This is a genomic window from uncultured Parabacteroides sp., from assembly GCF_902493135.1.
Taxonomy (GTDB): Bacteria; Bacteroidota; Bacteroidia; order Bacteroidales; family Tannerellaceae; genus Parabacteroides.
Genome location: NZ_CABUOD010000018.1, coordinates 1 through 57671, shown reverse-complemented (window position 1 = coordinate 57671; position 57671 = coordinate 1). Strand labels below are relative to the sequence as shown.

Here is a 57671-nt window from a genome sequence, read left to right as displayed (position 1 = left end):
CAGATTACGTTCGATTTCTGCACTCAGACTAAAGGCGAAGGCGAGAATCTTACTATTGATATTGTTCCCTAATTCATAACGTTCTTTGACTGTAAGGACGATGATATCCCGCTCCATACATTGGTGGAGGAAACTCATGACCTGCATCAAATTACGTCCAAGCCTTGATAGCTCTGTTGTTACGAGTGTATCACCTTTACGAATCTGCTTTAATAATCTGCCAAGTTGGCGATCCGATACACTCGTTGTCCCGCTGATTGTTTCGTCTACCCAACGTTCGATACGGAAACCTTTCGCTTTTGAATAGTTTTCAATCTCGAAACGTTGATTTTCAGTACTCTGTTTATCCGTACTGACTCTTACATAACCGTATATCATACCATCTGAATATTAAGTGAATAACTAAAGATACTTCAGAAATAGAAATGAAAGGGTGGGATTAGTATTTACCAACTTTTTTTATTGTCGTATGATTATAAGAGCGAATTCCCTCTACAAAGGTGGATATAATAATTTAAACGAAACAGCCTCTGAAAGTAAAAATTAAATTAAATTTTACGCAGTAAAAGGGGAAAGAAGTACATTTGCCGGAAAGAATAGTGAGATATGAGGAAATTATTGTCGCTGCCGCCTAATCTGGTTGGCAGTTTTCATGAGATAGCAAATGCCGATCCGGCAGATTGGTTTTGTACGTCTGACCCTGTAGGTGCCCGTTTGGGATCGGGCGGAGGAACGACTTGGTTGCTTGAAGCTTGCCGCCGGGACGACGATACTGCCGGAACGTTGCCGGCCGGAGAATGGTTGGCGCGTGAAAAGCGGATTTTGTTGCATGCGGGAGGGCAGAGCCGACGATTACCTGGGTATGCACCTTCGGGCAAGATCTTGACGCCCATTCCGGTGTTCAGGTGGGCAAGGGGACAGAAATTATCTCAAAACCTCCTTTCGCTCCAGCTTCCGCTGTATGAGGAGATCATGCGCAAAGCGCCGGATTCGCTGCATACGCTGATTGCCAGTGGTGACGTTTATCTGCGAAACAGCGAGCCGTTGCAGGAGATTCTTGAGGCCGATGTTGTCTGTTACGGTTTGTGGGTGGATCCTGCACTTGCCACTCGCCACGGGGTCTTCGTGTCGGACCGCAAATCTCCCGACCAGCTTGATTTCATGCTTCAGAAACCCACTCTCGATGAGTTGGGGCGACTGGCAGGTACGCACCTTTTTCTGATGGATATAGGCGTCTGGCTGCTCAGTGACCGGGCGGTGGAACTACTGATGAAACATTCCTACAATCCGGGTGGAAAGCAGCTGAAGGAATACGACCTGTATTCCGAGTTCGGTCTTGCTCTTGGTGCTCATCCGCGTATAGCCGACGAAGAGTTGAATGCGTTGACTGTTGCTATCCTGCCATTGCCGGGTGGTGAGTTTTATCATTATGGTACGAGCCGGGAACTGATTTCCTCGACGCTGTCGGTGCAGAACCTTGTACGTGACCAGCGGGCGATCATGCAGCGCAAGGTGAAACCACATCCTGCCATGTTTGTCCAGAACGCCGAAGTTTGTTGTCCGTTGACCTCCGGCAATTCCGAGCTGTGGATCGAAAACAGTTTTGTAGGGAAACGATGGATACTTGCCGATCGGCATGTGATTACGGGTGTCCCGGTAAACGATTGGGAGTTGCACATCCCTTCCGGTGTATGCATTGATGTCGTGCCTGTCGGCGAAGAAGGCTGGGTGGCGCGCCCGTATGGTTTCAATGATACTTTCAAAGGGAATACAAAGGATGAGTCGACGCTCTTCATGGGGCGTTCTGTCGTGGAATGGGCTGCGGAGCGGGCTGTTTGCCTGCCGGAGTGTGCCGACATACAGAATGCGGCCTTGTTTCCTGTTTGCCGGAATATGGACGAGTTAGGTGTTGCGTTACGTTGGATGGTATCTGAACCCCATCTGGATGAAGGACGCAGGGTGTGGGAGGCGGCTGAAAAGATGTCTGCAAACAGGCTTTCCGACTGTGCGAATCTCCGCCGCCTGTTTGCCCAGCGTGAAGCGTTCAGGAAGAAAAACTGGCCGATGCTTGCGGCCAATCATGATAAAAGTATTTTCTATCAATTGGATCTGGCGGATGCCGCCTCTGAATTTGTTTCCAAAGGGATTACGTTGCCTGGGGGATTGTCGGAGGATGCTCCGCTGATGAAGCGTGTGCATGACCATATGTTCCGTGCCCGTGTCCTGCAACTTTCAGGAGATGACCGGGGCATGGTGGAACAGCAGCAGGCGTTCTCACTGTTGCGTGAAGGCCTGATCGGTACGATTGCTGATGAAAAACAGACGCCTCGCCTTAATGTCTATCGCGATCAGATTGTCTGGGGGCGCAGTCCCGTGCGTATCGACTTGGCAGGAGGATGGACGGATACGCCTCCTTACTGCATGTATGCCGGTGGCAATGTCGTGAACGTGGCGATCGAGTTGAACGGACAACCTCCCTTGCAGGTCTATGTAAAGCCGGCTCGCGAGTATCGTATCCTTCTTCGTTCCATTGATATCGGGGCGATGGAGAGCGTTTCGACTTGGGACGAACTGCGTAACTTTAACAAGGTCGGCTCTCCTTTCTCTATCCCGAAAGCGGCACTGGCTCTGGCCGGGTTTACACCCGAATTTTCAGCAAGCCGTTATGTTTCGTTGGAAGAGCAACTGAAAGCATTCGGCTGCGGGTTGGAAGTGACGTTGCTCGCTGCCATTCCTGCCGGTTCCGGTCTGGGAACCAGTTCGATTCTCGCGGCTACGGTATTGGGTGCATTGTCGGATTTCTGCGGCTTGGCGTGGGATAAGAACGAGATTGGTAACCGGACTCTGATCTTGGAGCAACTGCTTACGACCGGAGGCGGATGGCAAGATCAGTACGGAGGTGTGTTACATGGTTTGAAACTGTTGCAAACGGGTGAGGGGTTCCACCAGAATCCGTCGGTACGCTGGCTGCCGGAATATCTTTTTACCGAACCGGAATATCGTGCTTGCCACCTGCTTTACTATACGGGAATTACCCGTACGGCGAAGGATATCCTTGCTGAAATCGTACGCGGAATGTTCTTAAACAGTGGGCTCCATCTTCGTCTGCTTTCTGAAATGAAAGGGCATGCATTGGATATGTACGAGGCTATTCTTCGGGGTGATTTCGCTTCTTATGGCCGATTGGTCGGCAAAAGTTGGGAACAAAACAAGGCGCTTGATGCCGGGACAAATCCGCCTGCTGTAGAACAGCTTATCTCTCGCATCAAAGATTACACTCTGGGGTATAAACTTCCAGGTGCCGGAGGAGGAGGTTACCTTTATATCGTAGCCAAAGATCCGGAAGCCTCTTTGCAGATCCGCCGTCTTCTCACAGCCGACCCGCAGAATAAAAATGCCCGTTTTGTCGAAATGAGCTTGTCGGATAAGGGGCTGCAGGTGAGCAGGTCGTAAGGCGTTGCGATGTTTTGCTTGCGTGTAGGCGGATCTCGATTCGGGATGGCGATTTCCGGATTATGTTTCAGGTCTTGGCGAAAGGGCGACCGCATATTTCTTGATGAGCAGATACCCGCATCCTCCGATGAAAGCGAGGAAGATGAATGTTACCAGAATCAACAATTTCTTGGGAGAGGAAGTTTTGAGAGGAACAGTTGCCGGTTCTATAATGGTGTAGACCGGCGTTTGTTCCTGTACTCGGAGTTTATCTTGTCCGAACATCATTGCAAGGAACTGATTCCAACAGGTCAAATGCTTGACATAACGGTCTCCGTTATACTTGCGGACAAGGTAATTGAAGGGATTACGGTCCAAGAAGGATACTAATTGTGAGAAAACGTATTTTTCTTTGTTCATTGCGACTCTGTTGTTGATGTCGCAAAATTACGATTTCAAATCCGTTGACTCGAGAAGCCTCTGTAACTAACTCTGATTTTAATGGGACGGTAGTGAGCTTGAGAAGTAACAATCGGCAGGAATAAAACGTTTTGGCTTTTGATTGAAATTGTGGTATTTTAGAAACCGTTTCCTGAAAATTGTGGAGATAACGTGAAGGCGGTCCTTGTTCACAATACTAAAAATGAGGATGATTACTTATTTGTAAAATGTTTTTTATGTTGTAAATGATTGGTATTTAGTGGTATGGCAATTCTGCGTTTTGGAATTAACCAAATAATTCGAATTTAATTTGTTTATATCAATTAATTAGCCGTCCTTTGTATCAGAGAAAAGGAAACTCCTTTTCTAAATTTAATCAGAAGTTTGTACCAGTAAAGTGGAGGTGTTCAGATTTGAAGAGAATATCTCATTTTAAGTCTATTTTTTGGCTAAAACGATAACTATGATGGAGCGGGAGTATAGATTTATCTATCTCCCGCTTTTATTAGTAATCAAAACCAAACTACTACACCGTATTGTTCTATCTTCCAAAGTCCTATTGAAATATGTATTTGTTATTTGTCTTTATCGATTAACCGGATTCCTTCAGTTTCGATATCGATTATCTTTTGTTTGTAAAGAGCCCCGATTGCTTGTTTGAATGCTTTTTTGCTACAGCGAAATAAAGAATAAATAAGTTCGGGTTCGCTTTTATCATGGACGGCAACGTATCCTCCTTGGGCTTTGAGCGAATCCAAAATTGTCTTGGCAATACCTTCGACCTTTTGATATCCTAAAGGCGTAAGGCTGACATCTATCTTTTCGTCTTCCCTAATTTCTTTGATGTACCCTTTTAGATGTTCCCCTTTTTCCAGACGTTGAAAAACCTCACTGTGATAGACCAATCCCCAATGAGCATTGTTGATAATTACTTTATATCCTATTTCAGTATCTTCTGCAACCAGCAAATCGACTTCCTGATTAAAAGAATAATTCGGTATTACATTGTCCAGATATTTATCGATTCTTGCGGAGGCTACTATACGTCCGGTAACATGATCTACGTGTACGTATACCAAGTACCATTTCCCTTCCCGCATGGGCATTTTTTGTTCCTTAAAAGGAACCAACAAATCTTTCATTAATCCCCATTCCAAGAAAGCGCCAGTATTATTAACAGATTTTACTTCCATAAACTGAAATTCTCCTGCCTGGGCAAGTGGTTTGGCCGTCGTTGCGATCAATCTCCCTTCATTGTCATGATAAATAAAAACTTCGACTTCATCTCCCGGTTTTACGTTTTTGGGCACATAACGGGCCGGCAACAGTATTTCCACTCCGTCTCCACCATCCAAATAAACCCCAAAGTCCAGATCCTTTACGATCTTTAATGTATTATATTTTCCTATTTCTACCATGATTCCATTTGTTTTCTGACAAAAGTACGGGAAAATAGCTTAATATCCTATATTTTTTATTTCTCAAGCAGCAATATACCCAAATTTGCATCGTTATAGTTGTAATAGTTTTTATAAGGAGTTTTTAGATGGATGGTTCCTCTGAAAGTTGTATCTTTGCAGTTCTAATTTTGAAATACTTATTAAAAGCATGAATTTGAAATATTATTTGTTTGCCCTTTTTTGTGGATTGATGTGTGCGTGTTCGGCGCCAAAGGATGTGATTTATTTTCAGGGTATAGATGATTTGACACCTGATAAGTTGGCTGAGATGAGCCAAGCATATACCATTAAAATAGAGAATGATGATCTTTTATCAATTAATGTAACGGCTTGGGATCCTGTTGCTGTTACACCATTTAATCCTCCAGTATTTGCATATTCATCACAAGGAGAACAGCCTTTAATCGCTTCTGAATCAATGTATACTTATTTGGTGGATGAAGAAGGATGCATAAATTTTCCAATTATAGGAAAGGTGCATGTGGCTGGATTGACTCGTCAAGAAATTTCTAAAAAATTGGAATCAAAGATTTCTAAATATGTGAAAGATCCTTTAGTAAATGTTCAACTTCTTAATTTTAGAATAGTACTAATGGGGGAGTTTTCACGTCCTGGCTCATATTCGGTAAAAAGGGATAGGGTTTCGGTTCTTGATGCCATAGGTATGGCTGGGGATTTACCTCTTACAGCAAATAGAAAAAATATTTTGGTGATACGAGACAACAATGGATTAAAAGAAACATGTCGTTTGGATATTACTAATCCTAACATATTCGAATCTCCATATTTTTATTTAAAGCAAAATGATATTGTATATGTAGAACCTATAGAAACAAAACAACGTGCAAGAACCAGCTCTGATCGTCAATTTACAATATCATTGTTTTCGACAGTAATCAGTTCTTTGTCCGTGATTGTTGCGATGGTGTTAAGCTTAACAAATAAGTAATATGGAAAATATGCAGAAAGATAGTGAGACTATAAGTCTGAAAAAAATAATAGTAGATTATTTATATCATTGGAAAGTCTTTTTAGTTGCAGCCTGTATTTCATTAGTTTGCGCAATACTATATATGGTGCTTTATCCTCAAACTTATGAATTTGTGGCTCGAATTAAGATTCAAGAAGATAAAAATATTGGGAGTGGTGGAAGCATGGGATTGGGAGAGGCTGCCGGATTAATGAAATCGTTTGGACTAGGAAATATTTCAGGGGGAGCTGTCAATATAGATGATGAAATAGCTATAATGTCTTCTAATGATTTGTTGAAAAAAGTTATTATTCGTTTGGGGCTAAATGTTACATATAAGAAACAATATTCATTGATTTCTTTATATGAAGATTCTCCTTTATTAATTATTCCGGATTCTTTGACTCAAGAAAATTTGGATTGCTTTGTTTCATTTAAAATAGAGGTAAGTAAAAATGGCGCTGTTTTGATAAAAATGAAAGAAACTAGTGAAGAATACTCCTTTGCCTCATTGCCTAGTCAGCTTCGGGTTCCAGAAGGTGTGTTTGATATATTATATAGAACAGAAGGGGGTGTGAAGAGTAAAATAGAAAAGCCTTTCTCCTTGGATGTATCTATATCTCCTGCAGGTTGGATGGCTGAAGATTTGGCAGAAGCAATAACTGTTGATGAGTTTTCTAAAAATGCGAATACATTAGAACTGTTCTATTTGGATTATTCAAAAAAACGTGGTAAGGATCTGTTGAATACTTTAATGGAAGAGTATAATAATAGTTCGGAGTGTGTAAAAAAGGAAGAAGGGCGTAAAGCTATGACTTTTTTAGATGTCCGTATCAATGGCGTTTTACAGGAACTAAATAGTATTGAACATACTATTGAAACTTATAAGATTAAGAATAAATTGACAGATATAGAATATGATGTTCAATTTTATGCTGATGCTGTGAAAAATATCCGAGAAAAGATTATAGAATTTGAAGCACAGAATCATATCATTAATTTGTTAGATGCTTATGTGAAGGATCCTAAAAATAAGTATAGTGTAATTCCTGCCATGTTGTCTGCTGATGGCGAAAAAGGTGGAGCTATATCTGTTTATAATGAGGCTTTAATGGAAAGAGACAAAATAACTAAATCCGCAAACTCTGTGAATCCTTTGTCTGAAATAGCTGATTCTCAGATAGACAAATTAAGAGATGGGGTTGTGTTGGCTATTGATAATGCACGAAAAAGTTCTCAGTTTGTATTGAATGACCTTAAGTCTCAAGAAAAAGCAATTATGGATAAGATGGACTATGTTCCTACATATGAAAGAGAATATCTTGATTTTAAACGACAGCAGGAAATTCTTCAAGGAGTGTATTTAATACTTTTGCAGAAGAGAGAAGAAGTTGCTTTGTCTTTGGGCCAAGAGCGTGATAAGGGATTTATTGTAGATGCTGCAGTTGCTAAATATCGTCCTGTAGCTCCAAGAAAACTTTTTGCTGTTTTGGGGTTTCTGATTTTGACAATTGTAATTCCGATGGGATATTTGTTTACAAAACAGCAATTACGAGATTTGATAGATATTTATAAAAGAAAGTGAGAATCATATGCAAGTTATTATATTAGCCGCAGGGATGGGGAAGCGTTTGGGGGAACTTACCCTGAATAATACAAAATGTATGATTCGGGTAAATGGTGTGACTTTAATTGAGCGTGTTTTGACTCAATTCTCCAAATTGAAGTTGAATAAGGTTATTATGGTAATCGGCTATAAGGGGGAGGAGCTCCGTAGTTTTATTGGTGATTCATATAAAGGTCTACCGATTGAATATATTACAAATCCGATTTATGACAAAACAAATAATATCTATTCATTGTCTTTAGCAAAAGAGCAGTTGCAGCAGGATGATACTTTGCTTATTGAATCTGATCTTATTTTTGAAGATAAGGTATTGGATAAAATTTTATCAGATCCGTTCCCTAACATTGCATTGGTAGCCAAGTATGAGAGTTGGATGGATGGTACAGTTGTAATGTTAGATAATGACAATAACATTCTAAACTTTGTCGTAAAAAAAGCATTCAATTTCGATCATAAAGAATTTTACTATAAGACAGTCAATATCTATAAATTCAGTAAAGAGTTTTCAAGAACTCATTATGTTCCATTTTTGGATGCATATATCAATGCATTGGGAAATAACGAATATTACGAGCAGGTCTTGCGTGTAATTGCATTGTTGGATAAGCCGGATTTAAAGGCGTTACCGCTCCACTGTGAAAAATGGTATGAAATTGACGATATTCAGGACTTAAGTAATGCAGAAACTATTTTTGCGAAAAAGGAGAATCAGTTGGTTCGTTATCAAAAGCGATATGGTGGTTATTGGAGATTTCCTTCATTGTTGGATTTTTGTTATTTGGTTAATCCTTTCTTTCCTTCTTTGAAGATGAAGAAAGAGATGCGAGCAAATTTTGATATTTTATTGAGTGAGTACCCTTCAGGGTTGAATGTAAATTCTTTGTTGATTGCAAAATATTTCGGATTGGCACAACAATATGTTTGTCCGGGAAATGGTGCTGCTGAATTGATAAAATATTTAGTGGACGAATTAACAGGCCGTTTAGGTGTTGTTTTTCCGACTTTTGAGGAATATCCTAATCGTATGCAGGAGGATAAGGTGATTGCTTATATTCCACAGAATGAAGATTTTTCTTATACGGCTGATGATTTAATGGAATTTTTTGCGTTTCGTGAAGTTGCAGCTATTTTATTGATTAATCCGGATAATCCTTCTGGAAATTTTATTCCGAAAGCGGACGTAATTCGTTTAGTTGAATGGTGCAAGGATAAGAAGGTGACATTAGTTGTCGATGAATCTTTTGTCGATTTTTCTGAACAATCAGTAGAAAATACTTTGTTGATTAATGGAATACTTGAAGAAAATCCCAATTTGGTGGTTGTGAAAAGTATATCTAAGTCTTATGGTGTACCTGGGTTACGGTTAGGTGTCTTGGCTTCATCTAATTTACAATTGATCGATCATGTACGCAAAAATGTTCCAATATGGAATATCAATTCATTTGCAGAGTTTTATATGCAGATATTTAATAAATATGAACAGGATTATAAGTTGGCGTGTCGTTTGTTTATCCGTGAGCGAGATCGTTTTTATGTGGATTTGCAGCAGATAGGTTATCTTCGTATCATACCTTCACAGGCAAACTATTTCTTGTGTGAGGTACTCCGCAAATATTCTTCCAAAGATTTGACGGAATTACTTTTGAATGAATATAATATTTTAATAAAGGATTGTGGAACGAAGAAGGCTTTTCGGAATGGTGAATATATACGGATAGCCGTACGTTCAACTTCGGACAACCTACGTTTAATAGAAGCTTTAAAAGAATTGTAATTATAAAAAAGAAAGCAATGAAAATAATAGATTTTGAAACGATACGAAATCTTTCCATATCTCCGGTTGATTGTATAGGGTGGGTAGAAGCTGCATTAAGAATGAAATACGATAGTTGTTTGCCCCATAAAATTAGCATGACAATAGAACCGGATGTCTTTTTTAATACGATGCCATCCTATTTGCCTTCTTGTGGACGTTGTGGAGTTAAGGTTGTTTCCCGTTTCCCGAAACGGGAACCTGCATTAGTTAGTGATATTCTGTTGTATGATGCAAAAAATGGTGATTTTTTGGCGCTGATGGATGGAAGTTGGATTACCGCGATGCGCACCGGTGCTGTTGCGGCATTGTCCATACAGCATCTGAGAACTTCTTCAGCTAAGGAATATGCGTTTATGGGGTTAGGAAATACAGCTCGGACTACGTTATTGTGTTTGATGGCTGTATTGGAAGGACCATTAAATATTCGTCTTTTGTCTTATAAAGGGCAAGAATTGGATTTCATGAACCGCTTTAAAGAATATTCTCGATTAAGTTTTTCTGTATATGAAAATGCGGCGGATTTGATCACTGGTGCAGATGTGGTTGTGTCTTGTGTAACTGTTGCACATGATCTTTTTGCATCAGATACATGTTTTAAGCCGGGAGTGCTGGTTGTACCGGTTCATACGCGCGGATTTCAGAATTGCGACTTATTTTTCGATAAGATTTTTGCTGATGATGTTGCTCATGTAAAAGGATTTAAATATTTTAATCAATTTAAACAGTTTGATGAGTTTGCCCGTATATTGTTAAAGCAGAATCCTGGTAGAACTTCAGATCAAGAGCGTATTCTGGCTTATAATATAGGTATTGCATTACATGATATTTATTTTGCTTCTCAAGTATATGATAAGGTCAAAGATTCATTACCTGATATTTCTTCAGATAAATTAATTAAGAAGTTTTGGGTATGATTAGTTAGGAATAGTAATGAAGTTCGATCAAGATAATAAATACAAAGTAATTATTCATAATACCACGTATTTATCTGTACTTGAGATATTAAAGATGGTAATGCCTTTTGTTGCATTGCCTTATTTGATATCTACAGTTGGTGCAGATAAGTACGGTTTAGTCGTATTTGCGCAGGCTATTATATCTTATTTTATTATATTTGTCAACTTTGGTCTGGATGTTTCGGCTGTAAAGAATGTTTCCATAAATCGTTCTGATAATGAAAAACTGTCAGAAGTTGTATCTTCTGTCTTGATCATTAAAACTTTTCTTTTTATACTTTCTTTTTTTGTATTGGGATTTTTATTATTATGTGTGAAACAATTTAGAGATAATTATGTTTTGTTTTTATTGTCTTTTTTATCCTGCCTTTCAGAAATTTTGTTTCCTGTCTGGTTTTATCAAGGAGTAGAAAAAATGAAATACATTACTTTGATTCGTTTTACTTCTATTTTCTTTTACACAGTTACAGTATTTATTTTTATTAAAAACGAAAGTGATTATTTGCTGATACCATTACTTCAGTCCTTAGGGTGGTTTTTATCTGGAATCGTTTCCTTTTTTATGTTGATTCGGGTAGAAAAGATATCCTTATTTATGCCAACTATAAAATCGATAAAACTGTATTTTAAAGAGAGTATTCCGTTTTTTGTTTCTCGTGTATCAGTAGTGATTAATGCAAGTATGGCAAAGACGATTTGTGGAATTTTCTTTTCAATGCATGAGGTTGCTGCTTTTGATTTGGCTCAGAAGATTGCAATGACTGCACTTGTCCCTTTACAAATGTTGAATCAAGCATTGTTTCCCCATATAGCAAAAACACTTGATCGAAAATTTGTTAATAAGTGTTTCCGATTGATTTTGTTAACTACAGGTTGTATCATTGTAATTGTATATATTCTTGCTCCATTTTCCGTTTTTATTTTATCGGATGGTAAATTGCCTGAATCTGTTGATATATTACGCGTTTTTAGTTTGTTCATTTTTAGTGGAGGTATTACTTCTTTTACAGGATCACCAGTACTGGTCTCTTTTGGTTATCCCAAACCTTTTAATCGAAGTGTTATTCTTTCGACTTTTGTTTTAATTGTAATTTATGTGATACTATATTTTACAAACTCATTCTCTATTATTAATTTTGCATTGGCTTTAGGTTTTGCAGAATTTGTAATAGCTATATATAGACTATATTATTGTAACCGTTATAAATTAATTATGCTTTATGGACGGGTTTAATCGTTTTAATCCGGAAGGTTCAGTATTGAGACTTCATCAGATGAAGATGCTCTGCATTTTAGAGTTTATAGATAAAGTTTGCAAGAAACATGATATACACTATTGGCTTAGTTCTGGAACATTGTTAGGTGCTGTTCGTCATGGAGGTTTTATACCCTGGGATGATGATTTGGATATCGAGATGTTGTATCGAGACTATAAAAGATTAATGGAAGTCTTACCTTTTGAATTACCCTCTAATTTGGTACTACAAACAATGTACACTGATAGTAACTACGTTGCTCCTTATGCAAAATTGAGAGAAACAGATTCTTATATATCAGAAGTGAATAATATTGGTAAAAATTATAAATATAATGGGGTTTATATTGATATTTTTTATATAGAACCTGTTAATTATAAAATAGCGTGGATTGCATCTAAATTCCATGGATATATTTATAGACTTTCTTATTTGAAAAATGACCGATTAGGAATAAAAAAAGGAATAATGAGATGTTTGTTGTCATTTTTAACAAACATACTTTATCCCTGCATTCGAATGATTATTAAGTTATTTCCGACAAAAGAGCATCGATTGGGATTAGGATCTGGTTTTTTGGGTGTAAGGTTGTTGGATGATATTTTTCCATTGAGAGAGATTCTTTTTGAGGGGAAAAAATTTCCAGCTCCTGCTAATACAGATGGCTATTTGTCCCATTTATATGGAGATTATATGGTGTTGCCGGATTTAAGTAAAATAACTTATCATGTAAATAATGTGGATATAAAAGAATAATTTAATCGAAAATGAAAAAAGTGATGCTTATTTTTGGAACTCGCCCGGAAGCAATTAAAATGTGTCCATTAGTAAAAGAGTTTCAAAAGGATACGATAAATTTTAAAACTGTTGTTTGTGTTACTGCACAGCATCGGGAAATGTTAGATCAAGTTTTACATGTTTTTGATGTCAAACCTGAGTATGACTTGAATATAATGAAACAAGGGCAGGATTTATACGATATAACTTCTCGTGTTTTATTAGGTTTACGTGATGTGTTAAAGAAAGAATTGCCGGATATTGTATTAGTGCATGGTGATACAACAACCTCTACTGCTGCTGCATTGGCAGCTTTCTATCTGCAAATACCTGTAGGGCATGTAGAAGCTGGGTTAAGAACTCATAATATTTATAGTCCTTGGCCTGAAGAAATGAATCGACAGATAACAAGTCGTATTGCAGTTTTTCATTTTGCACCTACAGAATTGAGTCGGCGAAATCTGCAAAGAGAAGGTATTGCTGACGATAATATTCATGTTGTTGGAAATACTGTTATTGATGCCCTGCATTTAGTGTTAGAACAAATCAGGTCAAGAAAAGATATAGAGAAAAGTATTCAGTTTGTATTAGAACAGGCAGGTATTCCTCTTTTTTTATTACCTTTGTGGAAAAGTGAAAAGCGGAAAATGGTCTTGATAACAGGACATAGAAGGGAAAATTTTGGTGAAGGATTCGTTCATATTTGTAAGGCGATAAAGACTTTGGCTCAGAAATATTCTACTGTTGATTTTGTGTATCCCATGCATTTGAATCCGAATGTACGGAAGCCAATTGCTGAGATATTGGGAGAAAGCCATAAAGAAACCTTAACGAATGTATTTCTTATAGAACCGTTGGATTATCTTCCTTTTGTTTATTTGATGAATCATTCTACATTTGTTTTGACTGATAGTGGTGGAATACAGGAGGAAGCTCCGGGATTAGGAAAGCCTGTGCTGGTTATGCGAGATACGACCGAACGGCCTGAAGCGGTGGGAGCAGGAACTGTCAAATTGGTGGGAACTGACTATAATTCAATTATAGATAATGTTTCTGATTTACTGGAGAATAAAGATTTATATCGGCAAATGTCAAAGGCTCAAAATCCGTATGGAGATGGGAAAACCAGTCAGTCGATTGTGAATATTTTGTTGTAAATCGGTTGTTTATGAAAAGAAAAATATTAGTTATTCATAATGGATATCCTTTGTGTGGTGACGGAGGTGATAAAGTCAGAACATTAAATATGCTCCAATCTTTGGATTCTATTGGATTTGATGTTTTTTTATTGGCTTTTTTCAAGAAAGATTTTTCTTTGGTGATTGTAAACAAAAAAAATATACCCTTGAGTATTAAATCATATTTTATATTTACGTTACCAGATCGTTTGGGATTAGGAGGAATAGCAGCATGGTTGCGGGCTGTAATAACTTGGATTATTGTAAAGTTTAACCATATAAAGTTAGTTCAATTAGAAACATCACTTTCTGTTTCATGCGTCAGATTTTTAAAAAAAGATATTTCGGTCGTGACAGATTTTCACGCTGATCCAGTCCCTGAATTACAAATGAATGGAAGGAGGAAATCATTAATAAATCGTGCTGAAAAAGATGTTTGTTATGCATTGTCTCGTTCACAACGAATAATAGCTGTGTCGAATAATTTGGCAAATAATCTTAAAAAATATTACTCTTATGACTGTCCATTTTTTATTTTACCATGTAGTTTTAATAATGAAAAATTTCAGATAGATCCAGCTCAGACTATTACCTTGCGTGAGAAAATGCATTTAAAAGAACGTATTGTTTTATGTTATTTAGGTGGCTTGCAAAAGTGGCAATGTATGGAAGAAACATTAGATCTTTTTTTACGTTTAAAAGCGAAAGATAATAGATACTTTTTATGTATATACACAAATGATGATTTAACCCCTTTTGCAAAAAAAATTGAATTGTTGGGGAATGACTATCTTTGTATGAGTTTACGATATGAACAGGTTCCCTTGTATTTGTCTATTATTGATGCGGGTTTTGTATTGAGACATAATAGTTTGGTGAATATAAATGCTTCTCCGACTAAAATCGCAGAGTATATGGCTGTAGGAGCTATGGTTATTGCAACGAAATATTCGGGAGATGCTCAAGTTCTTATTGAAAATAGTGGTTATGGCGTGATTCTGGATGATCTTGAAAATATTTCATCTGAAATGGTAGACGAGTTGGATATGAAGATTCATTCTTATAAAGAGAATAAGATTACTGCCTCTGCTACAATAAAAGATTATATATTGAAAAATAGGCTTTGGCATGCAAATGAAATAAAATTGAAGAGTTTGTATTCAAATATATAATTCGGCTTATAATGGATTGTTTAGAAAAAATAAAATATATTCTTAGAGGTAGTCGGTATTATCGTAAATATTTTCAGACTACTATTAATGGTTTACGGTATTATTTTAGAGATTTACATTACTATTGGCAGATGTATTCTTTTAAAAAAGATCGTGAAGTATCGGGTAATACTCTTTATTTTATTATTGATCCAAATATTAAACATCCAGGATTAGTCGATCGCTTTAAGGCAGTTGTTGGATTATTTTATGTGGCTAAAGTAAATGGATTTGATTTTAAGATAATTTTTAACCATCCATTTAATTTAGAAGAGTATTTGTCTGTGAATAAATATAATTGGATTGCGAATCAGTCCGAATTAAGTTATAGTTTGCAGAATGTTCGGCTTATACCGTACAATGGTAGTGGAAAAATACCTAAGTTACGTAAAACTGTTAGACAGTATCATGTTTACTGTTATATAGGGTATGATATTATATCTTCAAACCATATTCTAAATGCTGAATCTGTATGGAGAAATTTGTTTTTGGAATTATTCAAGCCTTCTCAAGCATTGAATGACTGTTTGAATTGTTGCAATTTCGATATCTCTGGTTTTATAGCTGTTCATTTACGATTTGTGAATGCTTTAGAAAATTTTGAGAAAGATCAGTTTAATACTCTAACGGAGACCAAACGGGAGAATTTAATACAACGTTGTCTAAATGGTATCAAGCAGATTATAAACCAAAATGAAAATAAGGAAATTGTAGTCTTTTCAGATAGTAAAGTTTTTCTTGAACGTGTGAAAGCCCTGCCTGTAATAGTATTGGATGGAAAAGTCGGGCATATATCCTTTTTTGAAGACAGCCGTGAAGTCGTAATGAAAACATTTGTGGATTTTTATGCGATTTCAAAAGCTAGTCGTGTAATAAGGATATTGGCACCTGAAATGTATAATACTGTCTTTTCTTATTATGCGGCAGTATTAGGTGGTGTCATTCCTGAAGAACTACATGTTTAGTAAATTATTATATACATTAAAAGTTTGCTGGGCTATATGATCCCAATCATATGCTTTTAAGTCATAATATACTGGATATTTATTTTGAAGTATCTTATGTTTTAGTTGTTGTTTTAAGTTGTCTATGTGATTTAGTTCGAAATAGTGTTCTTTTGATAATCCCACAGCTAGATTGGCGGGAATATCGCTAACTAATGTGTCGATATTGTAACTCATGGCTTCTAATAGTGTGATAGGCAAACCTTCGTGGGAAGAGGGTAAAACGAATAATCCTGCATGTGAATAAAGCTCTTTCAATGATTCTCCTTTTACCATTCCGGTCAGTATAACTTGCTTTTTTCGTGCTAACTCTTTTAGAAAGGATGAATAAGAAGTCTCATGGTCGGAATCTCCTGCAATAACTAAATGATAATCCTGCAAGTTTAGATCAGAGAAGGCCATGATTAGTTTGTCAAATTCTTTTTCTTTTACAAATCGGCCAACAGCTAAAACGTATTTTCTGCGGCTGAGTCCTAACGATTTGATATATTGGTCGGTTTGAGTTGGCTGATAAATATCAACACCGTTATAGATTAATGTTGCATTATTTCTCTTATATTTTGTTTTTAGTATGTTGTCAATAACTGTAGATATGACGATTATTTCGTCGGCCCATTGAGCTGCAAAGAATTCGCCAGTTTTTAAAATGAGTTTTGCAAAGAAATTCCAATTTTTACGGTCATAGTCTGGGCCGTGATGGGTAACAACTACTTTCAATCCGAGTAGTTTTGCAAACGGCACGGCGATTGATGGTCCAATGGCGTGTATATGGATTATATCTGCTTTTTGTTTATAGGCATACCAAACTCCGAATATAGTATGGATAGCACTTTCAAATCCTTTTATTTTGGGGGCTGGAAGATCTTTGAAAAACACTCCTTGATAACTTGTTAAAGGAGGATTTTCCTTTACGAAGTAGGATCTTCTGACGACTGTTACATTTACTCCAAACTTGCTGAGACGTGGATACAATTTTTCACAATGAGTTTCTACGCCACCTTGTATATTAGGAAACCCTCTTAATCCTGTTACTATGATTTTCATTTTGATGATTTTAATATTGATTGGTAAATAGTGATAAGACTGTCGAAATGTTTATCTGCTGAAAAATGCAGTTGTGCAAATTTATTGCAGGCTATAGACATTTCATAAAGTTTTTCTTTTGGTATTGCTATTGCCTTTCGAATTGTTTTTGTTAAATCGTTCGAATTTCCCATTGTGAATGTGAATCCAGTTTTTCCATCTTGTATAAGTTCAGGAATGCCTCCGACATTACTACCTATTACAGGAGTACCCAAGGACAACGATTCAATAATACTTAATGGATTATTTTCATACCATTCAGAAGGAACAATTGTAAAAAGTGCATTTTTTACGTATTCCTTCAATTCTTCACCTTCTTTAAAACCTAAAAAAGAAACATTTTTGGAATAATTGTTTCCTATCTTTTTTAAAAGTGGACCTCTACCAATAATTTTTAAATCAATTTCGGGTATATATTGCATAGCTTCCAATAAACTATTGATACCCTTTTCGTTAGATAATCTACCAAAATAAAGTAGATATTTATAATTTGTCGTTTTATTGATTTTTGAAGGTATATTAGGGGTGAAGTTATATAGTTGGACTGCTTTACGTGCATATGCCGGATTGAATTCGATATGTTTTCTTTGAGCAAATTTACTGACGAATATAAATTTATCAATATACTTAAGTGGCTCGTAGAAGCAAGATCTGAAACTGTTTTCTAATGAAAGTAGCATACTATTTGTTAAATTTCCGTTGGAACACCTGTTTAGTGTGCAGTGAATAAAATGTCGATCTTTACATAATTCACATATTTCCCCTTTCCCGTTTGTTAATGTATAAGCAGGGCAAATAAGCCGATAATCGTGAACGGTCATAACAGTCGGTATCTTATATTTCTGTAAAACAGGTAATATAGAAACAGATAGGCTGTTGAATAGTAAATGAATATGAGCGATATCCGGTTTCTCAGCCAAAATTAAACGTTCTAATAGTTTGGCAGCTTGTCGATTATAAATGAATGCTGGTATGTTTGTTATTTTAGTCCAAATGCTGGATTCTGATAATTCAGGATATTCTACAAAATAAGATTCATATTCTGAAAATCTGTTTTTTTTGTTTTTCAGAGCAAAAGGTATTACTTGATGTCCTTTGTCTTCCAAGGTTGAGATTGTGTTGAAAAAAACAGTCTCAGCTCCTCCTTTTTGATAAAAATATTTATTGAGTTGTAGTATCTTCATGATTTTGAATTTGCAATTTTATTTTTCATTTCTCCAAGCATTAAACCAATCATCATCATCATGAATAACCCTCTATGGGTTGTTATGGTTGAATCGGATGTCCCTTCTATACCAAAAAAACAAATCAGCAATAATACGATGATCATTAATTTTGCTTGTTTTGTTTTTTGGAAAAACGTGATAGCTTTTTTGAAGATATATATCCAAAAAGTGATATAAAGCATGATTCCTACAATTCCGAATTGTGCCAGTGAAGGATAATAGGTATCTGCAATGAAGCTATAAAAGTTTTTACTAATTCCCCAAACATTCTCAATTCCATATTGATTGTATATGTGGGAATAGTACAACCCTGAAGCATATGTTGCAAAGCTTCCGAATCCGGACCCAAAAGGGAAATAGTCGATTAATATCTTAATGGAGGTTGAATAAAGGACAAAACGTGCAATTGTATCTTCTTCAGCATCTCCTGTAATACCTTCTATAAAATAGAAAGAAACTTTTTTCCATGAAACTACTAATATGAGTATTAATGTAATAACAAGGAGGATAATAGTCTTTATATTTAATTTAAAATGGTTTATATTGGAGAAATAGATAATAACCATTATTGATAATGTGAAAAATCCATAGAACTTGGAACGTCCGGATATGAGGCCTATGGAAAGCATTATGATGAATAGAACCCTATCTTTTTTTGAGAAATCCCCAGTATATAGAAAACAAAGAGATGTCGCTATGACTCCTGCTGCGAAATAGGTTGAATGAGCCATTACATTGGATAAAGTATGAGGCTTAAATATCTCTATACAAGCTAATACAAGTAGAAGAAACCAAAAAAATACACAAATTATTCTTAGTATTTTCTTTTGATTTTTTGAAAAATGAGGTTTAAGAGAGTATACACAGAATAAGGCTAAGTATGGTTTGAATTGTATAATAAAATCTGTGATAATAGCTGCTTTTGTGTTACTATTGATGCAAAGAGAATAGCATAAATAAAATAGAAATACACCAATAGTGGTTAAAAAAGCTTTATTTATTAACCACTCCGGTGATTTGAATAGTGAATATCCGAATAAAATAAATAGTAAAGCTGCGCATATTTCATCGATAAAGTCAAATCCGATAGTTCCATATAGAAGTAAACCGAATATGAGAGTAAAGACAAATAGTGAGAAAAACTGTTTATTGATGAAATCTTGAATCATATAATATTAATTATTTTTTATATAACGGCTTACATTTGACTTTATTGTACCCAAAGATAGTCTCTTTACTCATATTTAGGAAATAAATGTGGGTGAAATTGTCTATGGAAATATTTAATTAATCTTTACACTTCTTTCAATAGATTGATATTTTAATGTCTCCATTTAAACTTGGATTGAGGTATTAGTACGGGATAATTTGAATTTCAGGATATTCTGTTTGGTCAGTTGGTTTGTAGGCTCCGAAAAAAGTTATGTAAATATTCTTTTCTTTGGTGTCGATGGCATATATGCAAAAACTATTACTACTGGGACTGTCTGCTTCTCGTGTGACACGATTATAAACAACCCCGATTTCACTGGGGCCTTGATTGGTACAAAGAAGCATTTTTTGTGGAGATATGTTTTTATTCTCATTCTCGAAATTTTGTATGTCAAAGTTTGTTGTAAAATGGTCATGTCCACCTAAATAGCAAATAAATTCCCCTTTGCTATTATAAAAGTTAAAATTGGCAGAAATATTATTATCATTATTTAATTTGTTAGAATATATTTTTGATATACTGGAACGAGAACGATAGGCCTCTATTATTTCTGGAATCATGAACCAAGGGTGAATAAAATCACCGTCGCATAAATATGTTTTTGCATTTGATGAATAAGCTTGGAATGGGTAATGGGTTAGGATGATTATACTATGTTGGTCGGTTACTCCTTCTTTTAGTGCGATATTACCTAACCAATTAATTTGTTCTTGTGAGAAGTAGGCATAAAAAAGCGTATTATATTCGGCGGCAGGTTGATCTAACATGTCCAATGAAATGATTCGAATAGTACCTCCTTGCGGATTAGGTATATCGGAATAGAAATAATTTTGATCTGTCTGGGTTTGTTTTCGAAACAGAATGGAATGAATTTGTTCTTTGTTGATATAATGTTTTGAAACTTTCTCTATCATATTGCAATCATGATTGCCTGTACATATAAAGGACGGGATATGATTTCCCTCGTAGAAATTTTTTGTAAATGATTCCATGAAAAGAATAGCCTCTTTTCGACTGGAATTGGAAATGAAATCTCCCGTAGCTATTAAAGTGTTGATTTTAAGTTTAGATTGATTGGCGAATGTTACAGATTGTTTTAAATTTATAGGATTTGTATAATTGTTATTTGTAGATACTGCGGATATATGCGGATCTGATATATGTACAATTTTAAAACGTTCATATATATTGTCGGTATCTATTTTGTTGTACATGATCGAATCCAAACGTCGGGTTGCTTCATTGTTGTTGATTGTGTAGAAGTAATCATTTATGTCACTGCGCAAAGTGGATACAGAAAGATTGTCTTCTGTGTCTTTGCATGCAATGGCAGAGGATAATGCAATAATAGCGTATATTAAGTATAATGTTTTCTTTTCCATATCTATTATTATATTAGGTGATTATTGGAAATTTGTAAATCAAAGTACTAATATATTTCGCTAAAGATAGAGAAAAAAAATGAATCTTTTTACGGATGCGAAAAATCTTTTATTTTTTTGTTTCGGTAAGGTAGAGATAACTGTCATTAAGTTCTGTCTGTTGTCTTATTAGAAAAAAAAGATTAAGGTTCACCGTTATATCTCTCATAACCTTTTGTCATCCAGATATATCTTGTGAACCCTGTGAAAGCAGTTCTTTATTTTTTATTTTCCTAGCTATGACCTTGTAGTGGTTTTCGTACCACGTATGTACACGTTCTATCCTCAAGTGGTTGGAACGGGCCGATCCGGTTGGCGGTTGTGTCTGGCATGGCTGTCGGGTTTTGCTTTTTTATGCGTACGAAAATTTATGCGGCTGAGAGGAATAGGGACTGCTTGGTGTACACCGCTTCGGGTATTAAACAATAGTAACGCAGAGCCGAAGACATGGAAATATATGATGGAGCATAAAGGTGATTGGCTATCAATTCGGTTGATAAAATTTTACCTGTTATATCCGGACTACATACATAAAGCCCTCTCTTGAGGCGGATAATCTGTTTATCGCGTTCAAGCAACCTGATTTTTTGATTCCCTCCCTTGATATGGGGAAAGAGGGATTCCAATGCAGAAGCCGTTATAGGTATATTGCCTAATCGTTCCAATGGATTCTTCATAATACAAATATAGCTATTTTTTGAATGCTAAAACATATGTCATATATTTTTCCATTCAAAATTTAGCTGTTACGGTGAAATAGGAATGCTGGAACGAAATCGACTTGAACGGGAACTTGAGGGCTTTTTGTTGTGTGGCTTGGCGAACCGCCGCCTCAAGGAGCTTCGCGAGGCGGGCAAGATCGACTGTCTTGGTGCGGCACGGGCTTCGATTTATGTAGCGGGGGAAAAACTTGATGTGCATTCACAGGGTTCACAGGAAACAGCTGGCCTATAGTTATTTGTGGGGGTGTGAAGGTGAAAAATGACAAACTTACCCGTTGAAATAAAGATGCTCTATCAGAATCTTCGTCCCGATGCCGATCAGGATCAATCCGCCGATCAGGTCCAGTTTGAGATCGATCTTGCGGCCGAAGTGGTTTCCGAAGTAGACTCCGAAGGCCGAAAGCAGGAAGGTGACGATCCCGATCGTCAGGGCTTCCAGTGCAATGGCCGATTCGATGCAGGCCAGCGATATGCCGACTGCCAGCGCATCGATGCTTGTCGCAATGCCCAGACCGCACAGTGTCTTGTAGCACAACGGATTTGTCTTGCAATCCTCCTCCTGTTCCTGTGTGCTCTCGTATATCATTTTACCTCCGAGGTAAAGCAACAGCAGGAAAGCGATCCAATGGTCGAACGCCGTGATGTATTTCTTGAAACTCATCCCTGCCAGGTAGCCCGCTATGGTCATCCCTGCCTGGAAAACCCCCATCACACAGCCGATCTTCAGCATGTGGTGATGTCTGTAGTTTTGTATGAGAGCGCCGCCGGTGACAGATACTGCGAGACTGTCCATCGACAATCCCACAGCCAGTAACACTATTTCTATAAATGACATCTTTAGATTTATGGATTGTGATTTATGATTCATGATTGTCACATTGCAACCAATCATAAATCATAAATTATAAATCAATTTATATTTCCGTTTCGATTTTATATTTGTTCCGGTTAGGCGAGTCCCTTGAAATCAGTTCTCCGATGAATCCTGCGAGGAACATCTGTGTTCCGAGGATCATGGCTGTCAGCGAAACATAGAAGTAGGGCGAATTGGTGACCAGCGGCCGCAAATCTCCCGTACAGATGGAAATCAGTTTCGCACTCAGCACGATGACCAGTGCTATGAAACCGATGAAGAACATCACGCTTCCCCATAGCCCGAAGAAGTGCATCGGCTTCTTGCCGAATTTGGAGGTGAACCAGAGGGTGATCAGGTCCAGGTAGCCGTTTACGAAGCGGTTCAGCCCGAACTTGGTCGTTCCGTACTTGCGTGCCTGATGCTGCACCACCTTTTCGCCGATCTTGCTGAATCCGGCGATCTTGGCAAGGTAGGGGATGTAGCGGTGCATATCGTTATAGACTTCTATATTCTTGATTACGATATTCTTGTAAGCCTTCAGCCCGCAGTTGAAGTCGTGCAGGTTCGTTATGCCGGAGAATTTGCGTGCCGTAGCGTTGAACAGCTTGGTCGGAATGGTTTTCGACAGCGGGTCGTAACGCTTTTTCTTCCAGCCGGATACCAGGTCGTAGCCGTCTTCGGTGATCATCCTGTACAGTTCGGGTATCTCGTCGGGGCTGTCCTGCAGGTCGGCGTCCATCGTGATGATCACGTCTCCCTTTGCCCGTTGGAAACCGCAGTTCAGGCCGGGGGATTTGCCGTAATTGCGACGGAACTTGACCGCGTGTACTACTTCCGGGTTCTTGCTTTTAAGCGCTTCGATCACTTCCCAGGAGTTGTCTGTGCTCCCGTCATTGATAAAAATTACTTCGTAACTGAAATTATGCTCTTTCATCACCCGCTCTATCCACGCAAACAATTCTGGAAGAGACTCGGCTTCATTGTACAGTGGTATGACTACTGATATGTCCATTATTTGTTTTTATTTTCTTCTTATTCTTCTTCGGGCACCGGGCTTGCTGTTTGTTTGCGGCAAACCAGTGCTGCTACCGGTATGGATAATATGATTCCGTAAAATATATTATTGAAAATACCTTGGATAGCCATGTGGATGGGAGTAAAGTTGGTCCGGCTGACGGCCTCGATCACTTCGCTGTTGAAGTCAGCGCTCTTCAGCACTGCTATGGCCTGCGTTATCGTGTTGCCCAGGAAATCGGGGGGAGCGATAAACTGGAAGAATATGAAATGCTCGATCGAAACGATCAGGGCTGCGAAGAAGTACAGCATGATGCCGAACCGCCATGCGTGGAAGAAACTGATGCTTCCTCCTATGTCCTGCCGGTAACGCTTGGTCAGGTAGTAGGCGATGAAAGGGACGGCAAGGCTCAGGCCTTCATAAATAAAGATGAGCGAAGGAATAGAATACCCGAAAATCAGGAACAGGTATTTTATCACCCAAAAGATGCCCATAGCCAAGCCGTAAGACATCGCGCACTTCAACAGTAAACCTTTATTCTCTTCCATGATAATGCCGTTTTTTATGTTCTCATCAGCAAAATTAATCTTTTTGCGAGAATATACAATACTTATAATTGAAAATGGACAATTGAAAATTGATAATTATTCTTTTTCAGCTAATTTTCAATTTCCAATTGTCCATTTTCTTGAGCCTCTTGTCGGATTCGAACCAACGACCCCGAGATTACAAATCACGTGCTCTGGCCAACTGAGCTAAAGAGGCAGGTGGGTAAGCTTACTACATCGCGCCGCTACGACCAAGTACCCTTGCTGCGGTCAAGCCCTGGGGGATTCCGAGGGAGCATGCCGTGTAGGACTTACCCGGGTGCAAAAGTAGATATTATTTTTTACAATACAAGCGTTTTTGGTGGGAGCAGACCTTATTTGTTTGTAAGTGGTTGGAAGCCTTTTGTTTTTAGGTGTGTTAAAAAATGTATGCAAAATATTTGAGCATGTAATTTGTTGGAAAGCTCTATTTGTCGTTTTGGTAGTGAAAACTGGGCATTGATGTGAAATAGCTTTGTTAAAAAATATTACCCTTGCTACTATTCCAAATACATGGGGTATAAATTCGATTTTGATGGGGTAGTAGTGACATTTTGTAAATAATCTTGTACATTTGCAACCTAATTCAAAAATCAAAAACACTATTTACAATGGGTGGTTTTTTCGGAACTATTTCTAAGTCGGCCTGTTCAACTGATTTATTCTATGGCACCGACTATAATTCTCATCTGGGAACCCGGCGCGGCGGTATGGCGACATACGATAAGGAGGCCGGTTTCACACGTTCGATTCATAATCTGGAAAGTTCTTATTTTCGTACAAAGTTTGAGCCTGCTCTCGATAAGTTTGTGGGGAATGCCGGAATCGGTATCATCAGCGATACGGATGCGCAGCCGATCGTCATCAACTCCCATCTCGGCAAGTTCGCCATCGTGACGGTTGCCAAGATCAATAACATCGAGGAATTGGAACAGGATTTGCTGAAAGCGAACATGCACTTCTCCGAACTGAGTTCGGGCAAGACGAACCAGACCGAACTGGTAGCGTTGCTGATCACGCAGGGGAAGGATTTTGTCGAAGGCATTGAAAATGTCTACGACCGGATCAAAGGTTCCTGCTCCATGCTGCTGCTGACGGAAGACGGTATCATCGTGGCTCGCGACAAGTGGGGACGCACCCCTATTATTATAGGTAAGAAAGACGGCGCCTATGCCGCGACCAGCGAATCGAGCAGTTTGCCCAATCTGGATTATGAAATAGACCGGTTTGTCGGTCCGGGAGAAATCCTCCGCTTGCGTGCCGACGGCATCGAGCAGATGCGCCAGCCGAACGAGCGGATGCAGGTTTGCTCTTTCCTCTGGGTGTATTATGGTTTCCCTGTTTCCTGCTATGAAGGCAAGAACGTCGAGGAAGTCCGTTTCCAAAGCGGCTACAAGATGGGAAAGAAAGATGAGAACGAAGTCGATTGCGTTTGCGGTATTCCCGATTCCGGCGTCGGTATGGCTTTGGGCTATGCCGAGGGGAAAGGGGCGCCTTACCACCGGGCCATCGCCAAATATACGCCGACCTGGCCGCGCAGCTTCACTCCGGCCAACCAGGAAATGCGTTCGCTCGTTGCCAAGATGAAGCTGATCCCCAACCGGGCCATGCTGGAAGGTAAGCGTATCCTGTTTTGTGATGACTCGATCGTACGCGGGACGCAGCTTCGCGACAACGTGAAAATATTGTATGACTACGGCGCCAAAGAGGTGCATATGCGTATTGCCTGCCCGCCTCTTATCTATGGCTGTCCGTTCCTCGGCTTTACATCGTCGAAGAGCGACCTCGAACTGATTACCCGCCGGATCATCAAGGAACTGGAAGGAGACGAAAACAAGAACCTGGAGAAATATGCAACGACCGATTCGCCGGAATATCAGAAGATGGTGCAGATCATTGCCGATCGTTTCGGACTGAGCTCGTTAAAATTCAATACGCTGGAAACGCTCATCGAGGCAATCGGATTGCCGAAATGTAAAGTTTGTACGCATTGTTTCGACGGAAGCAGTTGTTTCTAAAGAGATATGATCTGATGGAATAAGGAAAATCATGTGCAGAAATGCGCATGATTTTTTTGTTGTTAGTGACACTTTGATTACTTTTATGGCTTGTAACATTAATGATAAGCTTATGACTGTAACAGATAGATTTTTGAAGTACGTGACGTTCGATACCGAGTCGAGCGAAACGACTGGCGTGACTCCCAGTACGCCGGGACAGCGCGTGTTTGCCGAAGCATTGGTAAAAGAGTTGGAAGAGATAGGATTGGAAGACATTACTCTCGATGACAAGAGCTACCTGATGGCTACCCTGCCTGCCAATACGGACAAGGAGATTCCTGCTATCGGTTTTATCGCCCATTTGGATACCAGCCCTGATATGTCGGGCAAGGGGGTCGAGCCGCGTATCGTGAACTATAAAGGGGGAGATATCGTGCTATGTGCCGAGGAAAACGTGGTGCTTTCGCCGCTCATGTTTCCCGAACTGAACGATTATAAAGAACAGGATATCATCGTGACCAACGGCAAGACCCTGTTGGGGGCGGACGATAAGGGAGGTGTGGCTGCTATCATCGCTGCCATGAAATACCTGAAAGACCATCCTGAAATCGAACACGGCAAGATCCGTATCGGGTTTACGCCCGATGAAGAAATCGGGGCGGGAGCCGACTATTTCGATGTCGAAAAGTTCGGTTGCGAATGGGCCTATACGATCGACGGCGGACAGATCGGCGAGCTGGAATACGAGAACTTCAACGCTGCCGGTGCCAAAGTCCTTTTCAAAGGACTGAACGTGCATCCGGGATATGCGAAAGACAAGATGCTGAACGCTTCCTTGCTGGCAGTGGAATTTGCCTCCTGGCTGCCTGCCGCACAGCGCCCCGAACATACGACCGGCTATGAAGGTTTTTTCCACCTGACCGGCATGAGCGGAACGGTCGAAGAGGCTTCCCTTTCCTATATTATACGCGACCATGTGCGCACCGCCTTCGAACAGAAGAAAGAGTTGCTGCACGAGTTGGTAAAGCGTATGAACGAGATGCATCCGGGCAGCACGACACTCGAAATGCGCGACCAGTATTATAATATGCGCGAAGTGGTCGAACCGAAGAAGTTTATCGTGGACCTGGCGTTCGATGCCATGAAGGAAGCCGGCGTCACACCTTTGGTGAAACCGATTCGCGGAGGTACGGACGGAGCGCGTCTTTCTTTCATGGGACTGCCTTGCCCGAATATCTTCGCAGGCGGGTTGAACTTCCACGGACGTTATGAATTCCTTCCGGTCAAGTCGCTGGAAAAGAGTATGGAGACGATCGTTAAAATAGCAGAATTGTTAGTCAAAGGCAATTATAAATCATAAATCACAAATCATAAATCATGAAAACAACTCCGTTTACCGATGTGCACATTGCACTCGGTGCCAAAATGCATGAATTTGCAGGTTTCAACATGCCGATCGAGTACACCGGTATTATCGATGAACACATGACCGTTGTGAACGGCGTAGGTGTGTTCGACGTTTCCCACATGGGCGAGTTCTGGGTAAAAGGCCCGAACGCGTTGGCATTCATCCAGAGCGTCACCTCGAACGACGCTTCCGTCTTACCGCTCGGCAAGGCTCAATATACTTGCTTCCCGAATGACAAGGGCGGTATCGTGGACGACCTGCTGGTCTATCATTATGAACCCGAAAAATACCTTTTGGTTGTCAATGCCGGCAACATCGCCAAAGATTGGGATTGGTGCGTAAGCCATAACACGGTAGGGGCGGAACTGGAGAATTCTTCCGACCGTACCGCACAGCTCGCTATCCAGGGGCCGAAAGCCGTTGAGGTTTTGCAGCGCCTGACTCCGGTCGACCTGTCTTCCATCCCTTACTATTCGTTTGTGACGGGTGAATTTGCCGGTTGCAAGAACGTCATCATCTCCAATACGGGATATACCGGAGCCGGTGGTTTCGAACTGTATTTCTATCTGGACGACGCCATGACGATCTGGAATGCCATCTTCGAAGCCGGTAAGCCTGAAGGTATCAAGCCGATCGGCCTGGGTGCACGTGACACGTTGCGTCTGGAAATGGGCTTCTGCCTGTACGGCAATGACCTCGATGACACTACTTCGCCGATCGAAGCCGGTCTGGGTTGGATCACCAAGTTCGCCGAAGGCAAGAACTTCACCAACCGCGCCGAACTGGAACGCCAGAAGAAAGAAGGCGTTACCCGCAAGTTGTGTGCATTCGAACTGGTCGACAAAGGTATTCCCCGTCACGGCTACGAAATTGCCGATACCGAGGATCATATCATCGGTGTGGTAACATCGGGCACGATGTCGCCTGTCCTGAAGAAGGGTATCGGTATGGGATATGTGAAACCTGAATTTGCGAAAGCAGGGACGGAAATCTTTATCAAGGTCCGGGGCCGCAACCTGAAAGCCCAGGTCGTAAAAGCGCCCTTCCGCAAGTAAGGCGAGATAGATAGGAAAACCCATAGGGTTAGGAGGTGCAAAGCTATGCTTTATGACCCGTAACCCTATGGGTTTTGTTGTGCTTTGGATTTTGTTGTGATTATAGTGGGGGAAGTGGGAGATGTTTTGTAAGTTTGCATCCCGAATAAAAAATAGGATATTTCTATGTTGAATTTTCTGAAAAACTGGACATTGCCTGTTGCGATGCTTGCCGGTGCATTAGGGTATTTTATCTTTGCCAACTTCGCTTTTCTGGAGCCGACAAAGCCGTTCATGAGTTCTTTTATTGCCTATCTGACTCCCGCTCTGATCTTTGCGCAACTATTGCTGACTTTCTGCAAAGTGCAACCGCACGAGTTGATGCCTTCTCCCTGGCATGGATGGCTGTTGTTGTTCCAGCTTGTTTCGGCTTCGCTGGTCGCTGCCTTGTTGATATTCGTGCACATGGATGGTGCTTATAAGGAGGTTTTCGAGGGTGCGATGGTCTGCCTGATCTGCCCGACGGCTACGGCTGCGGCTGTTATCACCGGAAAGTTGGGAGGGAGTGCGTCCAGCCTGACGACTTACACCTTGCTGTCTAACATTCTGGCGGCGATAGTCGTCCCGTTGATGTTCCCGCTGGTAGAGCCCCATGCCGATATAACCTTTATGGCTGCTTTCCTGAAGATATTGAGCAAGGTGTTCCCTTTGTTGCTCTGTCCGTTTTTCCTGGCGATGCTGTTCCGCTATTTTCTTCCGAAGTTGCATCATTTCCTGTTGGGGTTTCGGGATCTTGCTTTCTATCTCTGGGGTGTCGCACTTGCCATCGTGACGGCCCAGACCGTGAAGTCTCTTGTCGAAAGCAATGCTCCGGTAGGAGTGGAGGTGTTGATCGCCTTGGCGGGCTTGGTGACTTGTGCTGTCCAGTTCTATTTGGGCAAACGGATCGGGACCCGTTATTTCGACCGCATCAGTGCAGGACAGGCCCTCGGCCAGAAAAACACCGTACTTGCCATCTGGATGGCCTATACCTATCTGGACCCGCTTTCATCGGTCGGCCCCGGATCCTACGTCCTCTGGCAAAATATTTTTAACAGTTATCAGTTGTGGAAGAAGAGGAAGAATGATCCTAAAAGAAACGGTGATGAATGTAGAGGAATTTAGAGAGTATTGTTTGTCTTTTAAAGGAGTGCAGGAGAAGATGCCTTTCCTGGATGTGGCAGACAGGTACAGTAGGGATGTGCTTTGCTTCTATGTCGGAAGCAAATGGTTTTGTTTTGTCAATATAGAGGTGTTCGATTTTTGTTGCTTGAAATGCGAGCCGGAGAGGAATCTTGAGCTGCAAGAAGCTTACCAGGGGATAAAGCCGGGATGGCACATGAATAAGCGACATTGGATAAGTGTTCACTTTAATCAGGATGTTCCCGACAATACGATTAAGGAACTCGTACGGCAATCTTATGATATTGTTTATCGTTCCCTTTCTAAAAAAGAGAAAGAATTGATCCTTTAGTGATTCGGGATTCCCCTCATTGACGACCGGAACAGCGTCGTTCAGTCGCAGGGCGGAGTCAGCAGAAGTTCGTAGTCTACGACATCCAGCCAGCGGTCGAACTTCAAGCCGACCTTCGTGAAGCGGGAAACCTGTTTGAACCCAAGTCTTTCATGCAAGATGTTACTGGCTTCGTTCCCTTCCGTGATGCAGGCGATCAAGGCGCGGTAGCCATTTTCGCGACATGCTTCGATCAGTTTTTGCATCAGGAGCATTCCGATCCCCTTTCCGGTATGTCCGGGAGACAGGTAAACAGTCGTTTCCAGTGTATAGCGGTAAGCGGAACGTTCTTTCCACGTATGGGCATAACAATAACCGGCGATTTCCTTGCCCTCCTCATAGACGAAATAAGGAAAGCGGGAAGATATTTCAGCAATCCGGGCACGCATCTCCTCTTCCTGCACCGGCTCCGTGTCGAAAGTCGCCACGCTGTGCAATACATATTCGTTGTAAATATCCGTGATCGCTTTCGCATCCTGGGGTTCCACCTGTCTGATCATATCTCTTTTATCTTGTATTCTTGCCGCAAAAATAATGCATTAGAAGGAAAATAATCCCTATTTTTGTGGAATAATTGATATTGATATGAGATTAAGCAACGAGTGGTTTACCGCTCTTTCAGAGAATGAATCCGGACAACTGGTCACCGTTTCCGGTCGTGATGAATTAACCGGATTTTTACAGTCGGGCAAGTTCAAGGAACGGGTGGAAATCACCTGGAAATATGAAGGTGACGACAAAGGAATGCCTTCCGAAGCGCTTGCCGGAAAGATGGAGGAGGTGCAGGAAGCTCTGCGTAAAGCAATGGAAAAGGATAAGCTCTCGATCCTGACCGGCGTTTATACCGGAGGAGGAGAGAGGATCTGGGTCTATTATACCCGTACCGTCCGCGTCTTTGGTGAACGGTTGAACGAAGCCTTGGCTCCGTTTGAAATGTTGCCGCTCTCTATCTATACGGAGGTGGATCCCGAATGGGAGGAATACCAGGATATGTACGAGATGAAGGAATGGGCCATTGAATGACGTCTCGCCCGTACTGAAAAAATCAAGGGACCGTCCCGGTGTCGAGACAGTCCCTTTACTATAGGTGAAAAAAGATCAGATATTGTCTATTCCAATCTAACCAGCCTGTATATCAATTGCTGGATAGCTTCCTGGTAGTCGTCGATGATGGACTGTGAGAAGGCTTCAGGGAAAAGATCCCTATGTTTTTCTACATAGTTGTAGAAATCGGAAGCATGTTTGGCGATATCGTCCGGAGTTTTTGTTTCGGGGATGGAGATATGTAAATCTCCGACTAAAGCATAAGTTGTTTCGGTGATCCTGTCGATAACATCCAAAAGGGAAGCGATTGCTTCGTCCAGCGCCATATGTTTGGCATAACTGCCGGTGCCGGTAACATGCCAGTGATAAAGTTTCAGGCTACTGTTAAAGGAGAAGAGTTCTCCGATAAATGTAGCGATCTCCTTGTTTGAAGAACTTGTCATACTCTGTTTCTTCTCAGATTTTTTTACTGTTGTTGTACTCATAGCGAATCTATTTTTGTGTTTCTTGTTTCTGTGTTCTAAACAGTTTCTCTTTCCCGAAAGTTTAAAAAAACGAATGCTAAATATATTTTTATATATTTGTGAGGTTAGACAAAAATGTATATTTACCATGAAGAATCACAACAGGAGGGATTTTATCAAGCAAGTCTCTGCTACCGGGGCTGTTTTAGCAACCGGAGCATTTGCTTCGTGTGCGGAAAAGGCATCGGCAAGCCGTTCGGAAGCCGGTAAGGAAGAGAATATCCAAAGTAAACTAATCATTCCGAAGGCGCAAGGGCTGAAAATATCCGGGACTTTTTTGGATGAGATATCCCATGATATCCCGCATCAGAATTGGGGTGAAAAGGAATGGGATCGGGATTTTGCTTATATGAAAGCGATCGGGATCGATACGGTAATCGTGATCCGGAGCGGTTATCGTAACTTCATCACCTATCCTTCGGAGTATCTGATGAAAACATTCGGCTGCTATATGCCTTCGGTCGATCTGATTGACATGTACCTGCGTCTGTCGGATAAATACGGGATGAAGTTCTTTTTCGGACTATACGATTCCGGCAAATACTGGGATACGGGCGACCTGACCTGGGAAATCGAATCCAACAAATATGTGATCGAGGAGGTCTGGAAGAAATACGGGCATCATAAGAGTTTCCAGGGATGGTATCTCTGCCAGGAGATCAGCCGTGCGACCAAGGGGGCGATCGCGGCATTCAGCAGTTTAGGCAAGCAGTGCAAGGAGGTCTCAGGCGGTCTGCCGACTCTTATCTCTCCCTGGATTGACGGAAAGAAAGCTGTCGCTGCTGCCGGAGGCGACTTGACAAAAGCCGAAGCGGTCTCTGTGGAACAGCATGAAAAGGAATGGTCTGAAATATTCGACGGGATCAAGGGGAACGTGGATGCCTGCGCTTTCCAGGACGGACATATCGATTACGATGAATTGGATGCCTTTTTCAGTGTCAATAAGAAGATGGCGGATAAGTACGGTATCGAGTGCTGGACGAATGCCGAATCGTTTGACCGGGACATGCCGATCAAGTTCCTCCCGATCAAGTTCGACAAGCTGCGCATGAAACTCGAAGCGGCCGCCCGGCAGAAGTACGACAAGGCGATCACCTTCGAGTTCTCCCATTTCATGAGTCCCCAATCCGCCTATTTGCAGGCGGGGCATCTGTATGACCGTTATAAGGAGTATTTTGAAATCGGATAAATAGGGGGATTACAAAAAGTAGTACGAAGACATGAAACATCCCGTCATTCAGGGCGAAAACCAATTCGAAACCCTGAATGGCGGGACGTTTATTTTTGTGCAGGATGTTTATTGTGCCAACAGGTAGCTTTTGAAGGCTCCGAAGTCCTTTTCCATCCCTACGCTTTGCTTTTCTCCTTGCATGAAGGCTTTCAGTTTGGCGGGGATTTCGATGTCGGCATCCAGTATTTTGTCTACCGTCCCTTTGAATTTTGCCGGGTGTGCGGTTTCGAGGAACAGGCCCGTTTCGTTCGGGGCCAGTTTATTCTCGATTAACGCCTGGTAGCCGCAAGCGCCGTGCGGGTCTAACACGTAACCCGTTTCATCGTAAACCTGCTTCATGGTAACCCCGATCTCTTCGTCCGTGAAACGGTAACCGCCGATCAGTTGGCTGATTTCCGCGTGCGGGTTGCCGCTCTTGCCGTACAGGTCCAGGATACGGGCAAAATTGCTCGGATCGCCGACATCCATCGCATTGGCGATCGTCGGAACGGAAGGACGTGGCGTGTAGACACCCGTGCGGAGATATTCCAGGAATACATCGTTGCGGTTATTGGCAGCCACGAAGCGTTTGATAGGCAACCCCATCCGGTGTGCGAACAATCCGGCAGTGATATTGCCGAAGTTCCCGCTGGGGACGGATACGACCAGTTCGTCCGCTTTGCCCGCTTTATCCAATTGTGCATACGCGTTGAAATAGTAGAAAGATTGCGGAAGGAAACGCGCCACATTGATGGAGTTGGCTGATGTCAGCTTCATGTGGCGGTTCAACTCTTCATCCATAAAGGCGGATTTGACCAATGCCTGGCAGTCGTCGAACGTCCCGTCTACTTCTAATGCCGTGATGTTCCGTCCGAGCGTGGTGAACTGGCATTCCTGGATCGGGCTCACTTTCCCTTTCGGATAGAGCACGTACACGTGAATGCCCGGTACGCCGAGAAAGCCGTTTGCAACGGCACTTCCCGTATCACCGGAAGTGGCCACCAACACGTTCACTTGCTTCAACCCCTCTTTCTTGATGAAATATCCTAACAGGCGGGCCATGAAACGTCCCCCTACATCCTTGAATGCTAAAGTCGGGCCGTGGAATAGTTCGAGGCTGTAGATATTGTCGCGTACAGGGACGACCGGCGTCTCGAACGACAACGTGTCCCGGACGATTGCATCGAGCGTTTCCGGTTCTATATCTTCCCCGAAGAAAGCCCGTGCTACCGTACAGGCGATTTCATGGAACGATTTGTTTTTGAGACCGGAGATCACATCCTTGTCCAAAGGCCGGATGTGTTCCGGCATATATAAACCTTTGTCTCCGGCAAGACCTTTTACGACGGCTTCTTCCAGTGAGGCGAGCGGAGTTTGTTTGTTCGTGCTGTAATATTTCATACTAATTCTTTTATAAATTCGTCTTTTTCCAATATGCCGTATTTTCCTTCCAGTACGGAGAACTCGTCGAAACGCGTCACGCTGTCAGGCTCTTGTCCCGGTTTATAGATAAGGAAAGGGACGGGAGTGTTCGTATGTGTACGGATGGAGCAAGGAGTCGGATGGTCGGGCAGGACGGCAATCGCCACCGGTTCATCCCATTTCTGCAACTCTTCGAAGATGATGCCGATGGCCCGTTTGTCCAGATTCTCGATGGTCCGGATCTTCAGGCCGACATCCCCTTCGTGTCCGGCTTCGTCGCTGGCTTCGACGTGGAGGTAGACAAAGTCGTTTGTCTTCAGTGCTTCGAGGGCGGCATGCGCCTTTCCTTCGTAGTTCGTATCGTAGAGTCCGGTAGCCCCTTCCACGTCAATCACTTTCAGGCCGGCATAAACGCCTATGCCTCGTATCAGGTCGACGGCCGAGATGACGGAGCCCTGCTTGAAGCCATACATTTCCTGCATGGTCTGCATAGCCGGACGATATCCCGGTGACCAGGGCCATATGCTGTTTGCAGGGTCTTTTCCGGCTGCGATGCGCCGAAGGTTGACGGGATGGTCTTTCAGTATCTCCTGCGATTTCAGGATCAGGCCGTTCAGCAGATCGGCCGTCTCTTGCGCTTCGGGTACTTCCGGTCTGATCATCAGGGGGCGGAAAGGATGGAGAGGCACATCGTGCGGCGGGGTGCAATCCAGACGTTTGTCGCCCCCTTTCACCACTAACAGGTTACGGTAAGACACGCCGGTGTAGAACTGTATGCGGTCGGATCCTAATTTCTCATTCAGGAAGCGGATCAACTCGTCCGCTTCTTCCGTAGTGATATGGCCGGATGAATGGTTCTTCAGGATATCGCCCTCTACGCAGATCAGGTTACAGCGCATGGCCATTTCCCCCGGTTTCAGGTCATATCCGATGCTGGCTGCTTCCAGCACGCCCCGTCCTTCGTAGACGGTCGGGAGGTCGTAGCCCAGCACGGCCATATTCGCCACTTCGCTTCCCGGATGGAAACCGTCGGCAACGGTCTTCATACGTCCGGTAACGCCCAGCTCGGCCAGCTTGTCCATATAGGGAGTGTCCGCATACTGCATCGGTGTCTTGCCGCCCAAAGCCTCTATCGGCTCGTCGGCCATACCGTCTCCTAAAATGATGATGCTTTTCATAATTTATCGAATGTTAGCGATCGAAATAATATCGGCGAAGACTCCGGCCGCCGTAACGTCGGCTCCGGCTCCATAGCCTTTGATGATCATAGGATACTCGTGGTATCGTTCGGTAGAGATCATGATGATGTTGTTGCTGCCCTCCAGTTCGTAGAACGGGTGGTGTGCATCGACTTCCTGCAAACCGACTTCGCAGGCGCCGTTTTCCATCTTGGCGACGAATCGGAAACGCTTGTCTTCCGCTTCCAACTGCTGGCGCTTCTCTTCGAACCGGGCATCCAGACCTTGTATGTTGCGCCAGAAATCGTCCAGCGAACCTTCGAAATAGCTTTCGGGAATGAAAAGGTTGCGCTTCACATCTTCCTGTTCCACCTTGTAACCGGCTTCACGTGCGAGGATCACTAATTTGCGTATCACGTCTTTTCCGCTCAGGTCGATACGGGGGTCCGGTTCGGAATATCCTTCTTCTTTTGCCATCATGATCGCTTTGCTGAAAGGAATGTCGGCACTCAACGTATTGAAGATATAATTGAGTGTGCCGGAAAGGACAGCCTCCAGTTTCAGGATATGGTCGCCGCTGTTGATCAGGTCGTTCATCGTGTTGATGATCGGCAGTCCGGCTCCGACGTTCGTTTCGAAGAGGAACTTGATGCCGCGGTGGCGGGCCGTTTCTTTCAGTTTGATATAGTTTTCGTATGAAGAAGATGCGGCGATCTTGTTTGCCGCAACGACCGATACGTTGTTGTTCAGCAATTCCTCGTAAAGGTCGGAGACTGCTTGGTTGGCCGTGCAGTCCACGAATACCGAGTTAAAGATATTCATCTTCAGGATCTCTTCTTTCAGATGTTCGGGCGAGCTTTCCTGCCCGTTCTTTTTCAATTCGTCGATACAGGTCTCCAGTTTCAGCCCTTCGCGGCAGAAGATGGCATGCTTGCTGTTGGCTATGCCGACCACATTCAGTTTCAGCCCGTTCTGTTGCATCAGTTTCGGTTGCTGGATGCGGATCTGTTCCAACAGGTTGCCTCCGACCGTACCTACGCCGGCGATGAAAAGGTTCAGCACCTTGTATTGGGAGAGAAAAAACGAATCATGGATGGAGTTCAATGCCTTGCGCAGGTATTTCAGCTTGATGACGAACGAAATGTTCGTTTCGGATGCTCCCTGTGCACAGGCGATCACGCTGATACCTGCGCTGCCCAGCGTCCCGAACAATCTGCCGGCAATACCCGGTGTGCGTTTCATGTTTTCGCCTACGATGGCGACGGTAGCCAGGTCTTTTTCCGCCACCGTGTCGCTCATGTCGCCCTGGGCGCGTTCGAGTGCGAACTCTTCGTCCAGGACTTTTACCGCCAGGTCCGCATCCGCATTCCGGACGGCAAATGTCGTGTTGTTCTCCGAACTGGCCTGCGATACCATGAACACACTGATGCCGTTCTTGGCCAATGTTTTGAAAATACGGTAGTTGACGCCGATTACGCCGACCATGCCCAGACCTTGCACCGTGATCAGGCAGGTGTCGTTGATGGACGAGATCCCTTTGATGATCGCTTTGCTGTCATCCTGCACCCGTTCTTTGGAGATGTAAGTACCCCTTGCGGTCGGGTTGAAGGTGTTCAGGATGCGGATCGGTATGTTTTTGTGATAAACCGGGTAGATCGTTGGAGGATAAATCACCTTCGCTCCGAAGTTACACAGCTCCATCGCTTCCGTAAAGGTCAGCCGGTCGATGACGTAGGCCGAACTGATCACACGCGGATCGGCTGTCATGAAGCCGTCCACATCCGTCCATATCTCCAGCCGGCGTGCACCTAAAGCTGTCGCCAGGATGGAGGCGGTATAGTCGGAGCCTCCTCGTCCGAGGTTGGTCACTTCTCCTTCCTTGCTGGAAGAGATGAAACCGGGAACCAACGAAACTTTGGGCAACGGGTTGAATGTCTCTTCGATCAGTTTGTTAGTCGATTCGAAATCGACGATATGCTTGTTGAACTGTTTGACCGTCTTGATGAATTTGCGCGAGTCGAACAGTTTCGCTTCGTTTATCACATTCGAAACGATCAGCGAGGAGATACGCTCGCCGTAGCTGACGATCGTGTCGGAAGTCTTGGCCGACAGGTCGTTGATGAGGTACACACCTTTGTAAATATTCCCCAGTTCGTCGAGCAAAGCCATCACTTGCTTCTGCACTTCGATCCGCTTTGTTTTGTCAGGGATAACACCTTGTATGACGTCGAGATGGCGGGTGACGATTTCGGAAAACTCTCTTTCGTAGGCTACATCTCCGTTTGTTGCCATCGAGGCTGTCTTCAGCAGTTTGTCCGTAATCCCCCCTAAGGCGGATACTACGACGATTACAGGCTCTTCAATAGCCTCTACTATCTTCTTTACACTCAGGATGCTATCCACGGAACCTACGGATGTTCCGCCGAATTTCAATACTTTCATCGATATGTATTTATTTAGTTGACAATCGGCAATCGACAATCGGCAGCTTATAAACGGAACTGCCTGCCGGTTTGAGAATGTCAGTTATTTACTAATTTATTGATTGATTTGAAAAAAGAAACGCAAGTGCAATGTGAGAATTGCAACAAAGCGGGACGTGGTCTCCGCACTTGTTTATTTGTATTTGCTAAACCCCCCAAGGGGTCATTGTCAGTGCCCAGGTATGATATGTGAAACCTGTTAATGTCATTTGCGATTTTTCTTGTGTTTATATTTGCGTCGGCAATATTACGCATTATTTTTCAAATGCAAGTGTTTTTTTAGCTGAAAGTTGAAATTTGACAGAAAAAAGTTCGATATCACGCCAAAAAGAAGGACGTAGTTCTAACAGAACTTGGTGGGACGACGTTTGCAATCGGTCTCCCGGACTATCGGAGGGCGAGATTATGAAATCATCCTTTTATATTCAAGGTATAGACTCGGTAGAAAAAAGTCTTGAAACCAGCATCCGGCTTCTCCCTGTTGTTTTATAATCTGAATATTTTTTAGTCTTTACGGTTAAAAAATATCTTATTTTAGTTTGTTTAATTATAAATTTAATATATTTGCGCTTATTAGTGTGTCGAATACAACGTCCTGTTAGAACTACGTCCTTTAATTAGGGATCGTTAATGCTCTATATACCTTAATTGAAGGAAAATGTTTTTACAGGTCAATGTACTTTACTTGTATGTATCATTTAAATCGATTGATTATGAAGAGGTTCTTTTGGATTCTTTTTGTATTGTCCTTATGGGGGCATTTGCTGATGGCGCAGGAAAAGACTGTGTCGGGTGTCGTAATTTCTACCGAAGACGGTTTGCCGATGATCGGTGTGGCTGTTGTAGACAAGCAAACGATGAATGGCGTAACCACCAATGAAAAAGGAGAGTTCTCCATGAATGTTTCTCCCCGTACTAAAACTCTGCATCTCTCTTACTTGGGGTATAAGACGAAAGAGGTCTCCATTACCGGCCGTAGCATGAAGATCGAAATGGAGCCGGATATGGTCGCGATCGACGAGGTGATGGTTGTTGCCTACGGTACAGGAAAGAAATCGACTTTTACAGGATCGGCCAGCGTGGTCAAGAAAGAATCGCTGGAAAAAATCAAAGCATCCAACATCACGCAGGCTTTGCAGGGGCAGAGCAGCGGTGTGCAGGTTGTCAACAATTCCGGTGAACCGGGAGCAGATGCGACGATTATGATCCGTGGTATCGGTTCCATGAACGCATCCAGTTCTCCGCTTTATGTGGTGGACGGTACGGCTTACGACGGGTATTTGAATGCGATTAACCCGAACGATATCGAGTCTATGACTATTTTGAAAGACGCTTCGGCTACCGCCTTGTACGGTTCACGAGCAGCCAACGGCGTTGTGATGATCACGACCCGCAAGGGCGCCAGCGAGAAGGGCCAGATCAATTTCCGTTCGACTTGGGGATTCTCTTCTTTGGCGGTGGATCTGCCGAGAGCTTTGAGCCCGAACGAGTTTACGGAATTGACATGGTTGGCTTTGAAGAATGGCTATATGGATAATAAAGGTGTTTCTGCTGAAGAAGCTGCCCAATATGCAACAGGTGCATTGGGTAACGAGTTGAAACTTAATCCTTATAATATGGCTAATCCTGTAGGCCTGGATGGTAAAATCGATCCGAATGCGCAGTTGTTATATTCTGGTGATTGGAGAAATGAACTGTTGAAATCCCGTTTACGTCAGGAATATACAGTAGACTTTAGTGGTAAATCCAATAAAGCGGACTATTTCCTTTCTGCTGGTTATTTGAACGATAAAGGTGTGTTCTCTACTCAGAAATTCGAGCGTTTCTCCGCTCGTGCCAATTTGAATTATGAAGTGAAGAAATGGTTGAAAGTTGGAGCCAATATCAATTTGTCTCATAGTGTACGTGAGATGTCTGCAGGAGAAACAACAGTTTGGTTTTTAAGAACTGTTCCTTCTAACTATCCGATTTATGAATGGGATGCCAATGCGCAAGGCTATAAAAAAGATAGCAATGGCGATCTGGTTTATGATTATGGAGATAACCGTCAGAGTTGGATCGGTTGGAATCCATTGGCTGATGCTGTTTACAATCCTTCTCCCTGGATGCATGATGACGTGTCGATGCGTACTTATTTTGAGATAAAATTCTTACCGGAGTTGACTTGGCGTACAAACTTGAGTGTTGATTTTTATCAGTACACCTATGATGGATATACGAATGGTGAACATGGTTTTGCTGCGGGATACGGTGGAGAGGCTTACAAAGAAAGTGATCGTAATTTTGCATATACTGTCAATAACTTATTGACTTACAATAAATCTTTTGGTGATCATACTTTGACAGTCTTGTTGGGACAGGAAGCCTATTCGACTCACTATAAAAATTTGTCGGCTTCAAAAAGAGGTTTCCCTTTTAACGGATTGACAGAGATCAACGCCGCTTCGAAAATGAACAGCATGAGTTCTTATTATAATAAGTATCGCTTACTGAGTTGGTTTAGCCGTGCCGAGTATGATTATAACGATCGTTATTATGTATCGGCAAGTTTCCGTACTGATGGTTCTTCCCGTTTTCACCCGGATAGCCGTTGGGGTAAATTCTGGTCGGTTGGTGCTTCTTGGCGTATTTCGAATGAAAAATTTATGCAGCCCTATAAAGATTGGTTGGATAACTTGAAGTTAAAAGCAAGTTATGGTGCCGTGGGAAATGACAACTTGGGAACTTATTATGCTTATCAAGGTTTGTATGCGACGGGAAATAACGACTACAATAATGCCGGTGTGATGATCAGCCGTTTGCCGAATAAGACTTTGAAGTGGGAAAGTAATATGCAGTTTAATGTAGGTGTGGATTTTGCCGTATTTAATAAACTGAGTGGTAGTTTTGAGTGGTTCAACCGTAAATCGAAAGATTTGTTGTTTACGATGCCTATGGCTCCGTCTACCGGTTTTAGTGGTATAGACAGGAATATTGGCGATGTTAAAAACTATGGTATCGAGTTCTCTTTGAATTATGCTGCAATCTCGACAAAAGATTTCAAGTGGACAGTCGATTTGAACGGAACATCTTATAAAAACCGTATTACAAAATTACCGCAAGAGGAAATGAATTCCGGCTATTTCAAATGGCGTGAAGGAGAATCTCGTTACAATTTCTGGGGAGTCGAGTATGCAGGTGTAAATCCGGAAACCGGTAATGACCAGTATTGGCAGAATATTTACGAAACGAATGAAGCCGGGGAAAAAGTACTTGTCAGAAGAGTAAAAACAGAAGATCTGAATGCTTTGACAAGTGATAACCAGAAGAAATATTTGGGAGATGCCATCCCTAAGTTGTTTGGTGGTTTTACCAATAATTTCTCTTATAAAGGGATAGACTTGTCATTTATGATTTACTATAGTTTTGGTGGAAAACTTTACGACGGCGATTATTCTCAGATGATGGCCTACCGTACGGGTTATAGTATGCATCCGGATATGTTGGATGCATGGACTCCGGAAAATACGGATGCCAAGTTCCCGCGTTTGTCTACTGCTTATGCAAACACAATGGGTTCCTATTCTTCCAAATTCTTATATAATAATACGTTTGCCCGTTTAAGAAATGTAACATTGGGATATACGCTTCCTAAGTCGTTAACTTCTAAATTCCAGGTAAACTCTTTGCGCTTCTTTGTCCAAGGTGATAATTTGCTGACTGTCGGTAGCGCGGCGAAGCGTGGTACAGACCCTGAGCAAAGTGTTTCAGGTACGACTTCAAACCGCTTCCCGGTAACGAAGTCTGTCTCTTTTGGCTTACAATTGAATTTGTAGGAATATGTTATTGTTAAATAGAAAAGCAAATAAAAGATATGAAATCATTAAAATATAATATATTAGCACTTGTAGCGGGAATTCTTGCAAGTGGATTAATGGGGTGCAGTGATTTTTTGGAAACGAATCCGTCAACATCGGTTGCTGATAATGAAGTCTTTAAAACTGTAGCTGGTGCTCAGGCTGCTTTAAACGGATGTTATTATCAGATGCGTGCATATAATAGTGGAGGGGCGGATCGACAGGATGATTATGGTCTGCCTTCCGTTATACATATTTCAGATATGTGTGGTGAAGACATTATCGCTTGGGGTGGATGGTACACTTTTGTATATAACTACTGGGGTGAAACGCGTGCCGATATTTTTCGTTCAAGCCAATTGTGGACTTTTCATTATAGATTGATCAATAATGTGAATTCAATTTTGGCTTATGTCGATCAATGCGCAGGAGATGATGAAGATAAGCAATTTATAAAAGGGCAGGCTTATGCGATGCGCGGATGGGCTTATTTTGATTTGGCACGTTTCTTCCAGCAGACCTATGCGATTGCCAAAGATATGCCGGGAATGCCGATTTATACCGAACCGACAACTGAAAAGACCGAAGGAAAACCTCGTGGAACTTTGCAGCAAACGTACGATCAAGTGCTATCTGATTTGACGCAAGCTGAAACTTTATTGGATGGATTTGATCGTGGAGACCGTATTAATAATTTCGATCAAACAGTTGTGCAGGGGGTGTTGGCGCAGGTGTATCAAACGATGAATAATTGGCCTAAAGCAGAAGAATATGCAAAGAAACTGTTGGCTATTTATCCGTTGACAACGAATGAAGAGTTCTTGTCTGGTTTTAACGATCATACCATTCCATCTTGGATTTGGGGTATGAAACAGACCGAAGAACAGAATATGGGGGATTATTCTCAATTTGCTATGTGGGCAAACGGAACACGTAAATGTTATACCTTTGCAGGTTGGTTTTTGGCTACAGACTTTGTGGATCTGTTTGATGAAGAAGATATTCGTGCAAGCCAGTTTGAATGGTGGTGGGATCAGATTTATGTATCTTATAAATTCCGTGATAATGAGGAATGCCGGGGATCTTATTCTTTTATGCGTGCTGACGAAATGTTGCTGAATGCGGCAGAAGCATGTGCTCGTCAGGGCAAAGAGGCTGAAGCCAAAGAATTATTATGGCAACTTCAAGATATGCGTAAAGCAAAACGATCTGAAACGACAGGTGATGATTTGATTGAATCTATTTTATTAGAAAGGCGCAAAGAATTGTATGGAGAAGGTTATGCATTGTTTGATATTGTTCGTAACCAAAAGCCTTTGCTCCGTACCGGTAATCATGTTGATTATAATGGTGGTAGTGTCCAACTTCCTGCTCGCTCATGGCGTTTTATATTCCAGTTGCCAAATTCCGAATTGAAGAACAACAAAGCTTTGGTTGACGATATCTGGCCAGCTGGTGACCAAAACCCATATAGCGGGGTTTATGAACCGTAAATAGTAAACGAATAAAAAAACCTCCGGAAATTCAGAGAGAATCCGGAGGTTTTTTTATTGTGTTATGTGGATAGATGGTGATTTGATTAGAACAATGAATACGTGAAAGTCAACTCGAACGAACCGTTCCAACCTAATTGCCCTGTGTCCCAATACTTATACTTGCTATATTCCAAGCCGCCCCTTACATCGGCTGACAGGCGGATTTGGGGCGAGAAATAATAATAAGTTTGGAAATAGAGTTCGGTCACTGTATTCCAATAAGCATAGTTTGGAGTTCGTTCTGTTTTGTCGATTTTTAGCCAGTGTAAATTCTCTCTTATGCCCCAGTTGAGATTGGTGCGTGAATTCGGATAATATCCCCATTTGTAAGAACCGGAAAACAAGGTTGAATAGGAAAAATGACAATAACCCCCAATTGGCCCGGATTCTATTTCAGGTAAAATTCTGGATCGTTTTGATTTGACTTCTTGTCGGCTTTTAGCCGGAATTGGTGACGATTAAAAAAACGTCGTAGGCAGAAAATGAAAAAACGATGTCTCTTTGTGATCAGAATAAGAGAAAGTATGGACATTGTGGAAAACCTGAACTCCCGGAGAATCGCCTGTAGTAAAAAAAGTCGGGACATTTCCCGTATATCTCAAACCGATTCGGGGACTTTCCCGCCACGACGACCGTCTTCGTTTCCTTTACGACCGTCTTCGTCGCCATCAAGACGGTCGTCATGTTATATACACTGCGCACTTCGGGAGAATTACGACCGTCTTCGTGGCTAAAAACTGCGCACTTCGAACGATAAAGTCCTTTTTGCCCGCAAAAAAAACGGATTTCAGTCCTATTATTAAAGATTGTATATTGTTGTCAAGGAACCGGTATTATACAATAAGCCCGCTATTTCACCAGTCTGAGGCAAGTTGATCCTTTTATTTATATATTTTTTATACGAGGGACGAAAATATATTAAAAAGGCGATCGACATTAATATTGCTTAAAAATGGAGTGTATATTATTAATTTTAGAATGTTGAAGGTTGATATTCGTTAATATAAGGATTGCGTCCTAAGAGAACTATGGTAAAATAGATATGAACGTCCGCCCTCTTATAACTATTTTTGCCTGTATTAAACAAATATTGCTCACCAAAGGCTATTATTTGTTAATTCTGTCGCAAATATATGAATTGTGTTTTAAATACACAATTTTTTAGGCAAAAAATATATCTTCATGATAAAAATATGACTTTTTGTTCAGGGAACCATCTTAAAAAGAACTTTATGCCATTCCCTGTTTGCGTCTTTTCGTATTAACACCTGTTCAAAAATGGCCATAGTTCTCTTAGAACTACGTTCTTTAACCGTATTGGCTTTTATATATTAACAATTAATAAATAGTGTCTATGAAACGAGTATTATTTCTTATGTTATGTTTGGTAACAAGCATGAACATAGTATTGGCTCAGAATCGTAAGATTACAGGGACGGTTGTCTCTTCGGAAGACAATGAACCTGTGATTGGTGCAGCTGTAGTCGTGAGAGGAACCCAGATCGGTATCGTCACCGATGTGGACGGAGTTTTTTCGTTGGAAGTGCCTGCTTCTGCCAAAACGTTGGTTATTTCTTATTTGGGAATGAAAACGCAGGAAGTGGCGATTAAAGACGGATTGAAAATTATCCTGGAATCCGATTTACATAATCTGGACGAAGTGGTGGTGACGGCAATGGGATTGAACCGCGAGAAGAAGTCGTTGGGATATGCTATCCAGGAAGTAAAATCGGATGAGTTGACGAAAGCGGGAAGTGCCTCCATTACAAGTTCGTTGAGCGGGAAAGTTGCAGGGGTACAAGTAAACCAGTTCGGTGGATCGGTCGGTGCTTCTTCCCGTATTTCCGTACGCGGTAATTCTTCTTTAAGTTCGGACCAACAGCCGCTGATCGTTGTGGATGGTGTACCTATCGCCAACGACACACAGCGTTCGGGCGACAATGCCTATAACGGTGTCGACTATGGTTCAGGTCTGAACGATATCAATCCGGAGGACATCGAATCGATTTCCGTGCTAAAAGGAGGTTCGGCAGCCCTGTACGGTATGCGTGCCGGTAACGGGGTAATTCTGATTACAACCAAATCAGGGAAAAATTCAAATGGCGTGACAATTTCCTATGACATGAACATTACAATGGACCGGGTAGCCAATCTTCCCAAATTCCAAAATTCGTATGGCCAGGGATTATACGGTGAGGAATACTATTGGAAATATGGAGAACATTCCGACTTGAGCTATCAGGATTATGCAGTCAAATATGGTTATGACTATAATACGAGAGTAGGTCAAGAGGATATGTCTTGGGGACCTCGTTTGGATGCCGGACTGAAAATCAGCCAGTTCGATAGCAACGGCGAATATGTGGACTGGGTTTCACGACCGGACAACGTGAAGGATTTCTTCCAGACCGGATTAACCATGAACCACGTTGTGTCCATACAGGCAAAAGGGGAAAAAGCAACTACACGTGCTTCGCTTTCCTATCGTGACCAAAAAGGGACCATCCCCAACACAGACCAAAAGAAATATTCGGGTCAAGTGAATACGGAGATGAAGCTGAATAAATACATCATGTTCAATCTCTCTGCCAATTATACCCGTACCGAAAGCGACAACTTGATCGGTCAAGGTTATGGAAGTAACAACCCGGTTGTTTCTTTGGCAACATGGGCAGGCCGTCAGGTTAATATGAAATCGTTGAAAGAGAATTGGGATCAGAAAGATGCAGCCGGCAATTATACTTATTACAACTGGATCGACCAGTGGCATGTGAACCCTTATTTTACGGTGAATGAAAATACCAACAGCTATCAACGCGACCGTATTTTTGCCAAATCATCATTGTTCTATCAACCGTTCGAATGGTTGAAGTTCGAAGGACGCATCGGTATGGACTATTACAATGCCAAAACATTTGAACGTCACTACTATGACCGTGGCGACTATCCCGATGGCGCATTCTTCCAGCGTAACACTACCAATACGGAATTGAATGCAGATATTATCGGTACGATCAATAAGAATTTCGGCGATTTCAACTTGAGTGGAATTGTAGGTGCCAATTATCGTGATTTGAATTATGAAACGCATCGGATCGGAGCGAATGCCCTGACGGTTCGCGGTGTTTACACATTGGCGAATAAGTCCGGGGATGCTGTAGCCGAAATGGATCACAGCCATATCCGTTCGAACTCTGTTTATGCAAATGCTTCTTTGGGTTGGAAGAGCCAGTTGTATATGGATGTAAGTGCCCGTAATGACTGGAGTTCCACGATCCGCGAATCGTTCTTCTATCCCTCTGTCAGCTTAAGTTGGATTCCGACCGCTTCATTCGAGAGCATGCAAAACGACGTGCTGACTTTCTGGAAATTACGTGGAGGTGTCGCACAGATCGGTTCGGCAACCAGTGCTTATCGTAACAGCTATTATTATTATGCAGAGTCTGCTTCTTTTAACGGCGTTTCGCAGATGTACAAAAGTTTTGGCTATCCGAATTATGACTTGAAACCGGAAAGTATCACGACTTGGGAAGTCGGTACGGAAGTCGGCTTGTTCGATGACCGTTTGCACTTTGATTTGGCTTATTACCAGAAACAGACGAAAGACCAAATATTGTCTGTCTCTACTTCTAATGTAGTCGGATTCGGTTCGATGTTGGTAAATGCCGGACGGATTGACAATAAAGGTGTCGAACTTCAGGTAAGAGGCGATATCTTCCGTAGCCAAAAAGACGGTTTCACTTGGAGCTCTACCTTGAATTTTGCTAAAGATAAGAGCAAGGTCGTGGAATTATATAATGATCCGGAAACCGGAAACCCGCTGTTGGATACCTATGGGTTAGGTTGGACCTGGGGTATTGCGACTCAAGCGAAGGTCGGTGAAAAATGGGGCGCATTGGTCGGTGAAGGTTTCAAGCGGGTGAGCCAGGATGACGTGGAAGCCGGAAAGGCTACGGCAGATCAGATCGGAGCGATCAAATTGCTTTCAAACGGAGCGTTGGACAAGGACGCCTCGAAAGTGATGGGTAACGTAACTCCCGATTTCATGATGGGATGGCGCCATGACTTCACGTACAAGGATTTCGGTTTCGGTTTCTTGCTCGATTTACGCATTGGCGGTGATATCTGGTCGCAGACAATGGCACACTCCTATCAGACAGGTGTGGCTAAAGTGACGGCTGACAACGGCATCCGTGAACGGCCTATCGTCGCCGGTAAGGATGTTTTGACAAACGAACGTTTCGTTACGCCGGATGCGAACGGGCATTATGTGGAAAATACGATCGAAACCGATGCTTTTTCCTGGTTTAACGGAAATAATGTAGCTGAAATGTATGTTTTCGACGGTTCATTCTTGAAGTTGCGTGAAGCTTATATCTCGTATAACGTTCCGAAATCGATCCTGAACAAGACGAAATATTTCAATCGTGCGACAATCTCCTTGATCGGAACGAACTTGGCTTTGCTTTGGGTACACTCTTCCAATACGTTACGTATCGATCCGGAATCGGGCGGTGTGGCAAGCGACAGCCGCGGTGTCGGTTTGGAACAAGCTTCAACTCCGGGTTCACGCAGTTTCGGTCTTAAGTTAGGTTTGACATTTTAACCAGTAAATTATCAAATTATGAGCAACAAATATAAAATTTGGGCAATCTCGCTCGCTACGACGGTTGCTACAGGATGTACAGGATCCTTTGAAGAAATAAATACCGATCCGGACGCATATAGCAAAGTGCCATACACGAACATGTTGGCAGATGTGTTACGCAGAACTGCCGATCAGTATGGTGGCGATTTGGATATCGCCCAATGGGCCGGTTATGTATCGGAAGTCCAGTATCTGAATAATTACGGTGGATATATCCCCTCCAACAACACCTATGGGAACCGTTGGTATCAGACCTATTGGGGACATACGCAATTACAGGATATTCTTGACCAGACAGAAGATAAAGCAGACGGCAACAAGAATATGCGGAATGTCTGCACGATCATGCAGAACTATCTGATTCTGATGTGTACGGACTGTTTCGGAGATATTCCGTATTCCCAAGCCTTTAAGGGAGCGCCGGAAGCCGGAGGTATCTTGAAGGCCTCTTATGATGCGCAGTCGGACATCTATCCGCAAATATTATCCAACCTGAAATCCGTGGCGGACAGCTGGGCTGAAGGTTTAGGCAGCGACGCTTTGGGTGAAGGCGATTTCCTGTATAAAGGGAATGTGGAAAGATGGCAAAAGTTCTGTAACTCCTTGCGTTTGCGCGTCGCTATGCGTATATCCGGCGTATATCCCGCATCTCAAGGGGTTGTAGAAGAAATCCTTTCGAACCCGACCCGATACCCGTATATTACCGAATGCGAAGACAACGCTTATTTCTGGTGGCAAGGTTCAGGCGATTATTTCGAACGCTATTACAGCAATTTCAGAACACGTGATGATGACGGTATGGCGGAAATCTTTATCGATCATTTGAAGAAAATGGAAGACCCCCGTTTGGCAGTCGTGGCAAAACCGGCAAAGAACGACGGTGAATACAGAGGATTTGAAAACGGTGCGGCTGCCGCTCCTGCATCGATCCATGACATATCCCGAATGGGTGTCAAATATCGTGAAGATCCGGCTGGCTTTTCTCCTTTCTACCGGGCTTGCGAGAACTATTTTATCATGGCCGAAGCTGCATTGAAAGGTTGGAATGTACCGATGACCGCCGCCGATGCCTATGAACAAGCCGTTCGTCTATCCATGGAAGACAATGATTTGGATGCCGCCGCCGCCGACGCCTATTTGGCTGGAAAAGGAAAGTGGGACGGGACATCGGACCGTTTGTATTTCGAATGGTGGGTCGCTTTGTTCAAGCAGAATATCGAGGCTTGGTCATTGTATCGCCGGACGGGTTATCCGACTTACATCCATACGGCAAAGGCAGCCGACGGCGTTACGCCGCAATATCCGGGTGCACGTTCGACTTATAAAGGCATTCATAATGACGTACCGTTCCGTTTCCCCTATCCGCAGAATGAGTATTTGTATAATGAAGCAAACGTAACCGCTGCCGCTGCCGGTATTCAGGATTATGTTTGGGGCAAACAAATGTGGTGGGACACGCGTACGGGTGTGAATTGATTTTATACACAATAAATTATTAGTGGATTACACATTCTTAGAGAGACACACTCATGTGAATCCTTTTAAGACCGGTGGCTTGTGAAAGTCACCGGTTTTCCTTTTCCATATCTGCCCGGCTTTTGCTCTGTGTCACGAGATAAACACCTGTGAAGACCAGGACCGCCGACAGGAATTTCTGCCACGAAAGGGTGTCTTGCCCGATCATGACGGCGATGAACGAGGCGACGATCGGCTGCACGTAGTTGTACATGCTGACCGTTGTCGGACGGATTCGCTTCAACGACATCGGGATGAGCAGGTAGGGGAGGAACGTCGCTCCGAAGAGGACGTAGAAGATCGCGCCCAGTTCCGTGAAGTCCCAAACTTCCCGATGGAAAGCGGGAGCGTCGAGCACATGCCGGAAGGTGAAGGGGACCAGCGTCAGTGTCGTGAAGAGGAACATCCATTTCATCATCGTGACCGATGAATAGCGCAGGGAGAGCGGTTTCGACAGAACCAGGTAGATGGCGTACATCAATCCGCTGACGATCATCATCACGTCGCCGTCGAGGCTGCTGATGCTGTCGGCGGCATGTGTGGAGCTGAAGACAAGCAGCAGGCCGCCGCTGACCCCCATGAACACCCCGAACGATTTTTTCCGGGTGATCGGCTCCTTCAGGATGACGGCGGCCAGCAGCAGCACGAAGATCGGCACGGCCGTGGCGATGATGGAAGCGTCGACAGGAGAAGAACGGTTCAGCCCGACGATGAACAACCCCTGGTTGATTCCCACCCCGCAAAGAGCGCAGACAAAAAGCATCCCTAAGTCTTTCAACGGCACTTTCTCTTTTACCGTGAAGAGAGACACGATCCAGAACATCACGCAGGCGAAAGCCATGCGCATGATCGTAAGACCTTCGGGGGGAACGTGCGTCGGCAGCAGATATTTGGATATCGGCATGTTGACGGCAAACAGGATATTGGTTATCAATATCAGGATGTGACCTTTCAGTTTCTCGCTGTTCATGACAGGTATTTTTTATTTGTAACGTTCTTTTTCTTTGATAAACCCGTTGCGGAAAGCATAAAGGAGCTTTTCCAGGTCGTGGATCTGCTGTTGCAGGTCCGCCCCCTTGTCCGTATCCTTGACCATCTGGCGGTGGGAGTTCAGCTCCACGACGATGGTGGTGGAACGGATGTCCTTGCCCTCCTTGATGGCCTGGTCGGTCGACAGGAACGGTTCGTGCTGCACCAGCTGGAAACCGCGCGAATGGTAGACCAGGGTATATCCGGCAATGCCTGTCTCCGGGTGGTAGGCCTTGGAGAAGCCGCCGTCGATCACGAGCAGCTTGCCGTTCGCCTTGATCGGGTTCTCGCCTTTGATGGAGCGTACGGGGACGTGCCCGTTGATGATGTGGCGGTGCCGGCCGGTGACGCCGAATTCGTCCAGCAGCATGTCGCAGACCGATTCTTCTTCGCGGAGGGAATAGTAGGCGCCTTTTTCTTCCTTCTGCACCTCCTTGTCGTCGATGAAGCAGCGTTCGAAAGTCGCCATCCGGCTCTTGTCGAAAAGGGGAGAGTCCTTGCCTTCCCAAAGGTACCAGATGTAATCCATCGCGAAGTCCTTCTCCGGGCTGTCGTCGGCGTCGAAATAAGCCGTGCGCACCAGCTGGTCCACTTTGTCCAACAGGGCTTTACCCTTATATTCCGTTCCTTCGATCCGGATCGCCTTGAGCGTGCCGTCCGGGTTCATCGGGACGGAGGCGTGGAAGAGCAGGTTGGAGTTGCAGACCTGGTACATGCTGCCGTGGGTGAACAGGCAGCGCATGTGCTTTTTCAGTTTCTCGCTGCATTCGAACGAGTGCTTGATGCGGCGCATCAGTTCTTCTTCTTCGATCGAAAGGGCATAGGGGTCCTTGGCGTTGAGGGTCGGCCAGTTCTTGTCTTTCAATTCGTATTCCTTTCCTTCGATGCGGATCGTCCCGCGGCGGAGGTCGATATGGTGGAGCAACAGGCGGTCGTCCATCCCGAATTCCGGACGGCGGCGGATAATCTCGCCTTCCAGCTTGAACTGGATGATCGTGATCGCCTTGTGCATGCGGGCGATCAGTTGGGTCGTCTTTTCGTCGAAGGTCGCGTCCGAAGCATTCGTGCGCGGGATGAACAGCTCGCAGGGGTCGTCGGCGTATACCTCCATCGCGAATGTCGCCAGGGGCAGGAGGTTGATGCCGTAGCCGTCTTCGAGGGTCGCCAGGTTGCCGTAGCGCATGCACATGCGGATCACGTTGGCGATGCTTCCCGCGTTGCCGGCGGCGGCCCCCATCCAGAGGATGTCGTGGTTGCCCCATTGGATGTCGAAGTTATGGTAGTTGCAAAGCGTGTCCATGATGATGTGGGCGCCCGGTCCGCGGTCGTAGATGTCGCCGATGATGTGCAGCAGGTCGATCGTCAGGCGTTGGATCAGGTTGCATAGGGCGATGATGAAGTCGTTCGCCCGGCCGGTCGAGATGATCGTGTTGATGATCTGGTCCACATAGGCGGACTTGTTCGGCTCGTCGCTCGATTCGTGGAGCAGTTCCTGGATGATGTAGGAGAACTCCTTCGGCAAGGCCTTGCGCACTTTCGAGCGTGTGTATTTGGACGAGACGTTCCGGCATACGCGCACCAGTTGGTTCAGCGTGATCAGATACCAGTCGTCCAGCTCCTTTTCGCGTTGCCGGATCAGTTCCAGTTTTTGTTCCGGATAGTAGATCAGCGTGCAGAGTTCCTTCTTCTCGAAATCGCGCAGCGTGTTGCTGAATATTTCGTTCACCTTGCGCTTGATCGCACCGGAGGCATTCTTCAGTACATGGTTGAAAGCCTGGTGCTCGCCGTGGATGTCGGACAGGAAATGTTCCGTCCCTTTCGGCAGGTTCAGGATGGCCTCCAGGTTGATGATTTCCGTGCTGGCATCTGCCACCGTCGGAAAGCTGCGTGCCAATAGCGTCAGGTAGCGCAAGTCGTTTAATACGTGTTCTGTTGTTATGTCTTTAGTCATACACTATTTTTTTATTGTCAATCGATTGAAACGTCTCCAAAGTAACACTCCGAGCGTGGTCAGGCTGACCGGAAAGCCGCACCAGACGCCGACGGCTCCCCAGCCGAGGGTGAACCCGCACAGGTAACCGATGGGGAGCGCCAGCCCGAAGTGGCAGATGAAAGCCATCCAGGCCATATATTTGACATCCGAGATGCCGCGCAGGGCGTTGGCGAAGAGGATTTGCAGTCCGTCGCCTGCCTGGTACAGGATCACCGACCAGGCGAGCAGGGCGACCAGTTCGACCACCTCTTTTTCCGGAGTGATGATATATCCCATGGTGTTGCGGAAGGTCCCGATCAGGAGAACCACGATGGCTGCCGTCCCCATGACCAGATGCAGGCCGGCAAAGGACGCGTGCCGTATGGCGGACCACTCGTTCCGGCCCCGGAAGTTGCTCACCCGTATGGTGACCGCCGCGGCTATGCCGTAATAGACCATGAAGCCGAGCGTGGTGATCACGCCTGCCACTTGGTGGGCGGCAAGCGCCGTGCTTCCCAGCCAACCCATCATGATGACGCTCAGGCTGAACGAACCTGTCTCGACTCCCATCTGGAAGCCGACCGGCAGGCCGAGGCGGACCAGGTTGCCTATGTTCGCCCGGTTGACCGTCCCTTTCTTGAACCCTTCCCGGTAAAGCCGGTAACGGGAATGCCTGGCAAACAGGACGCAGAATATCCCGAATGTAAGGATACGGCTGGCGAGTGTCGAGATGCCGGCGCCGGTAAGTCCCAGTTCGGGGCATCCGAAGTTGCCATATATCAGCAGGTAGTTCCCGATGATGTTGAACACGTTGGCTCCTAACATGACGCACATCGGGGTGACCGTGTCTGTCGTGCCGTCGCTGAACTGCTTGAACGAGTTGAACAGCATGGCGAAGATGACCGAGAAAAGCTGCAGGATGTAGTAAGGCACGATATAGGGCATCAACTCTTCCGGCTGCTTCAGGATATGGATGTTCAGTAGCAGGGCCAGCATGCAGAGGCTGAGTAGCAATCCTACGATGAGGTTGATGCAAAGGCTGTTTTTCAGTGTCTCGCCTGCCTTGGCATACTCTTTCCGTGCAAAGTAGCCCCCGATGATGGGAGTAAGCCCGTAGGAAAATCCCATCCCCGCAATGAACACGAGGTTGAAGAAGTTGTTGACGAACGAGGCGGCAGCCAGTTCGGCCGTACTGTGGTGCCCGACCATGATGTTGTCGGCAAAGCCTACAACAATAATGCCCAGCTGTCCCAACATGATCGGGACACCCAGGCGTATCGTTTCTTTGTAATGCTCCTTGTAGACCGAAAGCGGCATCATTCCAAAACCTTTACCGACTTGATTACTACATTTTCCGTCGGGCGGTCTTGTTTATTGGTCTTTACTTGCTGGATCGCGTCTACCACGTCCAGGCCTTCCACCACTTCGCCGTAGACGGTGTACTGGTTGTCGAGGAAGGGCACGCCGCCGACCGTCTTGTAGGTCTCGCGCAGTTCGGCCGGCATCTTCGTCTCGTCTTTCCGCTTTTCGGCTTCCAGTTCGGTCTTTCCGATCAGGGTGTCGCGGAGCACGGCGAGTTCTTCTTTGTTGCCGCTTCGGTAGAGTTCCATGATCTTGGGCTTGTTCTCCGTCTGGAGGCGGTTGAAGATGGCTTGTTTCAGGCGTCCTTCCAGCTGCTTTTCCATCTGGCCGAGTTCGGCTTCCGAATATTTCTTGCCCGTGACGATATAGAACTGCGAGGCGGACGATGCCTTTTCCGGGTTCACTTCGTCTCCGGTACGGGCGGCGCACAAAGCTCCTTTTTTATGGAAATACTTGGGATAGTTGAACTCTGCCGGAACGGTATAGCCCAGGTCGCCGGCTCCTAACTGTTTGTTCATCGGGGCGTCTTTGGAGGTGACATCGCCGCCTTGTACCATAAAGTCCTTGATGACGCGGTGGAACAGCAGGCCGTCGTATTGTCCGGCTTTTGCCAGCTTGATGAAATTGTCGCGGTGCTGCGGTGTCTCGTTATATAATTTGAATTTTATCTTTCCGAGCGTGGTGTCCATCACCACTAATGTTTCTTTCGTTTCCATTCTTTGTTGTTTATTTGTTGACTATCTTCATTGACTTGATTTTGATGTTCTTGACAGGACGGTCGTCTGCGTTCGTCTCGGTGAACTGGATCTTGTCGACCGCTTTCATGCCGCTTACGACTTCGCCGAAGATCGTGTATTTACCGTCCAGGTGGGGTGTGCCGCCTTCCAGCATATAGGCTTGGCGCTGTTCGGGAGTGAAGGTGATGCCTTGTTCCTTCTCCATCTTGTCGAGTTCCATTTCCGTAAAGAACTGTCCGGTTACGATATAGAACTGGGTCGCCGAAGAGGCGCGTTCCGGATTCTCTTCGTCGCTTGTGCGGGCGGCGGCGAACATGCCGCGTTTATGGAAGTATTTCGGGTACACGATCTCTGCCGGGATCGTGTAGTCCGGGTCGCCGTCGCCTAAATGTTGTTCCATCGGGGCGTCTTTTGAATTGATGTCGCCCGCCTGTATCATAAACTGCTTGATGACACGGTGAAACAGCAACCCGTCGTAACGCTGCTCGTTCACGTTCTTGATAAAATTGTCGCGATGCTGGGGCGTGTCGTTAAAGAGTTTTACTTTGATCTTCCCCATATCGGTATCGATCAGCACCAGCGTTTCAACCTCTTGCGCTTGCAAATGGACGGATATCAGAGCCGAGAGGGCCACTAAACATATAGCAAACAGCTTTTTCATCTTCATCTTATTTTTGTATTATGGCAACAAAAATAGTGATATTTAGCCTGAGTTCGATATAACTTTTGAGAAAATATATCGAACCTCCTCTTATTATCCGCAGATCAGGTTGCAGTAAAAAGGTGGGCATCTGTCCGGGAAGCGATGAGCATCTCAAAGAAATGTACATAAATTTTTATTTATTCAAAAATGTCTTTATCTTTGTAAGGTTATTGAAAAAATAACGGCTTGCAGCGGCAAGCTGTCAATAACTCGGTTTTTGAATAAAGCATTTTTAAAGGTATTATTCCGACACGAAAAGTCTCCCAGCTTTTTAAGAGTACATCGGGATAATGGCAACAAAATGCTCACGTCAGTTGTATATATACAGAAATGTATAGCATAACGGCGTGAGCTGTTGCTTATTATCTATGTACTAGGCTTTGGGAGACGCCTTCGTGTAGATGATTTGCGGCAGTCTCACGCCTTTTTGTGTTCTGTCGCATCCCTTTAAATCATGATGGATTCATATATATAGCATTATTTTCTGAAAAACCGGTCAATTTAAACGCGTTCTATGACCGTTTGTTTTTCAAATGCAACTGTCCGTTCGTGAGAATATGACAGTTGTTAATAAAATGTATGTACTAATGATGATAGGGGCCTCGAAAGCCTGTAATGGGAGGCTGTTGCGCAATGGACCGTTTTTTTACCGGTATGATGCGGGCAGCCTCTTCCTTATTTTAAGCCTTTCCTCCCGATAGGATAACGCTTCACCGTAAACCTTCGGATAGCCGTTCGCGACATGGATGAAAAGAGATGGATATCACACAATCGCTCGTTAAATGAACCGTTTAACACAACCTTTTCCGCCGGTATCTGTTCAAATTGGTAATTCATCTAAACAAAAAGCACATTTATGAAAACATTGTTGAAAAGCGCAGTTCTACTGCTCGGAATGGGGCTGGTTTCTGCTCATTCCCACGCTCAGAAAGTTGTGGTTGAGGATAACGAACCTAACTCGGTTATGTTTGTCACCATCGACAAGGCGGGCGACGAAATTATCCGGATCATGAATGAGACACAGAGTCCTCGTTTCCACGAACCGAAAGCACCCCGCTTCCTGCTGACGGACCGAAAAGGCAAGTTCGCACTCGGTATCGGAGGTTATGTGAAACTGGCAGCCGAATATGATTTTGGCGGTATTTCCGATAATATAGACTTTTATCCGGCTTTGATTCCGGGCAGGGGGCAGTCGTACGTGCGGAACCAGTTCCAGATGGACGCCACTACCAGCACTATCTTCCTGAAACTGGTCGGGCATACGGACTTGTTAGGCGATTTCGTGGTGTACACCGCCGGTAACTTCCGGGGAGGCAGCGGCAAGATATTCGAGTTGAGGAATGCGTATGTGTCGGCACGCGGCTTTACGGCGGGCTACGACTACGGTTCGTTCATGGACTTGGGCAATGTGCCTGCAACGATCGACTTTGCCGGTCCTAACGGGATGTCGATCTACCACGCCACGCAGATCCGCTACGAACATGCGCTTGCCAAAGGCCTGAAAGCCGGTATCGGTGTGGAAATGCCGGTGGTGGACGGTCTGACGAACGACCATGTCAGCATCGCCAAACAACGGATGCCGAACTTCCCGGTCTACGTGCAGTATGGTTGGAACCCCAAAAGCCATTTCCGCGCAGCGGCTATCATCCGCAGCATGACTTACGACAATTTGACGGCCCACAAGGCTGAGTCGGAGGTCGGATGGGGCGTATTGGCTTCCGCCACCTTCAACCTGACGAACCGTTTGCAGGTCTACGGACAGGGTGTTTACGGCAAGGGCATCGGGCAGTTCCTGAACGATATGAGCATGTTGAACGTCGATGTCGTTCCGAATCCTGAAAAGGAAGGGAAGATGCAGGTGCTCCCGATGATGGGATGGTTTGCCGGCATGCAGTATAATTTCTCTCCGAAGGTATTTGTCACCAGCACCTACGGGCAGTCACGCCTCTATAGCCATGACGGTTATCCTGCCACTCCTTCCGATCAGTATCGGTACGGGCAGTATCTCAACGCCACTCTGTTTTGGAACATTACTTCCGACTTGCAGGTCGGAGCCGAATACCTGCGCGGCTGGCGTACGGATTTCAACGGCGACACTCGCCATGCCAACAGGATGAACTTGGCGGTGCAGTATAGTTTCTAAGAATATTTGAAACATTAAAGAACCAGGTTCGCGGATGACGCGGATGAAACGGATGAAAGCGGATTTTAATTATTTTATCCGTTAA

The 57671-nt window shown here is 43.6% G+C and carries 43 protein-coding genes, 1 tRNA gene and 1 pseudogene (1 of these 45 running past the window's edge); 22 read left to right on the top strand and 23 right to left on the bottom strand.

The genetic code is table 11. The annotated features are described in order from the left end of the window. Positions 1-378: the 5' portion of a master DNA invertase Mpi family serine-type recombinase gene (locus RDN79_RS10070; RefSeq protein ID WP_298546882.1), read on the bottom strand. The gene continues 246 nt to the left of window position 1, outside the view; 378 of the gene's 624 nt are visible here — the first part of the coding sequence; its start codon is at positions 376-378; its stop codon lies off the left edge, out of view. Between the two features lie 228 nt (positions 379-606). Between RDN79_RS10070 and RDN79_RS10065 the strand changes: the two genes are divergently transcribed. After that, positions 607-3453, top strand: coding sequence for a bifunctional fucokinase/fucose-1-phosphate guanylyltransferase (locus RDN79_RS10065; RefSeq protein ID WP_298546880.1), 2847 nt, complete (start codon positions 607-609; stop codon positions 3451-3453). 60 nt (positions 3454-3513) lie between these two features. On the opposite strand, the gene RDN79_RS19070 is transcribed toward RDN79_RS10065, so the two are convergent. Together RDN79_RS19070 and RDN79_RS10050 are read right to left on the bottom strand one after the other, a co-directional pair. Further along, a complete protein-coding gene (locus RDN79_RS19070; RefSeq protein ID WP_374044504.1) occupies positions 3514-3852 on the bottom strand; it encodes a DUF4372 domain-containing protein in 339 nt (112 codons plus the stop codon). A 596-nt stretch (positions 3853-4448) separates the two neighbouring features. Next, positions 4449-5291 (bottom strand): S1 RNA-binding domain-containing protein, encoded by an 843-nt coding sequence (locus tag RDN79_RS10050; protein WP_298546877.1) that lies wholly within the window; start codon positions 5289-5291, stop codon positions 4449-4451. A gap of 190 nt (positions 5292-5481) precedes the next feature. Between RDN79_RS10050 and RDN79_RS10045 the strand changes: the two genes are divergently transcribed. The 9 genes from RDN79_RS10045 to RDN79_RS10005 are packed head-to-tail and all read left to right on the top strand — an operon-like array spanning position 5482 to position 16089. Next, positions 5482-6282 (top strand): polysaccharide biosynthesis/export family protein, encoded by an 801-nt coding sequence (locus RDN79_RS10045; protein ID WP_298546875.1) that lies wholly within the window; start codon positions 5482-5484, stop codon positions 6280-6282. Position 6283: 1 nt separating this feature from the next. After that, a complete protein-coding gene (locus tag RDN79_RS10040) occupies positions 6284-7888 on the top strand; it encodes a Wzz/FepE/Etk N-terminal domain-containing protein (RefSeq protein WP_298546873.1) in 1605 nt (534 codons plus the stop codon). 7 nt (positions 7889-7895) lie between these two features. Beyond that, complete coding sequence (locus tag RDN79_RS10035; protein WP_298546871.1) at positions 7896-9704, top strand: aminotransferase class I/II-fold pyridoxal phosphate-dependent enzyme; 1809 nt, start codon at positions 7896-7898, stop codon at positions 9702-9704. A gap of 17 nt (positions 9705-9721) precedes the next feature. Beyond that, the gene (locus RDN79_RS10030) at positions 9722-10660 is read left to right on the top strand and encodes an ornithine cyclodeaminase (protein ID WP_298546869.1); all 939 of its coding nucleotides are present in this window, start codon (positions 9722-9724) and stop codon (positions 10658-10660) included. 16 nt (positions 10661-10676) lie between these two features. Then, positions 10677-11936, top strand: a complete 1260-nt coding sequence (locus RDN79_RS10025) for an oligosaccharide flippase family protein (protein WP_298546867.1) — start codon at positions 10677-10679, stop codon at positions 11934-11936. Next, positions 11923-12714, top strand: coding sequence for a phosphorylcholine transferase LicD (locus RDN79_RS10020; protein WP_298546865.1), 792 nt, complete (start codon positions 11923-11925; stop codon positions 12712-12714). The genes RDN79_RS10025 and RDN79_RS10020 overlap by 14 nt, the downstream gene beginning before the upstream one ends. A gap of 11 nt (positions 12715-12725) precedes the next feature. Further along, on the top strand, positions 12726-13892 hold the full coding sequence (gene wecB, locus RDN79_RS10015; RefSeq protein WP_298546862.1) for a non-hydrolyzing UDP-N-acetylglucosamine 2-epimerase: 1167 nt from the start codon (positions 12726-12728) through the stop codon (positions 13890-13892). An 11-nt stretch (positions 13893-13903) separates the two neighbouring features. Next, positions 13904-15085: a glycosyltransferase family 4 protein gene (locus RDN79_RS10010; protein ID WP_298546860.1), complete on the top strand. Its 1182-nt coding sequence runs from the start codon at positions 13904-13906 to the stop codon at positions 15083-15085. Positions 15086-15096: 11 nt separating this feature from the next. Continuing rightward, positions 15097-16089 (top strand): hypothetical protein, encoded by a 993-nt coding sequence (locus RDN79_RS10005; protein WP_298546858.1) that lies wholly within the window; start codon positions 15097-15099, stop codon positions 16087-16089. Here the strand turns inward: RDN79_RS10005 and RDN79_RS10000 are convergent. From RDN79_RS10000 to RDN79_RS09960, 9 genes and pseudogenes are all read right to left on the bottom strand, one after another. Continuing rightward, the gene (locus RDN79_RS10000) at positions 16078-17172 is read right to left on the bottom strand and encodes a glycosyltransferase family 4 protein (RefSeq protein WP_298546856.1); all 1095 of its coding nucleotides are present in this window, start codon (positions 17170-17172) and stop codon (positions 16078-16080) included. The genes RDN79_RS10005 and RDN79_RS10000 overlap by 12 nt on opposite strands. Further along, positions 17169-18395 carry a glycosyltransferase gene (locus RDN79_RS09995; RefSeq protein WP_298546854.1) on the bottom strand — a complete coding sequence of 409 codons (1227 nt, stop codon included), beginning with the start codon at positions 18393-18395 and terminating at the stop codon, positions 17169-17171. The genes RDN79_RS10000 and RDN79_RS09995 overlap by 4 nt, the downstream gene beginning before the upstream one ends. Further along, positions 18392-19606, bottom strand: coding sequence for an O-antigen ligase domain-containing protein (locus RDN79_RS09990; RefSeq protein WP_298546852.1), 1215 nt, complete (start codon positions 19604-19606; stop codon positions 18392-18394). Before RDN79_RS09990 ends, RDN79_RS09995 begins: the two co-directional genes overlap by 4 nt. Positions 19607-19790: 184 nt before the next feature. Beyond that, complete coding sequence (locus tag RDN79_RS09985) at positions 19791-21032, bottom strand: metallophosphoesterase (protein WP_298546850.1); 1242 nt, start codon at positions 21030-21032, stop codon at positions 19791-19793. 425 nt (positions 21033-21457) lie between these two features. Beyond that, a pseudogene (locus RDN79_RS09980) lies at positions 21458-21748 on the bottom strand (hypothetical protein); the annotation flags it as partial. A 313-nt stretch (positions 21749-22061) separates the two neighbouring features. Next, positions 22062-22628 carry a manganese efflux pump MntP family protein gene (locus RDN79_RS09975; protein ID WP_298546846.1) on the bottom strand — a complete coding sequence of 189 codons (567 nt, stop codon included), beginning with the start codon at positions 22626-22628 and terminating at the stop codon, positions 22062-22064. A 79-nt stretch (positions 22629-22707) separates the two neighbouring features. Next, a complete protein-coding gene (locus RDN79_RS09970) occupies positions 22708-23661 on the bottom strand; it encodes a glycosyltransferase family 2 protein (RefSeq protein WP_298546844.1) in 954 nt (317 codons plus the stop codon). 20 nt (positions 23662-23681) lie between these two features. After that, entirely contained in the window at positions 23682-24212 is a 531-nt protein-coding gene (locus tag RDN79_RS09965; RefSeq protein ID WP_298546841.1) for a DUF4199 domain-containing protein, read from the bottom strand. A 143-nt stretch (positions 24213-24355) separates the two neighbouring features. Next, positions 24356-24429 (bottom strand) — tRNA-Thr (locus tag RDN79_RS09960). A 433-nt stretch (positions 24430-24862) separates the two neighbouring features. Between RDN79_RS09960 and RDN79_RS09955 the strand changes: the two genes are divergently transcribed. The 5 genes from RDN79_RS09955 to RDN79_RS09935 all read left to right on the top strand — a co-directional run bounded on the left by RDN79_RS09955 (position 24863) and on the right by RDN79_RS09935 (position 30206). After that, positions 24863-26269, top strand: a complete 1407-nt coding sequence (locus RDN79_RS09955; RefSeq protein ID WP_298546839.1) for an amidophosphoribosyltransferase — start codon at positions 24863-24865, stop codon at positions 26267-26269. Positions 26270-26381: 112 nt separating this feature from the next. Next, a complete protein-coding gene (gene pepT / locus RDN79_RS09950; RefSeq protein ID WP_298546837.1) occupies positions 26382-27611 on the top strand; it encodes a peptidase T in 1230 nt (409 codons plus the stop codon). A 17-nt stretch (positions 27612-27628) separates the two neighbouring features. After that, complete coding sequence (gene gcvT, locus RDN79_RS09945) at positions 27629-28714, top strand: glycine cleavage system aminomethyltransferase GcvT (protein WP_298546835.1); 1086 nt, start codon at positions 27629-27631, stop codon at positions 28712-28714. Between the two features lie 165 nt (positions 28715-28879). Continuing rightward, positions 28880-29857: a transporter gene (locus tag RDN79_RS09940; RefSeq protein WP_298546833.1), complete on the top strand. Its 978-nt coding sequence runs from the start codon at positions 28880-28882 to the stop codon at positions 29855-29857. Further along, entirely contained in the window at positions 29838-30206 is a 369-nt protein-coding gene (locus RDN79_RS09935; protein ID WP_298546831.1) for an MmcQ/YjbR family DNA-binding protein, read from the top strand. The genes RDN79_RS09940 and RDN79_RS09935 overlap by 20 nt, the downstream gene beginning before the upstream one ends. Positions 30207-30247: 41 nt before the next feature. Here RDN79_RS09935 and RDN79_RS09930 read toward each other — a convergent pair whose 3' ends face one another. Then, entirely contained in the window at positions 30248-30745 is a 498-nt protein-coding gene (locus RDN79_RS09930) for a GNAT family N-acetyltransferase (RefSeq protein ID WP_298546829.1), read from the bottom strand. An 85-nt stretch (positions 30746-30830) separates the two neighbouring features. Here RDN79_RS09930 and RDN79_RS09925 point away from each other — a divergent pair, with 85 nt between their 5' ends. Beyond that, on the top strand, positions 30831-31268 hold the full coding sequence (locus tag RDN79_RS09925) for a DUF695 domain-containing protein (RefSeq protein ID WP_298546827.1): 438 nt from the start codon (positions 30831-30833) through the stop codon (positions 31266-31268). Positions 31269-31354: 86 nt separating this feature from the next. Here the strand turns inward: RDN79_RS09925 and RDN79_RS09920 are convergent, their stop codons facing one another. Further along, positions 31355-31774 carry a DUF5856 family protein gene (locus RDN79_RS09920; RefSeq protein ID WP_298546825.1) on the bottom strand — a complete coding sequence of 140 codons (420 nt, stop codon included), beginning with the start codon at positions 31772-31774 and terminating at the stop codon, positions 31355-31357. A gap of 127 nt (positions 31775-31901) precedes the next feature. Here RDN79_RS09920 and RDN79_RS09915 point away from each other — a divergent pair, with 127 nt between their 5' ends. Further along, on the top strand, positions 31902-33002 hold the full coding sequence (locus RDN79_RS09915; RefSeq protein ID WP_298546821.1) for a DUF4434 domain-containing protein: 1101 nt from the start codon (positions 31902-31904) through the stop codon (positions 33000-33002). 108 nt (positions 33003-33110) lie between these two features. Here RDN79_RS09915 and thrC read toward each other — a convergent pair whose 3' ends face one another. The 3 genes from thrC to thrA are packed head-to-tail and all read right to left on the bottom strand — an operon-like array spanning position 33111 to position 38065. Next, positions 33111-34424: a threonine synthase gene (gene thrC / locus RDN79_RS09910; protein ID WP_298546819.1), complete on the bottom strand. Its 1314-nt coding sequence runs from the start codon at positions 34422-34424 to the stop codon at positions 33111-33113. After that, on the bottom strand, positions 34421-35623 hold the full coding sequence (locus tag RDN79_RS09905; RefSeq protein WP_298546817.1) for a cofactor-independent phosphoglycerate mutase: 1203 nt from the start codon (positions 35621-35623) through the stop codon (positions 34421-34423). The genes thrC and RDN79_RS09905 overlap by 4 nt, the downstream gene beginning before the upstream one ends. A 3-nt stretch (positions 35624-35626) precedes the next feature. After that, positions 35627-38065: a bifunctional aspartate kinase/homoserine dehydrogenase I gene (thrA, locus tag RDN79_RS09900; protein WP_298546815.1), complete on the bottom strand. Its 2439-nt coding sequence runs from the start codon at positions 38063-38065 to the stop codon at positions 35627-35629. 754 nt (positions 38066-38819) lie between these two features. On the opposite strand from thrA, the gene RDN79_RS09895 reads away from it, so the two are divergent. Together RDN79_RS09895 and RDN79_RS09890 are read left to right on the top strand one after the other, a co-directional pair. Continuing rightward, a complete protein-coding gene (locus tag RDN79_RS09895; protein ID WP_298546813.1) occupies positions 38820-41921 on the top strand; it encodes a TonB-dependent receptor in 3102 nt (1033 codons plus the stop codon). Between the two features lie 38 nt (positions 41922-41959). Further along, a complete protein-coding gene (locus tag RDN79_RS09890; RefSeq protein ID WP_298546811.1) occupies positions 41960-43435 on the top strand; it encodes a RagB/SusD family nutrient uptake outer membrane protein in 1476 nt (491 codons plus the stop codon). A gap of 86 nt (positions 43436-43521) precedes the next feature. Here the strand turns inward: RDN79_RS09890 and RDN79_RS09885 are convergent, their stop codons facing one another. Then, positions 43522-43686, bottom strand: coding sequence for a hypothetical protein (locus RDN79_RS09885; RefSeq protein WP_308573202.1), 165 nt, complete (start codon positions 43684-43686; stop codon positions 43522-43524). Between the two features lie 1145 nt (positions 43687-44831). Between RDN79_RS09885 and RDN79_RS09880 the strand changes: the two genes are divergently transcribed. Then, positions 44832-48083 (top strand): SusC/RagA family TonB-linked outer membrane protein, encoded by a 3252-nt coding sequence (locus RDN79_RS09880; protein ID WP_298546807.1) that lies wholly within the window; start codon positions 44832-44834, stop codon positions 48081-48083. An 18-nt stretch (positions 48084-48101) separates the two neighbouring features. Then, positions 48102-49601 carry a SusD/RagB family nutrient-binding outer membrane lipoprotein gene (locus RDN79_RS09875; RefSeq protein WP_298546803.1) on the top strand — a complete coding sequence of 500 codons (1500 nt, stop codon included), beginning with the start codon at positions 48102-48104 and terminating at the stop codon, positions 49599-49601. An 88-nt stretch (positions 49602-49689) separates the two neighbouring features. On the opposite strand, the gene RDN79_RS09870 is transcribed toward RDN79_RS09875, so the two are convergent. The 5 genes from RDN79_RS09870 to RDN79_RS09850 are packed head-to-tail and all read right to left on the bottom strand — an operon-like array spanning position 49690 to position 55401. Beyond that, positions 49690-50610, bottom strand: a complete 921-nt coding sequence (locus tag RDN79_RS09870; RefSeq protein WP_298546801.1) for a DMT family transporter — start codon at positions 50608-50610, stop codon at positions 49690-49692. Between the two features lie 12 nt (positions 50611-50622). After that, positions 50623-52620 carry a fructose-1,6-bisphosphatase gene (locus RDN79_RS09865; protein ID WP_298546799.1) on the bottom strand — a complete coding sequence of 666 codons (1998 nt, stop codon included), beginning with the start codon at positions 52618-52620 and terminating at the stop codon, positions 50623-50625. Positions 52621-52623: 3 nt separating this feature from the next. Beyond that, positions 52624-53961, bottom strand: a complete 1338-nt coding sequence (locus tag RDN79_RS09860) for an MATE family efflux transporter (protein ID WP_298546797.1) — start codon at positions 53959-53961, stop codon at positions 52624-52626. Continuing rightward, positions 53958-54719 carry a peptidylprolyl isomerase gene (locus RDN79_RS09855; protein ID WP_298546795.1) on the bottom strand — a complete coding sequence of 254 codons (762 nt, stop codon included), beginning with the start codon at positions 54717-54719 and terminating at the stop codon, positions 53958-53960. Before RDN79_RS09855 ends, RDN79_RS09860 begins: the two co-directional genes overlap by 4 nt. 10 nt (positions 54720-54729) lie before the next feature. Continuing rightward, the gene (locus RDN79_RS09850) at positions 54730-55401 is read right to left on the bottom strand and encodes a peptidylprolyl isomerase (protein ID WP_298546793.1); all 672 of its coding nucleotides are present in this window, start codon (positions 55399-55401) and stop codon (positions 54730-54732) included. A gap of 898 nt (positions 55402-56299) precedes the next feature. On the opposite strand from RDN79_RS09850, the gene RDN79_RS09845 reads away from it, so the two are divergent. Continuing rightward, a complete protein-coding gene (locus RDN79_RS09845; RefSeq protein ID WP_298546791.1) occupies positions 56300-57586 on the top strand; it encodes a DcaP family trimeric outer membrane transporter in 1287 nt (428 codons plus the stop codon). Positions 57587-57671: the final 85 nt, after the last annotated feature.

Excerpts from the sequence above, each read along its gene's own strand:
- RDN79_RS10065 (WP_298546880.1), top strand. The coding sequence starts at position 607 with ATGAGGAAATTATTGTCGCTGCCGCCTAATCTGGTTGGCAGTTTTCAT.
- RDN79_RS19070 (WP_374044504.1), bottom strand. The coding sequence starts at position 3,852 with ATGAACAAAGAAAAATACGTTTTCTCACAATTAGTATCCTTCTTGGAC.
- RDN79_RS10050 (WP_298546877.1), bottom strand. The coding sequence starts at position 5,291 with ATGGTAGAAATAGGAAAATATAATACATTAAAGATCGTAAAGGATCTG.
- RDN79_RS10045 (WP_298546875.1), top strand. The coding sequence starts at position 5,482 with ATGAATTTGAAATATTATTTGTTTGCCCTTTTTTGTGGATTGATGTGT.
- RDN79_RS10040 (WP_298546873.1), top strand. The coding sequence starts at position 6,284 with ATGGAAAATATGCAGAAAGATAGTGAGACTATAAGTCTGAAAAAAATA.
- RDN79_RS10035 (WP_298546871.1), top strand. The coding sequence starts at position 7,896 with ATGCAAGTTATTATATTAGCCGCAGGGATGGGGAAGCGTTTGGGGGAA.
- RDN79_RS10030 (WP_298546869.1), top strand. The coding sequence starts at position 9,722 with ATGAAAATAATAGATTTTGAAACGATACGAAATCTTTCCATATCTCCG.
- RDN79_RS10025 (WP_298546867.1), top strand. The coding sequence starts at position 10,677 with ATGAAGTTCGATCAAGATAATAAATACAAAGTAATTATTCATAATACC.
- RDN79_RS10020 (WP_298546865.1), top strand. The coding sequence starts at position 11,923 with ATGGACGGGTTTAATCGTTTTAATCCGGAAGGTTCAGTATTGAGACTT.
- wecB (WP_298546862.1), top strand. The coding sequence starts at position 12,726 with ATGAAAAAAGTGATGCTTATTTTTGGAACTCGCCCGGAAGCAATTAAA.
- RDN79_RS10010 (WP_298546860.1), top strand. The coding sequence starts at position 13,904 with ATGAAAAGAAAAATATTAGTTATTCATAATGGATATCCTTTGTGTGGT.
- RDN79_RS10005 (WP_298546858.1), top strand. The coding sequence starts at position 15,097 with ATGGATTGTTTAGAAAAAATAAAATATATTCTTAGAGGTAGTCGGTAT.
- RDN79_RS10000 (WP_298546856.1), bottom strand. The coding sequence starts at position 17,172 with ATGAAAATCATAGTAACAGGATTAAGAGGGTTTCCTAATATACAAGGT.
- RDN79_RS09995 (WP_298546854.1), bottom strand. The coding sequence starts at position 18,395 with ATGAAGATACTACAACTCAATAAATATTTTTATCAAAAAGGAGGAGCT.
- RDN79_RS09990 (WP_298546852.1), bottom strand. The coding sequence starts at position 19,606 with ATGATTCAAGATTTCATCAATAAACAGTTTTTCTCACTATTTGTCTTT.
- RDN79_RS09985 (WP_298546850.1), bottom strand. The coding sequence starts at position 21,032 with ATGGAAAAGAAAACATTATACTTAATATACGCTATTATTGCATTATCC.
- RDN79_RS09975 (WP_298546846.1), bottom strand. The coding sequence starts at position 22,628 with ATGTCATTTATAGAAATAGTGTTACTGGCTGTGGGATTGTCGATGGAC.
- RDN79_RS09970 (WP_298546844.1), bottom strand. The coding sequence starts at position 23,661 with ATGGACATATCAGTAGTCATACCACTGTACAATGAAGCCGAGTCTCTT.
- RDN79_RS09965 (WP_298546841.1), bottom strand. The coding sequence starts at position 24,212 with ATGGAAGAGAATAAAGGTTTACTGTTGAAGTGCGCGATGTCTTACGGC.
- RDN79_RS09955 (WP_298546839.1), top strand. The coding sequence starts at position 24,863 with ATGGGTGGTTTTTTCGGAACTATTTCTAAGTCGGCCTGTTCAACTGAT.
- pepT (WP_298546837.1), top strand. The coding sequence starts at position 26,382 with ATGACTGTAACAGATAGATTTTTGAAGTACGTGACGTTCGATACCGAG.
- gcvT (WP_298546835.1), top strand. The coding sequence starts at position 27,629 with ATGAAAACAACTCCGTTTACCGATGTGCACATTGCACTCGGTGCCAAA.
- RDN79_RS09940 (WP_298546833.1), top strand. The coding sequence starts at position 28,880 with ATGTTGAATTTTCTGAAAAACTGGACATTGCCTGTTGCGATGCTTGCC.
- RDN79_RS09935 (WP_298546831.1), top strand. The coding sequence starts at position 29,838 with ATGAATGTAGAGGAATTTAGAGAGTATTGTTTGTCTTTTAAAGGAGTG.
- RDN79_RS09930 (WP_298546829.1), bottom strand. The coding sequence starts at position 30,745 with ATGATCAGACAGGTGGAACCCCAGGATGCGAAAGCGATCACGGATATT.
- RDN79_RS09925 (WP_298546827.1), top strand. The coding sequence starts at position 30,831 with ATGAGATTAAGCAACGAGTGGTTTACCGCTCTTTCAGAGAATGAATCC.
- RDN79_RS09920 (WP_298546825.1), bottom strand. The coding sequence starts at position 31,774 with ATGAGTACAACAACAGTAAAAAAATCTGAGAAGAAACAGAGTATGACA.
- RDN79_RS09915 (WP_298546821.1), top strand. The coding sequence starts at position 31,902 with ATGAAGAATCACAACAGGAGGGATTTTATCAAGCAAGTCTCTGCTACC.
- thrC (WP_298546819.1), bottom strand. The coding sequence starts at position 34,424 with ATGAAATATTACAGCACGAACAAACAAACTCCGCTCGCCTCACTGGAA.
- RDN79_RS09905 (WP_298546817.1), bottom strand. The coding sequence starts at position 35,623 with ATGAAAAGCATCATCATTTTAGGAGACGGTATGGCCGACGAGCCGATA.
- thrA (WP_298546815.1), bottom strand. The coding sequence starts at position 38,065 with ATGAAAGTATTGAAATTCGGCGGAACATCCGTAGGTTCCGTGGATAGC.
- RDN79_RS09895 (WP_298546813.1), top strand. The coding sequence starts at position 38,820 with ATGAAGAGGTTCTTTTGGATTCTTTTTGTATTGTCCTTATGGGGGCAT.
- RDN79_RS09890 (WP_298546811.1), top strand. The coding sequence starts at position 41,960 with ATGAAATCATTAAAATATAATATATTAGCACTTGTAGCGGGAATTCTT.
- RDN79_RS09880 (WP_298546807.1), top strand. The coding sequence starts at position 44,832 with ATGAAACGAGTATTATTTCTTATGTTATGTTTGGTAACAAGCATGAAC.
- RDN79_RS09875 (WP_298546803.1), top strand. The coding sequence starts at position 48,102 with ATGAGCAACAAATATAAAATTTGGGCAATCTCGCTCGCTACGACGGTT.
- RDN79_RS09870 (WP_298546801.1), bottom strand. The coding sequence starts at position 50,610 with ATGAACAGCGAGAAACTGAAAGGTCACATCCTGATATTGATAACCAAT.
- RDN79_RS09865 (WP_298546799.1), bottom strand. The coding sequence starts at position 52,620 with ATGACTAAAGACATAACAACAGAACACGTATTAAACGACTTGCGCTAC.
- RDN79_RS09860 (WP_298546797.1), bottom strand. The coding sequence starts at position 53,961 with ATGATGCCGCTTTCGGTCTACAAGGAGCATTACAAAGAAACGATACGC.
- RDN79_RS09855 (WP_298546795.1), bottom strand. The coding sequence starts at position 54,719 with ATGGAAACGAAAGAAACATTAGTGGTGATGGACACCACGCTCGGAAAG.
- RDN79_RS09850 (WP_298546793.1), bottom strand. The coding sequence starts at position 55,401 with ATGAAAAAGCTGTTTGCTATATGTTTAGTGGCCCTCTCGGCTCTGATA.
- RDN79_RS09845 (WP_298546791.1), top strand. The coding sequence starts at position 56,300 with ATGAAAACATTGTTGAAAAGCGCAGTTCTACTGCTCGGAATGGGGCTG.